This is a genomic window from Acinetobacter sp. 1207_04, from assembly GCF_052850415.1.
Genome location: NZ_VXCQ01000021.1, coordinates 1 through 49,827, shown reverse-complemented (window position 1 = coordinate 49,827; position 49,827 = coordinate 1). Strand labels below are relative to the sequence as shown.

Annotated in this window: 44 protein-coding genes and 1 pseudogene; 25 read left to right on the top strand and 20 right to left on the bottom strand. The window is 36.5% G+C overall.

Going from position 1 to position 49,827, the window contains the following annotated elements; all coding sequences use genetic code 11:
- Positions 1 to 255: 255 nt before the first annotated feature.
- Positions 256 to 819 carry a peptidylprolyl isomerase gene (locus FW754_RS15350; protein WP_409512424.1) on the bottom strand — a complete coding sequence of 188 codons (564 nt, stop codon included), beginning with the start codon at positions 817 to 819 and terminating at the stop codon, positions 256 to 258.
- 169 nt (positions 820 to 988) lie between these two features.
- Between FW754_RS15350 and FW754_RS15345 the strand changes: the two genes are divergently transcribed.
- Positions 989 to 1,675: an acetoacetate decarboxylase family protein gene (locus FW754_RS15345; RefSeq protein ID WP_446325120.1), complete on the top strand. Its 687-nt coding sequence runs from the start codon at positions 989 to 991 to the stop codon at positions 1,673 to 1,675.
- 88 nt (positions 1,676 to 1,763) lie between these two features.
- Here the strand turns inward: FW754_RS15345 and FW754_RS15340 are convergent, their stop codons facing one another.
- Positions 1,764 to 2,828 carry an alpha/beta hydrolase gene (locus FW754_RS15340; protein WP_409512426.1) on the bottom strand — a complete coding sequence of 355 codons (1,065 nt, stop codon included), beginning with the start codon at positions 2,826 to 2,828 and terminating at the stop codon, positions 1,764 to 1,766.
- 213 nt (positions 2,829 to 3,041) lie between these two features.
- On the opposite strand from FW754_RS15340, the gene FW754_RS15335 reads away from it, so the two are divergent.
- The 5 genes from FW754_RS15335 to FW754_RS15315 all read left to right on the top strand — a co-directional run bounded on the left by FW754_RS15335 (position 3,042) and on the right by FW754_RS15315 (position 8,793).
- Positions 3,042 to 3,518, top strand: a complete 477-nt coding sequence (locus FW754_RS15335) for a hypothetical protein (protein WP_446325119.1) — start codon at positions 3,042 to 3,044, stop codon at positions 3,516 to 3,518.
- Positions 3,519 to 4,194: 676 nt separating this feature from the next.
- Entirely contained in the window at positions 4,195 to 4,737 is a 543-nt protein-coding gene (grpE, locus tag FW754_RS15330) for a nucleotide exchange factor GrpE (RefSeq protein ID WP_446325118.1), read from the top strand.
- A 117-nt stretch (positions 4,738 to 4,854) separates the two neighbouring features.
- Entirely contained in the window at positions 4,855 to 6,795 is a 1,941-nt protein-coding gene (dnaK, locus tag FW754_RS15325; protein ID WP_409512429.1) for a molecular chaperone DnaK, read from the top strand.
- A 598-nt stretch (positions 6,796 to 7,393) separates the two neighbouring features.
- A complete protein-coding gene (locus FW754_RS15320; protein WP_446325117.1) occupies positions 7,394 to 8,311 on the top strand; it encodes a matrixin family metalloprotease in 918 nt (305 codons plus the stop codon).
- Between the two features lie 104 nt (positions 8,312 to 8,415).
- Positions 8,416 to 8,793, top strand: coding sequence for a hypothetical protein (locus tag FW754_RS15315; protein ID WP_409512431.1), 378 nt, complete (start codon positions 8,416 to 8,418; stop codon positions 8,791 to 8,793).
- Positions 8,794 to 8,877: 84 nt separating this feature from the next.
- On the opposite strand, the gene FW754_RS15310 is transcribed toward FW754_RS15315, so the two are convergent.
- The 4 genes from FW754_RS15310 to FW754_RS15295 form a co-directional block, all read right to left on the bottom strand.
- Positions 8,878 to 10,170, bottom strand: coding sequence for a lytic murein transglycosylase (locus FW754_RS15310; protein WP_419348656.1), 1,293 nt, complete (start codon positions 10,168 to 10,170; stop codon positions 8,878 to 8,880).
- Positions 10,171 to 10,673: 503 nt separating this feature from the next.
- The gene (locus FW754_RS15305) at positions 10,674 to 11,795 is read right to left on the bottom strand and encodes a 5-(carboxyamino)imidazole ribonucleotide synthase (RefSeq protein ID WP_446325116.1); all 1,122 of its coding nucleotides are present in this window, start codon (positions 11,793 to 11,795) and stop codon (positions 10,674 to 10,676) included.
- 56 nt (positions 11,796 to 11,851) lie between these two features.
- A complete protein-coding gene (purE, locus tag FW754_RS15300) occupies positions 11,852 to 12,364 on the bottom strand; it encodes a 5-(carboxyamino)imidazole ribonucleotide mutase (RefSeq protein ID WP_446325115.1) in 513 nt (170 codons plus the stop codon).
- A gap of 181 nt (positions 12,365 to 12,545) precedes the next feature.
- Complete coding sequence (locus FW754_RS15295) at positions 12,546 to 12,893, bottom strand: DMT family protein (RefSeq protein ID WP_419348587.1); 348 nt, start codon at positions 12,891 to 12,893, stop codon at positions 12,546 to 12,548.
- A 754-nt stretch (positions 12,894 to 13,647) separates the two neighbouring features.
- Here FW754_RS15295 and mpl point away from each other — a divergent pair.
- Complete coding sequence (gene mpl, locus FW754_RS15290; RefSeq protein WP_446325121.1) at positions 13,648 to 15,015, top strand: UDP-N-acetylmuramate:L-alanyl-gamma-D-glutamyl-meso-diaminopimelate ligase; 1,368 nt, start codon at positions 13,648 to 13,650, stop codon at positions 15,013 to 15,015.
- 70 nt (positions 15,016 to 15,085) lie between these two features.
- Here mpl and FW754_RS15285 read toward each other — a convergent pair whose 3' ends face one another.
- Together FW754_RS15285 and FW754_RS15280 are read right to left on the bottom strand one after the other, a co-directional pair.
- Positions 15,086 to 15,370 carry a GNAT family N-acetyltransferase gene (locus tag FW754_RS15285; protein ID WP_409512436.1) on the bottom strand — a complete coding sequence of 95 codons (285 nt, stop codon included), beginning with the start codon at positions 15,368 to 15,370 and terminating at the stop codon, positions 15,086 to 15,088.
- A 60-nt stretch (positions 15,371 to 15,430) separates the two neighbouring features.
- Positions 15,431 to 15,718 (bottom strand): GNAT family N-acetyltransferase, encoded by a 288-nt coding sequence (locus FW754_RS15280; RefSeq protein ID WP_409512437.1) that lies wholly within the window; start codon positions 15,716 to 15,718, stop codon positions 15,431 to 15,433.
- A gap of 161 nt (positions 15,719 to 15,879) precedes the next feature.
- Between FW754_RS15280 and FW754_RS15275 the strand changes: the two genes are divergently transcribed.
- Together FW754_RS15275 and FW754_RS15270 are read left to right on the top strand one after the other, a co-directional pair.
- The gene (locus tag FW754_RS15275) at positions 15,880 to 17,073 is read left to right on the top strand and encodes a sugar transporter (protein WP_446325114.1); all 1,194 of its coding nucleotides are present in this window, start codon (positions 15,880 to 15,882) and stop codon (positions 17,071 to 17,073) included.
- Between the two features lie 360 nt (positions 17,074 to 17,433).
- Complete coding sequence (locus FW754_RS15270) at positions 17,434 to 18,399, top strand: TerC family protein (protein ID WP_446325113.1); 966 nt, start codon at positions 17,434 to 17,436, stop codon at positions 18,397 to 18,399.
- A gap of 369 nt (positions 18,400 to 18,768) precedes the next feature.
- On the opposite strand, the gene FW754_RS15265 is transcribed toward FW754_RS15270, so the two are convergent.
- Complete coding sequence (locus FW754_RS15265) at positions 18,769 to 19,545, bottom strand: glucose 1-dehydrogenase (protein WP_446325112.1); 777 nt, start codon at positions 19,543 to 19,545, stop codon at positions 18,769 to 18,771.
- Between the two features lie 684 nt (positions 19,546 to 20,229).
- Between FW754_RS15265 and guaD the strand changes: the two genes are divergently transcribed.
- The 4 genes from guaD (at position 20,230) to FW754_RS15245 (ending at position 22,772) form a co-directional block, all read left to right on the top strand.
- On the top strand, positions 20,230 to 21,549 hold the full coding sequence (guaD, locus tag FW754_RS15260) for a guanine deaminase (protein WP_446325111.1): 1,320 nt from the start codon (positions 20,230 to 20,232) through the stop codon (positions 21,547 to 21,549).
- Positions 21,533 to 21,670: a hypothetical protein gene (locus tag FW754_RS15255; RefSeq protein WP_419348600.1), complete on the top strand. Its 138-nt coding sequence runs from the start codon at positions 21,533 to 21,535 to the stop codon at positions 21,668 to 21,670. The genes guaD and FW754_RS15255 overlap by 17 nt, the downstream gene beginning before the upstream one ends.
- Positions 21,671 to 21,804: 134 nt before the next feature.
- On the top strand, positions 21,805 to 22,332 hold the full coding sequence (gene hpt, locus FW754_RS15250; protein WP_409512442.1) for a hypoxanthine phosphoribosyltransferase: 528 nt from the start codon (positions 21,805 to 21,807) through the stop codon (positions 22,330 to 22,332).
- A gap of 188 nt (positions 22,333 to 22,520) precedes the next feature.
- The gene (locus FW754_RS15245; protein ID WP_409512443.1) at positions 22,521 to 22,772 is read left to right on the top strand and encodes a GlsB/YeaQ/YmgE family stress response membrane protein; all 252 of its coding nucleotides are present in this window, start codon (positions 22,521 to 22,523) and stop codon (positions 22,770 to 22,772) included.
- 86 nt (positions 22,773 to 22,858) lie between these two features.
- Here FW754_RS15245 and FW754_RS15240 read toward each other — a convergent pair whose 3' ends face one another.
- Complete coding sequence (locus FW754_RS15240) at positions 22,859 to 23,560, bottom strand: DsbC family protein (RefSeq protein WP_409512444.1); 702 nt, start codon at positions 23,558 to 23,560, stop codon at positions 22,859 to 22,861.
- Between the two features lie 139 nt (positions 23,561 to 23,699).
- Positions 23,700 to 23,849, bottom strand: coding sequence for a hypothetical protein (locus FW754_RS15235; protein WP_409512445.1), 150 nt, complete (start codon positions 23,847 to 23,849; stop codon positions 23,700 to 23,702).
- Between the two features lie 145 nt (positions 23,850 to 23,994).
- Here FW754_RS15235 and FW754_RS15230 point away from each other — a divergent pair, with 145 nt between their 5' ends.
- Positions 23,995 to 25,173, top strand: a complete 1,179-nt coding sequence (locus tag FW754_RS15230) for an MFS transporter (RefSeq protein WP_446325110.1) — start codon at positions 23,995 to 23,997, stop codon at positions 25,171 to 25,173.
- Positions 25,174 to 25,282: 109 nt separating this feature from the next.
- Here FW754_RS15230 and FW754_RS15225 read toward each other — a convergent pair whose 3' ends face one another.
- The 6 genes from FW754_RS15225 to rpmH form a co-directional block, all read right to left on the bottom strand.
- Positions 25,283 to 25,648 carry a NirD/YgiW/YdeI family stress tolerance protein gene (locus tag FW754_RS15225; RefSeq protein WP_409512447.1) on the bottom strand — a complete coding sequence of 122 codons (366 nt, stop codon included), beginning with the start codon at positions 25,646 to 25,648 and terminating at the stop codon, positions 25,283 to 25,285.
- Positions 25,649 to 25,798: 150 nt separating this feature from the next.
- The gene (mnmE, locus tag FW754_RS15220; RefSeq protein WP_446325109.1) at positions 25,799 to 27,163 is read right to left on the bottom strand and encodes a tRNA uridine-5-carboxymethylaminomethyl(34) synthesis GTPase MnmE; all 1,365 of its coding nucleotides are present in this window, start codon (positions 27,161 to 27,163) and stop codon (positions 25,799 to 25,801) included.
- Between the two features lie 106 nt (positions 27,164 to 27,269).
- On the bottom strand, positions 27,270 to 28,973 hold the full coding sequence (gene yidC / locus FW754_RS15215) for a membrane protein insertase YidC (protein WP_446325108.1): 1,704 nt from the start codon (positions 28,971 to 28,973) through the stop codon (positions 27,270 to 27,272).
- A 5-nt stretch (positions 28,974 to 28,978) separates the two neighbouring features.
- Positions 28,979 to 29,305 (bottom strand): membrane protein insertion efficiency factor YidD, encoded by a 327-nt coding sequence (yidD, locus tag FW754_RS15210; protein ID WP_409512450.1) that lies wholly within the window; start codon positions 29,303 to 29,305, stop codon positions 28,979 to 28,981.
- A gap of 9 nt (positions 29,306 to 29,314) precedes the next feature.
- Positions 29,315 to 29,707: a ribonuclease P protein component gene (gene rnpA / locus FW754_RS15205; RefSeq protein WP_409512451.1), complete on the bottom strand. Its 393-nt coding sequence runs from the start codon at positions 29,705 to 29,707 to the stop codon at positions 29,315 to 29,317.
- A 35-nt stretch (positions 29,708 to 29,742) separates the two neighbouring features.
- On the bottom strand, positions 29,743 to 29,877 hold the full coding sequence (rpmH, locus tag FW754_RS15200; RefSeq protein ID WP_000831329.1) for a 50S ribosomal protein L34: 135 nt from the start codon (positions 29,875 to 29,877) through the stop codon (positions 29,743 to 29,745).
- Between the two features lie 682 nt (positions 29,878 to 30,559).
- Here rpmH and dnaA point away from each other — a divergent pair.
- The 5 genes from dnaA (at position 30,560) to FW754_RS15175 (ending at position 37,394) form a co-directional block, all read left to right on the top strand.
- Positions 30,560 to 31,951, top strand: coding sequence for a chromosomal replication initiator protein DnaA (dnaA, locus tag FW754_RS15195; RefSeq protein WP_409512452.1), 1,392 nt, complete (start codon positions 30,560 to 30,562; stop codon positions 31,949 to 31,951).
- A 127-nt stretch (positions 31,952 to 32,078) separates the two neighbouring features.
- On the top strand, positions 32,079 to 33,227 hold the full coding sequence (dnaN, locus tag FW754_RS15190; protein WP_419348634.1) for a DNA polymerase III subunit beta: 1,149 nt from the start codon (positions 32,079 to 32,081) through the stop codon (positions 33,225 to 33,227).
- A gap of 28 nt (positions 33,228 to 33,255) precedes the next feature.
- The gene (gene recF / locus FW754_RS15185; RefSeq protein ID WP_446325107.1) at positions 33,256 to 34,338 is read left to right on the top strand and encodes a DNA replication/repair protein RecF; all 1,083 of its coding nucleotides are present in this window, start codon (positions 33,256 to 33,258) and stop codon (positions 34,336 to 34,338) included.
- Positions 34,339 to 34,390: 52 nt separating this feature from the next.
- Entirely contained in the window at positions 34,391 to 36,859 is a 2,469-nt protein-coding gene (gyrB, locus tag FW754_RS15180) for a DNA topoisomerase (ATP-hydrolyzing) subunit B (RefSeq protein WP_419348640.1), read from the top strand.
- Positions 36,860 to 37,028: 169 nt separating this feature from the next.
- On the top strand, positions 37,029 to 37,394 hold the full coding sequence (locus tag FW754_RS15175; protein WP_419348643.1) for a hypothetical protein: 366 nt from the start codon (positions 37,029 to 37,031) through the stop codon (positions 37,392 to 37,394).
- A 768-nt stretch (positions 37,395 to 38,162) separates the two neighbouring features.
- On the opposite strand, the gene FW754_RS15170 is transcribed toward FW754_RS15175, so the two are convergent.
- Positions 38,163 to 40,100 (bottom strand): ATP-binding cassette domain-containing protein, encoded by a 1,938-nt coding sequence (locus FW754_RS15170; RefSeq protein ID WP_446325106.1) that lies wholly within the window; start codon positions 40,098 to 40,100, stop codon positions 38,163 to 38,165.
- Positions 40,101 to 40,285: 185 nt separating this feature from the next.
- Here FW754_RS15170 and FW754_RS15165 point away from each other — a divergent pair, with 185 nt between their 5' ends.
- The 5 genes and pseudogenes from FW754_RS15165 (at position 40,286) to erpA (ending at position 45,199) form a co-directional block, all read left to right on the top strand.
- Entirely contained in the window at positions 40,286 to 41,293 is a 1,008-nt protein-coding gene (locus FW754_RS15165) for a putative solute-binding protein (protein WP_409512458.1), read from the top strand.
- Between the two features lie 568 nt (positions 41,294 to 41,861).
- A pseudogene (locus FW754_RS15160) lies at positions 41,862 to 42,059 on the top strand (putative solute-binding protein); the annotation flags it as partial.
- Between the two features lie 409 nt (positions 42,060 to 42,468).
- Positions 42,469 to 43,476: a putative solute-binding protein gene (locus tag FW754_RS15155; RefSeq protein ID WP_409512459.1), complete on the top strand. Its 1,008-nt coding sequence runs from the start codon at positions 42,469 to 42,471 to the stop codon at positions 43,474 to 43,476.
- A gap of 245 nt (positions 43,477 to 43,721) precedes the next feature.
- Positions 43,722 to 44,726: a putative solute-binding protein gene (locus FW754_RS15150; protein WP_409512460.1), complete on the top strand. Its 1,005-nt coding sequence runs from the start codon at positions 43,722 to 43,724 to the stop codon at positions 44,724 to 44,726.
- A 137-nt stretch (positions 44,727 to 44,863) separates the two neighbouring features.
- The gene (erpA, locus tag FW754_RS15145; protein WP_409512461.1) at positions 44,864 to 45,199 is read left to right on the top strand and encodes an iron-sulfur cluster insertion protein ErpA; all 336 of its coding nucleotides are present in this window, start codon (positions 44,864 to 44,866) and stop codon (positions 45,197 to 45,199) included.
- A gap of 112 nt (positions 45,200 to 45,311) precedes the next feature.
- Here the strand turns inward: erpA and FW754_RS15140 are convergent, their stop codons facing one another.
- Complete coding sequence (locus tag FW754_RS15140; protein WP_446325105.1) at positions 45,312 to 46,151, bottom strand: alpha/beta fold hydrolase; 840 nt, start codon at positions 46,149 to 46,151, stop codon at positions 45,312 to 45,314.
- Positions 46,152 to 46,284: 133 nt separating this feature from the next.
- A complete protein-coding gene (locus tag FW754_RS15135; RefSeq protein ID WP_446325104.1) occupies positions 46,285 to 47,412 on the bottom strand; it encodes an anhydro-N-acetylmuramic acid kinase in 1,128 nt (375 codons plus the stop codon).
- Positions 47,413 to 47,475: 63 nt separating this feature from the next.
- Here FW754_RS15135 and tyrS point away from each other — a divergent pair, with 63 nt between their 5' ends.
- Positions 47,476 to 48,708 carry a tyrosine--tRNA ligase gene (gene tyrS / locus FW754_RS15130; RefSeq protein ID WP_446325103.1) on the top strand — a complete coding sequence of 411 codons (1,233 nt, stop codon included), beginning with the start codon at positions 47,476 to 47,478 and terminating at the stop codon, positions 48,706 to 48,708.
- Positions 48,709 to 49,827 lie beyond the last annotated feature (1,119 nt).

Below are 49,827 nucleotides of genomic sequence, written 5' to 3'. Positions count from 1 at the left end.
ATGATTCGTCATCATCAAGCGCCGGTACTTAATAAACTTAACAACTCAGCACTTCGTGCTTCGTTCGTTTCCGTCTATCTCGTCGGTATGGGGTGCATTCTATAGCATTTCAGTTTGATGACAAGTACTTTTAACCAATTGTTTTATCGTATGTTGTATTTTTAAACGATATACTTTTTAAAAAACGACATATTTCACATAAGTATTTAATTATAAAGCAGAAACATATTTTTTTATTTCTGCTTTATTTTTAAATTATTTTGTAGGTACTGTTTTGTAGCTAATACTGAGAATTTTAATCGGTTGTTTAGGCACATCTTGATACATACCGTAGCTTCCTGTCGGCACATTAACCATCTTATCGACAATTTCCATACCTTTAGTAACTTTACCAAATACAGCATAACCAGGATTACCTGCAGCTTTATTTAGAAAGTCATTATTTGCAACATTAATAAAAAACTGACTGGTTGCTGAATCTGGATTATTGGTACGTGCCATTGCCAATGTACCACGTGTATTTTTCAGACCATTTGAAGACTCATTTTTAATGGCTGCCTGAGTTGGCTTTTCAATCATTTTTTCATTCATACCACCGCCTTGAACCATAAAGCCTGGGATGACACGATGAAAAACAGTTCCGTTATAAAAATTCGTTTTAGCGTAGTTTTTAAAGTTAGCAACTGATAATGGTGCTTTATCATCATAAAGCTCAATATCAATGTTACCAAGATTGGTTTTAATTTGCATGTCTGTATTGGCAAATGTATGACTCGCAAGAAGTACCAAACCTAAACTTAATCCTATCTTTTTGATCATTCTTTTATTTCCTAAAACGTTTTAAATTCATGATGACTATATTAGTCTGCTTTGAATCATGAAAGTTATTTCGATTACAAACATTGAATAAATATTATCAATAACGTCATACAGTCTTTTGCATATCTTCAATAAAAAATACATATGTGAAAATGAAGGATTGCCTCTTATGAATCAAATAGTTTTAGCACAGCATTTACATACTGAATTGCCTTGGCATCTTTCGGGTGAAGGCTATATTTTAAATTATTGGCTCAATCCACAATTGATTGAGCAGTTTATGCCTTTTGGTTTAAAAAAATCTAAATTCGGTCGCTTAGTTCAAATCATGCTCGTGCGTTATCACAGTTCACCCGTTGGTCCTTATGATGAATTACTTTTTTTAGACCATGCCAGCAATGGTTTAAATATGCATTCGCATATACCTAAAATTTATGTTTCAAGCCAAGCTTCCGTAGATGAAGGGCGCTATCATTGGGGGATTCCTAAAGAACTTGCTCAATTTGAGTTGAGTTTTTCACCAACTCAATTGAGCTGTCAAATTTCGGTGAACAATGAAATACTTAATATTCAACTAAATTTATCTCAAAAAACTTTACCAGTTCAGATCTCCTCTCGTATTTTTCCTGCTCATTTTTTTAAAATTGAACAACAAGATCAACAATACCGCTATCAGTTCGCACCTCATTTTAAAGGTCGCTTAGCTTATATTCCTCATGCCGAATGGCAAAACACTCAAAATATTTTCCCCGATCTATCGCAAGCAATTTTTATGAAAGGCTTTTATTCGACTGACTTTCAGCTCACTTTTCCTGAGGCATTAAAAATAGCGTTATCCTCAAGTAAATCGTCTTGAAATGAACAAAGATCATATTAAAAAACCGTTGTTTCATGCTCATTTGAAACAACGGTTCGACTTAAAGCGAAATAAGCTTACTCAACAATTAATATTTATCCCAAAATTTACGGAATTCTTTACACATTTCAATTAAGTTCTTTTTCGCTTTTCTTGAAATTGGCGTCAGATTAATAAAGCCATGTGTTTGATCTTCATATTCATGATAATGTGCTTTGACACCTTCTTGACGTAATTTATAAGCATAAATTTTGCCTTCATCGTGCAGAACATCGTGCCCTGCTGTCACAATAAAAGCAGGTGCAACTTTTTTTAACTGACCATTAATGGGCGAAATAATTGGATCATCAAGCTCCATTTTATGTCGAGTCACATAATAATCCGTCACATAGTCAATATCTTGTCCTGTCAGTACAAGACCATCTTTATAAGCAAAGAAAGATGGATGGCGACTCTTGAAATCTACAGCAGGATAAATCAAGAACTGCGCTGATGGTGCATAGCTTGTATTGACTGCACGTTGCGAAATCACCGCACTGATATTTCCACCTGCACTATCTCCTGCTACCGCAATACGATTTTTTAAAATTTTAAATTGTCGACGATTTTGATAGACCCATGCCAATGCATCTTCACACGATTGAATTAATGCTTTCGGTCCAACTTCAGGTGCCAGCGGGTAATCTATACTCAGTACTTGCGCTTTAGCATGCACAGCAATTAAACGACAAACTTCATCATGCGTATCAACGCTACCCACCACAAAACCACCACCATGATAAAACACGATCATCGGCAGTTTTTTACCCAGTGCAGGGTGATAATGTCGTGCGTAAATACTGCCACTTTGTAAGGGCAAACGAATATCTTCAACAAATTGAACATGCGTAGGTTTATGAATAATAGACTGCATTTGTGATTCAAAGGCTTTGCGTGATCTCTCAACACTTTCCCCAATAAAACCCACTTTGCCTTGTTTTAACTGCGCTGCCATTAAACATTTAGTAAAGCTATCGAGCTGTGGGTACTGATAGGGATAACCCAATAGTTTAGCTAATGATTCTTGTGCAAATTTCGGTAAGCGATCTAAGGTACGACCTGCTGCACCCTGTCCCTGTTCAATCTTTTCTTGTAAATTTTGTGTAAAAGCCATTACTGTTCATTCCTTAATTCTTATCCCTGACTCTTCATATTCTCTACATGATCAGTCTCAATATGACTATATTCTTATACAAGTCATATAATCAACATACAAATAAAACACTTATATTAAGCTAATCTGACTCTATGTCCTTGTCATTGACAATTTTGCTTTTTAACAGATTTTTTTTTGCTATTGATGTATGAATTATTGGAGGCAATCAACATGATTAAAGCACTTATTGCAACAATCACTACCGCTTTTCTCGCTGTTGGCTGTGTTGCTTTTCCTGAGGATGGCTATTCATCACGTGGCGGTTATTACGGTAATACGAGTTATGGAACGTACGATGACCGAGGTTATAAACGTAACAATCGTCATTATGATGATCGCTATGATCGTGAGCGTGCTTATCGCTTACAACAAGCGCGTATTGAACAAGATCGCCGACAGCGTCAACTTGATCATGAACGTAGGCAATTTGATCAAACTAAACGTGATCAATACCGACTAGATCAAGCCAAATGGCAACAACGCCAACAGGAATGGCAAAAGAAACAACAAAACCACAACCATAACAATGGTCAAATGAATCGCCCAAATCATAAAACTGAGAACAATACATCTAACCTAAATCAAAGCAATAAGAAACGTGATAACCGTCGTGGAGCGTTCAATCATAGCAATAACCAAGACAGATAAGTCTTAATTCACACTCTCAAAATATAAAGCTTATACATGAAGCGAGGCATAATGGTCTTTATGGCTCGCTTTTATTTTTCTATTTTCTATGTAAAAAAGTCAATTTACTTTTTAATTGGCAAAAAAAAAAGCTTACCCAATTGATTTGGATAAGCCATTAAAACAAAAAAAGAAACTACAGCTATAGATTCTAGTTAAATATAATACAGCGAGTATCCATACATGAAAAATACTTTTTTCACCTCTCTGTAATACCTTTTAAATATTAAATGATCAATCACCCCTGACTTTCAAAAGTTGTACTTAACTCTAAATTTTGATAATTCATGCCCTATTTATAATTATTTTTATATATAAAAATCAAAAATTTAAGATATTAAATTCAACTTAGAAACCACACTCATACAATTCGCTTCACTCTATAAAAACTGACAGTTCAAGAATGATCGTTTTGCATACTATCATTCAAAAGTTATAGTCAATGTCATCAAAAATCAGCATTTTTAGACCAATATCGCTAATTAGGTAAATTTAATCGGCATTATTGCTTGAATTTTTATCTCTCGCCCCGATTTCTTTAGTAATCATGAAATTTATCACTCATGGCAGTTCAGAGTGAATATTGAAGCCTAAAGGACTGTACATGTTTAAGAACCTATTTAAAGGGAGCAAATCAATGGCGACTGAGCAAAACGAACAAGCTCAAGATCTTCAACAAGAGCAAATTGCAGAACAAGAATCGGCACATACTGAAACTGAACAAACTGAAGTGACTGCTGAAGATTTACAGCAACAAATTTCAGTTTTAGCCGAAAGCCTAAAACTTGAAAAAGCTCGTACTGCAAATGCTGTATATGAAGCTCAGAAAAGTGTTGAGCGCATTCAACGCGAATCTGAAAAGCACAAAGATACGGTTTTGGAAAAATTTGCCAAAGAGTTGCTTGATACAGTCGATAATTTAGAGCGCGCAATTGCTGCTGCAGGTGAAGACAATGCAATGGTTGAAGGCGTAAAACTAACCCTAAAATCTTTACTCACAACTTTAGAAAAATTTGGTATTACCGAAGCAGACACAACACGCGGCTTTAATGCTGACCTCCATCAGGCAGTAGGGATTGATCCAACGGCAAAAGCCAATGAAATTGGCACTGTTCTACAAAAAGGCTACACCATCAACGGTCGTTTACTGCGTCCTGCAATGGTCATGGTAGGCGCCTAAGCCTTATAAACTTGAGAGTTTTCAATTTTTTTATGCATTTTGACTTGAAAAATTTTGAATGGCTCTCATATTGAATAACAAGCAAAACACTGTAAAAAAAATTGAGGAATATATCGCATGGCTAAAATTATTGGTATTGATTTAGGTACAACAAACTCTTGCGTAGCTGTACTTGAAGGCGACAAAGTAAAAGTAATCGAAAACGCTGAAGGCGCACGTACAACACCATCTATTGTTGCGTATAAAGATGGTGAAATCTTAGTAGGTCAATCAGCAAAGCGTCAGGCTGTAACCAACCCGAAAAATACACTATATGCAATCAAACGTTTAATTGGTCGTAAGTACCAAGATCAAGCAGTACAAAAAGATATTGGTCTTGTACCATACAAAATTGTTCAAGCTGATAATGGTGATGCTTGGGTTGATGTCAACGACAAAAAACTTGCACCACAACAAGTTTCTGCTGAAATCTTGAAAAAGATGAAGAAAACAGCTGAAGACTACTTAGGTGAAACAGTAACTGAAGCGGTTATTACCGTTCCTGCTTACTTCAACGATGCTCAACGTCAAGCAACTAAAGATGCAGGTAAAATTGCAGGTTTAGAAGTTAAACGTATCATCAACGAACCAACTGCTGCTGCACTTGCGTTTGGTATGGACAAGAAAGAAGGCGACCGTAAAATCGCTGTATACGATCTTGGTGGTGGTACATTTGACGTATCAATCATTGAAATTGCAGACCTTGATGGCGACCAACAAATCGAAGTATTGTCTACAAATGGTGATACATTCCTTGGTGGTGAAGACTTTGATAATGCATTGATCGATTATCTTGTTGAAGAGTTCAAAAAAGAACAGAACTTCAACTTAAAACAAGATCCTCTTGCATTACAACGTTTGAAAGAAGCAGCTGAAAAAGCGAAAATTGAACTTTCTTCATCAACTGCAACTGAAATTAACTTGCCATACATCACTGCAGATGCGACTGGTCCTAAACATTTAGTGATTAGCGTAACACGTGCAAAATTGGAAGGTTTAGTTGCTGATTTAGTTGCTCGTACCATTGAGCCTTGCCGTATTGCGCTTAAAGATGCGGGTCTTTCGACTTCTGACATCTCTGACGTAATCTTGGTTGGTGGTCAATCACGTATGCCAATGGTTCAACAGAAAGTTCAAGAATTTTTCGGTAAAGAACCACGTAAAGACGTAAACCCTGATGAAGCTGTAGCAATGGGTGCTGCAATTCAAGGTGCGGTACTTTCAGGTGACAAAACTGATGTACTTTTACTTGATGTAACTCCGCTTACACTTGGTATCGAGACTATGGGTGGCGTGTTAACAGCAATCATTGAGAAAAACACCACGATTCCTGCGAAGAAATCTCAAGTGTTCTCAACAGCTGCTGACAATCAACCTGCTGTAGATATTTCAGTGTTCCAAGGCGAACGTAAAATGGCTCAGCAAAACAAATTGTTGGGTAACTTCCAATTGGGCGACATTCCACCTGCTCCACGTGGTGTGCCACAAATTGAAGTATCATTTGACATCAACGCCGATGGTATCTTGAAAGTATCTGCGAAAGATAAGAGCACTGGTAAAGAGCAATCTATCCAGATTAAAGCAAACTCAGGTTTGTCTGATGCTGAAATCGAAGCAATGATTAAAGATGCTGAAGCGAATGCTGAAGAAGATCGTAAGTTCGAAGAACTTGCTAAAGCACGTAACGAAGCAGATGCTTTAGTTGCTAGCTCACAAAAAGCAGTAAAAGACCTTGGTGAACAAGTGACTGCTGATGAAAAAACTGCAATCGAAACTGCGGTTTCTGAGCTTGAAGCTTCTACTAAAGAAAATGACGTTGATGATATCAAAGCGAAAACTGAAGCTTTACAAAATATCATCATGCCAATTTCTCAACGTGCTTATGAAGCAGCACAAGGTCAAGGTGGTGCTGAAGGTTTTGATCCTAGCCAATTTGCTGGCGATGCGGGTCAACAACAAAAAGCGGACGATGGCGTTGTAGATGCTGAGTTCACTGAAGTTAAAGATGACAAAAAATAATTTGTCAATTTAACCTTGCTTTAAAATAAAAAAAACCGTACGAAAGTACGGTTTTTTTATGGTTTTAATTTTATAATTTTGAAGACATTCATACTTACAATGTAAAAAAAGCATTTTTATTTAATGGTTTAGAATAATGAGATTATATAACTTAATCTAGCTAAATTAAGTTATAAGCTTAAGACTTGAAATTTGTATAAAAATGAGTAAATCCACTAAAGATAAACGAGTCAAAGCTTCTATTATTTTTTTTGCTCAGAACGATATCGATAGCATTTCCGTACAAAAAATTGGGGTGATGAAGAGCAAGTTATGGGTGAATATTTACCAAAAATCACTTATACATCTAAAACCGACTTTGAAGCTAAAGGCTGTAACTAATAACGTACTACTTTCCTCGTAACAATCCCAAGTATGCTGGAAAAATTTCCGAATTTTTTCAGCATTTTTATATCTTCAAATAATGATATAAATTTAAAATACATCATCACTCTAAGTATTTATCTATAAATAAAGTAATTTACAAACTGACCACTATTCTCGAATACATTATTTTCAGCTAAATTATGAACAACGATAGAATACTTTTATAAAATTTATGCGCTTTTGGTTAATTATTGCAGCCCTTATTTTTACTGCTTATTTTGCATTTCAACGCATGCAACACCCTCAACTCAATCATAATTCTGTGATAGATCGCATTACACATCCGACCGATACACGTCTGCGTTATCGTATTGGTCATGTTGATCCACGGTTTAATCTTACACAGGAGCAGGTAAAACGACTTACACAACAAGCTGCTGACATTTGGTATACAGGTGCTAAACAAAGTTTTTTTGTCTATGACCCCAATGCTCAACTAGCAATTAACTTAATTTACGATGAACGCCAGGCAGAATCTTCCGCACGTAGTCAAGAAATGCGTATTTTAGAAAATACACGCCAATATACAGATGCTGAACACTTTAAAATTCAACAGCTTGAACAAGAATTATTACAAGCGAAGCGAGAGCTTGATATTCAGCAAATAAACTACGAACAACGGTTGAACCAATATAATCAAATGGTCAATGCCCTAAATCAATCACAGCAACGCTATAGCGACAACGTAATGCAACAAATTCAGCAGCAAAAACAACAACTCCAACAACAACAAGTTGAACTGCAAACAAATACCGATATATTTAATCGTAAAGTTGAACATTTAAATCAGAACGTAAATCAGGCAAATTCGATTAATCATCAGTTCAATCAATCAGTTGATCAATTCAATCAGCGTTTTCAACCGCGCCAATTTGATAAAGGTGTCTTCAAGGGACGTGAAATTAATGTCTATGAGTTTCAGTCTGAAAATGATTTACGTATTACCCTCGCACATGAACTCGGGCATGCACTCGGCTTAAAACATAATGATGATCCTAAAGCGTTGATGTATCCTGTTATGAAAGAACAAAATTTATATCAATTTCAACTAACCAATGCCGATTTAGCCATGTTAAATTCAAGAAAGTAAACCATTTGAGTCAAATACTCTAAATCCATATTTTATATAAGGGTTTGATGCATTTTTTGCTCAACTTATGCTATTGTAAACTGAGTAATTTAAAGGAGATTGCGGTGAGTTATTATCATATTATTCTTGAAGTGAATGATCATATCAGCACGATTGAACAGAGCCGTGACATTGAAATTTTCGATATTACGGAACTTCAACCCTATCTCCATGCGGTTTTATTGCCATATTACAATGAGCAAATGATTGAACTTGAAGATGAAAATATTGAGTTCGAAGATGTGCTACATCTTTCTATTAAACAAACACTCTTGCCCATTCAACACCTAATTGAAGAAGAGCAAAAACAATTACCAAGTGATACAGATATTACAATATCTGCGTATGAAATTTTCAATGATCGTGCTCACACTCAAGATGTAACAGCCGTTATTTTTGATGTATTGGAAGCGGTTAAAATAGACAAAACTGATATCGAATAACTTTACACTTCATCATAAAGAAAATTTTGGATAAAAAACTATAAAAAAGGTCTGCAATTGCAGACCTTTTTTATAATCAATACATTACTTCATCATATTCTGTGCATTTTCATTTCTAAATGCTTTTAGAATTTGCTGTCCTGCACGACCCGTTTGAGTTAAACCTAAACGTGCTTGCTCTGTCTGAATCGCTTGGCGAGTTTTATCACCAATCAAACCATCTGCATCACCAATCGGATAACCTTTTTTCAACAAATAATTTTGAATTTCACGACGTTCTGCACGTGAAGTCCCAGGATCATTCGTCGGCCAAGCGGTTTGGATTGTTCCTTTACCTTGTAAACGATCAGACAAATGTGCGATGGCAAGTGCATAACTTTCAGCAGCGTTATAACCATAAATTGCATCAAAGTTTTTAAACACCAAGAATGCAGGACCATCTTTACCTGCTGGCATCATTAACCCTGCCGATGTATTCCCCGATAAATTTCCTTGAATAATGGGTGAACCATCAATACGGGTAAAGCTACGACTTTCCCATGAGCTGAGAGATTTTTTATTACGACGACTTTCGCCACCGACTGAAGCACTCTCAGGAATATTAACTTCAAAGCCCCATGGCATGCCTGTTTGCCATCCGCCACGTTTCAAAAAATTCGCAGTCGATGCCAAAGCATCTGCTGTACTTGAAACCAAATCACGGCGACCATCACCATCAAAATCAACCGCTAAACTTTCATAAGTCGATGGCATAAATTGCGTATGACCAAAAGCACCCGCCCATGAACCTTTTAGTTGCTCCTCTCTTAAATCGCCACGTTGTAAAATACGCATAGTCGAAAAGAACTCTCCACGGAAATAACCTTGCCTGCGCCCTTCGCAGCTTAATGTCCCAAGTGCTTGTAATAGTGGATACTTACCTGAAATATCACCAAAATTACTTTCTACACCCCAAACAGCAACAACTGTTTCCGCAGGTACACCATAAGCGGCTTGCACTCGATTTAGTACATCTCGGTGCTGTGCCAACATTTCACGACCTTTTGCGACACGCTCTTCATCAACTAAACCTGAAAGATAATCCCAAATGGGGGTTGAAAATTCAGGTTGATAATTCAGTTTTTCAATCACCGAATAATCAGGCGTTAAATTTTGCGTATAACGATCATAAGTCGAACCATTTACACCTGATGAAATTGCAGATGAACGTAAATTTGCCAAACAACTTTGAAAATTATTTTTAGGGTTAAATTCAGCATTCACATTTGGACTACTGATATTTATTGCTGTAGATGGCGTGCCATTTATTATGAGTTCAGCATTTGCTTGATTCACCGTGAATAAAAGTGAACCGCATAAAATTGAAAAACGAAGCATAGTATTCATAATCAGTTTTAACTTTAAATTATGTAAATACCTTATCAGTCTATGAATGAAATGACAGGTATAAATACGTAAAATTTGAATTCATTTGTTTATTTTTAAAATCACAGCATTTTGAATTTAAAAAAATTATCCACACCCAACTTCAGCAATAAGTTTAAATTCAAAGTGGCTTATACTTTAAATTCAAACTTTTCTTTATTTTTAAGTACAAAGTTCTGTGGATAACTTCGACATCCAATATTTTTCACATTATTTTATTTTGAATTCAAAATAAAATTGCACATTTAAATTTATTTTAAATTTAAAATTTTCTGCCATGCTGATATGAATTTTATTGTTATTTTTTTATTTGTACTTTTATCTAACGACATTTTTTCATCACCGATCATGCCAAAAAAATGTCTGTAAAAATAAAGGAGGGGCATCATACCGAAATTTAAGAAATAAAAAAGCGATCATTTTCATGACCGCTTTTTTAACAAACAAAGTTGAGTTTAAATGCTCATATCTTCACTGAGTGACAATGGATTCGGTAAAATTTTCGCCAACTGACGACACAAAGTCACCAATTCAGCACTATCATTTGGCATCAGGGTAATATGACCAATCTTACGACCTTCACGTTCAGTCTTATTATAAAGATGTAAATGCGCACCATTGAGTGCCAATACATCTTCAGACTTCGGATGTTGACCAATAATATTGACCATCACCGTTGGACGAACAACTTCAGTTGAGCCTAATGGTAAACCTGCTACAGCACGAATATGATTTTCAAATTGCGAACAAATTGAACCTTCAATCGACCAATGCCCAGAATTATGTACACGTGGCGCCATTTCATTTGCATACAAACCTTTGTCTGTTACAAATAATTCAAGCGTCAACACACCGACATAGTTCAAATGATTGAGCAGGCGAGTAATATAATCCTGCGCTACAGGCTGTAAATCCACACTGTTTGGTGCAGGTACAATCGAGTGTGACAAAATACCATCGTGATGATGATTTTCAGCCAAAGCCCAAGTTTTCACATCGCCATCTATACCACGTACAGCAATGATCGATACTTCACGTGAGAAAGTTACAAAACTTTCAGCAATGAGTTCACCCGCAGGGCCGAGTTCAGCCCAAGCTTGCTCAATTTGATCAGCTGTACGAAGTACAAACTGACCTTTGCCATCATAACCACCACGCGAGGTTTTAAGAACAATCGGTAAACCAAGTTCTGCAATAGCAACCTTTAACTCATCTAGAGATGTCACTGCCTTATACGGTGCAACAGGAATTGCGAGTTCATCAAACAAGGCTTTTTCAGATAAACGATGCTGTGCGATTGCCAAAGCCTGACGAGGTGGATGCACATCTTTTTGCTGGGTCAATACATCAACATCAGCGAGTGGAGTATTTTCAAACTCTAGGCTGAAAACATCTGCACTGACAATAAAATCCTGTAAACCATTTTCAGCTTGAGTGGAAATCACTTGACCTAAAGCTGCCGATGGGCAATCTGTGTTGACTTCAAAAAAAGTACATTGAATATTAAGCGGTAATGCAGCTTGCGCCATCATACGACCCAATTGACCACCACCAAAAATACCGATGGTTTTATCCATAACGTATGTCCCGTTTATGCTTGGCTAGTCTAAATAATACTTAAAATTATTAAATATTAGATTTGACCTGGAATGTTTTTGCTCGCAACTTTATCGGTTTGTGCTGCACGAAAATCTGCAACATTTTTTGCAATTTCAGAACGGGTTAAACCCAAGATTTGCGCTGCCATAATTGCGGCATTGGTTGCGCCTGCTGGACCAATTGCCAATGTACCCACCGCAATGCCTGCTGGCATTTGTACGATTGAAAGCAATGAATCTACGCCATTTAAAATAGACGATTTAACTGGAACACCAAGCACTGGAAGATCAGTTTTTGCCGCACACATACCTGGTAAATGTGCTGCACCACCTGCACCTGCAATGATCACTTGAATACCGCGTTCACGCGCAGTTTCAGCGTATTCAAATAAACGGTCTGGCGTACGATGCGCAGATACCACTTCAGCTTCAAAAGGGACACCAAGCTGTTTTAGCATATTGGCAGTGTGTTCTAAGGTTGCCCAATCAGATTGAGAACCCATGATAATTCCAACTAAAGGAGCGTCTTGTACAGCGGCCGCATTCATTGCATATATTCCGTAAACGAATGTAAGGAAGTTTAAATACTGGTGATCAGTGTTTAAATGAATATCAAGAAGCTCACTATTATAGACTGATTTTTCATCTCAAGAAAATTTAACAGACATCGTAGGGCAATATTTTCATTATTTTTTATGGAAATAAGGCGAACTGAGTCAGGTTAATGAATTACTGACTTCTAAAGACAAAATATACACAGCCCAATAAACATAAGCCTGCCCACAAATAATCCAATTTAAATGGCTGTTTAAACAGAAATATCATAAAGGGAACAAAAACCAAGAGTGTGACAACTTCTTGGGTAATTTTCATCTGTCCCAATGCCCAGCCATGTTGTGAGAGCATACGTGTCGCAGGAATCATAAAACTATATTCGAGCAATGCTATGACCCAACCAAATAAAATGGCTTGCCATAACGGCGCATCATGTAAAAATTTTAAATGACCATACCAAGCCAATGTCATAAAACAGTTGGAGATAATAAGAAAGCCTAATGCTAAAAAAGTTAAATTCAATTATTCTTACTCCATAAAAACCAAATCCATTTTTAAAGATTTAAATTCTAATAATCAATTCAAGAGATATTACAAATGAAAAATTTTTTACTTGGTTTAATTGCACTATTTTCTTCCTCGATAAGCAATGCAGAACCATTAAAAGTACATTAAATCAACGAAACTTTTAATGATTTAGCTTATATGTTTAATCATGAACAAATAGATCCTATCTATAAATTGGATTTTTTAAAAAAATAAAGAATTAAACTTCAGCTATGACAGCCTTAAAATTGTAGATCAATACCTTTTAGAAGTCAGAAAAACGGACTTAGATAAATTATCAAATGAACAATTCGCACGTATTGTCGTTAGAGCAGGCGCCTATGTAGTTGAAACGATTAAAAGAAATGACAAATCGAAACAATGGAATTGGGTAAATTTTGAAAATGCACAAAAAATTAATTCTAAATTTTATAATGATAGTGAAAAGTCCCTTTCTTATGCGACCGTATTAACCAATGGTCAACAATTTACTTTTCCATTAAATAAAGTCATAAAGTTCTTAAATAATGATGAAGAAGATAGTCTATATTTCTATGCAGTATCATCGAGTAAATTACAATAACAACCTAAATGCTTTTTTCATTTTTACGATACAAGAAAAACTATCTTTTCCCTTAAAGCCTTGCTATCGTTGCTTTCAAATCAAATGAACATGACAACACCACAACAACAAAGTGATGTGTCTATAAAAGCAGTGGAGTTAAAACGAATGCATCTGCATATCTTAGGTATTTCTGGCACATTTATGGGTTCTTTGGCGCTATTAGCGCGAGATTTAGGACACAAGGTGACAGGTTCAGATCAAAACGTTTACCCACCAATGTCCACCCAGTTAGAAAATGCCGGTATTGATGTGATGCAAGGCTTTGACCGTAGCCATTTACAACCGCATCCAGACTTAGTCATTGTCGGTAATGCCATGAAACGTGGTATAGATGCAGTGGAATACATGCTCGATGTCGGTATGGCATATACTTCAGGTCCACAATTCCTTGCAGATCACGTTTTACAAGGCAAACATGTCCTTGGTGTTGCAGGTACGCACGGTAAAACCACCACTACAACGATGCTTGCATGGGTACTAGATCAAGCAGGTTTAAACCCAGGATTTTTGATTGGTGGTGTGCCTTTAGGTTTTAGCCAAAGCGCACGTTTAGGTGGTGGAAAATATTTCTGCGTAGAAGCAGACGAATATGACTCTGCATTTTTCGACAAGCGTTCTAAGTTCGTTCATTACCATCCTAAAACTGCAATTTTAAATAACCTTGAATTTGACCATGCAGATATTTTTGATGACTTGGCTGCCATTCAAAAACAATTCCATCACTTAGTCCGTACTATTCCAAGTGAAGGTCGCATCATTGCACCGATCACTGAAACCAATATTGATGAAGTCTTAGAAATGGGTTGCTGGACACCCGTTATTCGTACCTCTTTAGATGCAAACGACTCGGCAGAAGTATATGCAGAACAATTATCTGCCGATGGTTCACATTTCAAAGTGCTACAACACGGTGTAGTTAAAGGTATTGTTCGATGGAACATGACAGGGCAACATTCGGTTGCCAATGCTTTAGCGACCATTGTCGCTGCTGAGCATGTGGGTGTTTCAATTGAAGTGGCGTGTGAAGCATTGTCAAACTTCGGTGGTGTAAAACGCCGTATGGAACTGTTAGATACAGTAAATGGCATTGAAGTTTATGATGACTTTGCACATCACCCAACAGCAATTGATACCACTTTAGAAGGCGCACGTAAACGCTTAGGTGAACGTAAACTTTGGGCGATTATTGAACCACGTTCAAATACTATGCGTATGGGTTCACATAAAGATGGTTTGGCACATTCTGCTCGTTTGGCGGATAAAGTTATTTGGTATCAACCAGAAGGTTTAGATTGGGATTTACAACCTGTAATTGATGCTTCCCCAAATAAAGCGGTGGTTGCACGTTCACTCGATGACATTATCCAAACTGTGGTTGCGGAAGCTGGTGAGGGTGATGCCGTTGTCATTATGTCGAATGGCGGTTTTGGTGGATTACATCAAAAATTACTTACTGCGTTAAAATCAAAGTAATTTGATAGTGAAATAAAAAACCCGCATCAGCGGGTTTTTTAATGTCTATTTTAATTATTAATAATCAAAATCAAGCAATCACATCAGCATAGCTTTTTTCACGGCGAAACATCACATCGACATAAGAACATGTCGGGACAATTTTTAATTTTTTTTCACGTGCAAAATCTACTAAAGTATCGAGCAACTGACGTGCAATCCCTTGTCCACGCAATGAGTTATCTACCCAAGTATGGTCAGCAATAATTTTATGCTCACCACTCCACACATAACTGATCTCGGCAATACGATTGCTTTGATCATCATTAAGGAAAAATACGCCTTTTTGTTGATTATCTACATGTTGGAATTGCATAAATTCTTTCTCTTTTTCATTCGATTGGTCTAGACACAATTCCACTTTAGCAAAACGGTCTTAGTCTTTCAAAACATCACGAATAGATTCATCTTTATCAAAAACTGATTTTGAAAATGGGCAGAGTGGAATCACTTTCACATTTTTACTACGTGCCATTTCAACCACTTGATCAAGTAATTTACGCCCAACACTTTGTCCACGTAATTCATCAGAAACATCAGTATGATCAATAATCAACATACTTTCACCAGCCCACGTGTACGCCATTTCAGCAAGATGTTGATTATCTTCACCAACAAAAAATTCGCCTTTTTTACCATTATCTTTATGTTTAATTTCTAACATTTTTATTCTCACTTAAGTTAAGACTTTCAATAAAATGCCATAAATGAAATTTTAGTTTTGTTATGTTTTGTCTAGCTTTTCAAATTTTCAAGTCCAATTGCAACTTAACTTTCAATTCATTTCAGCTTAAAATTTAAAGACTCCCACCAAATACATTGACCATGTCAACTCAAAAACAGCAAAGCACACCCAATGAAACACAGCAATGGGTCAGTGTAATTAGCTTGGCTTTTGTCGCCTTTATTTTCAATACTACAGAATTTGTACCTGTTGCTCTTCTCAGCGACATTGGCAAAAGCTTTGCAATGCCTGCAACCGATGTTGGCATTATGATTACGCTGTATGCATGGGTCGTTGCGCCAATTTCACTTCCGATTATGCTTTTGACCAAAAATATTGAACGGCGTTTTCTACTCATTGCATTATTTATTGTCTTTATTGTCAGTCATGTACTGTCCTATTTTGCGTCAAGTTTTAGTTTTTTACTCGTAAGCCGTATTGGCATTGCATTTTCACATGCCTTATTTTGGTCAATTACCGCGTCACTCGCTGTCCGAGTTGCACCTAAAGACAAAGAATTCCAAGCGCTCGGGCTGCTTGCCACAGGTACAGCTTTGGCAATGGTTTTAGGTATTCCGTTAGGTCGTATGATTGGTGAGGCTTATGGATGGCGAAATACATTTGCACTCATAGCTTTGGGAGCAGCACTGGTTTGTCTTATTTTGGCAAAAACTTTACCTCGTTTACCAAGTGTTAATTCAGGCTCGCTTAGTAGTCTAAAAACATTCTTTAAGCGTCCAAGTTTAATGATTGTTTTTGCACTCACAATTATTGTGATCACGGCGCAATTCACCGCATACAGTTATATCGAACCTTTTGCTTTAAATGTAGCGCATTTCAGCTCGTCACAAACCACCATGTTATTATTAATTTATGGTGCAGCAGGCTTTATTGGCTCTTATCTATTTGGTAAATTTGGGCAAAAATATCCCAAACTTCCAATTCCGATGAGCAGTGCAATTTTGGCTCTGTCGATGTTATTACTCATGCCACTGGCTACTGATTTTATGAGCTTTAGCATTCTGAGTTTATTTTGGGGAATGGCAATTATCTGCTTTAGCCTTGCTCAACAAGCCAAAACTCTAAATCTAGCATCCGATGCCACCGATGTTGCGATGGCCATTTACTCAGGCTTATACAATGTAGGGATTGGCGGTGGGGCATTGCTCGGTGCATATGCCACAACACATTATGGGTTACACAGTATTGGCATTGTTGGCGGTATTTTGGCAATACTCGGAACTTTACTTGCGATAGTATTGATTCAAAGACAAGACTTTCATCTGAAAAATTAAGTTTTGGATACTTAATTTTTAAATCCGGAAATAACAAACAAAATTTGCACAATCATTTTAAATATGCGATTCTTTCATCATATTTAGAAGTGGCAACATTTCTATAGCAAAATTTATTCGAACAAGGGGAGTAGCCTCCTTCAATTAGTACAAAGATGTTGTTTGTACTATGTCAGAATATCGTCATTACGCATTTTTATTTTTTTCTAAATAAAAAAGCCGGTATCTGAGCATTTTAGAATGAGCATAATTTCTAAAATGTAGGCAAGACCTTGATCATGTTGACACAGATGTTTAATCATCTGGCAGCTGATCAAGGTCTTTTTTATGCCTGATTACTTGCCAGATCAGGAGAATTTTATGGAAACTATCGGTAATCCGTGGCTATATTTGGCGTTCTTTGCCATTGTTGCAGTCATGCTCCTCATCGACTTTATGGGCTTCAAACAAAAAGAAGGGCAAGAAGTCAAATTAAAAACTGCAGCCTATTGGAGTATTGCTTGGGTTACGGTTGCATCACTTTTTGGTGGTGGTCTGTGGCTGTACTTGCAACAAACAGCTGGTATCACCATTGCCAATGCAAAAACAATGGAGTATTTCGCAGGTTATTTACTTGAAAAATCACTCGCAATTGACAATGTTTTTGTTTGGCTAATGATCTTCGCAGCTTTTGCAATTCCACAAGGTTTACAACGTAAAATTTTGCTTTATGGCGTACTCGGTGCAATTGTCTTACGTACTATTTTTATCTTCATTGGTGCATGGTTTGTACAAGAATTCTCTTGGATTCTCTATATTTTCGGTGCATTCTTACTTTATACAGGTTTCAAATTCCTCAAAGGTCAGGACGAAGAAAATACCAATATCGAAGATATGGCGATTCTCAAATGGTTGCGTAAACACATGCGAATCACGCCAAAACTTGAAGGTGCAAAATTCTTTGTCCGTCAAAATGGCGTACTTTGGGCAACACCATTATTTTTAGTTTTAATTTTGGTTGAAGCATCTGATGTAATTTTTGCGGTGGATTCTATTCCTGCGATCTTTGCTGTAACAAGTGATCCGTTCATTGTATTAACTGCAAACCTCATGGCAATTTTAGGTCTACGTGCGATGTTTTTCTTGTTGTCTGGTGCAGCATCGAAAATGCATTACTTACCGTATGGTCTAGGTATTATTCTCATGTTCATTGGTACAAAAATGTTATTACTTGATGTATTCCACATGCCAATTTGGATTTCATTAGGTTTCATCGTGATTACTTTAGCTATTACTGCTGTGTTATCAATTCGCCATAGTAAAAAATATAACGAAACAACCCTATAACTAACTTTAGCAATCAATAAAACCAGAGAGCCTTCCCATTGGAGGGCTTTTTATTATTCATTTTTATTGCTTCGATCTTCTTTTTATTATTGCGTGTACCAGTAACAATAAAATATCCATTCGATATGTTTAATCAATATGGTTGCTCAAATGATTGGGGTAAAGAGTTGTGTAAATTAAAGCAATCAACTCGTGGCTAATACCCTCATTTCTAAAAAATATTTCAACCAAGTTTAGATCAGTAATGATACATTTTATTCAATAATCCTGTCATTTTTTGGACTCGTTATTTTCCTTAGAAGGATAGCTCAAAAAGATAAAAGCCCAAAAATATTTTGGACTTTTATACATTTCAATTTAAATCATCTTTTAATCTAATGTTTGTACACCACCACCATTTACAAATAAAACCTGTCCGCTGACCCATTTTGAAATGGGTGCAGCAAAATACAACACTGCTCCCGCAATATCGTCTGCTTCTCCTAAGCGTTGTAGTGGCGTGTGCGCTAACATTCGTTGCTCTATTTCAGGCGTTAAAACTGAAGCTAGTGCATCTGTACGAATTGCTCCAGGGCCAACAGCATTAATACGTATTTCAGGACCATAATCAAAAGCTAAATTGGCTGTCATATGATTAATTGCAGCTTTAGATGATGCATATGCACTAATTGCAGGGCTTTTATTAATTGAACTCATAGAAGAAATATTAATAATCGAACCTAAACCAGCTTGCTTCATATAAGGTGCGCAGAGTTGAGATAAACGCCAACCACTAAAAACATTAAGCTGAAAAGTACGAGCAAACTGTTCAACGCTCAGATGTTCGGGACTTTCTCGACCTGCACCACCACCACCGGCATTATTCACCAAAATATTAATTTTATGATAATGATTAACCGTCGTTTCAACCAAACGTACTAAATCGTCATCATTCAAAACATTACACTCAACAGCGATGGCTTGAAATCCTTGAGCTTTTATTTCATCTACAATTTTTTGAGCTGCGTCCAATTTTAAATCTGCAACAACGACACTAGCACCATGTTGGGCCAATAGCTTACAACTTGCGGCTCCAATACCATTACCACCTCCGGTCACAATAGCGACATACTGATCTAAATTTAATAATGAAGAATACGTATTCATATGTAGTACCTTTTTAATGGCTTTTAATTCAGTCTACCCTCTAAAATTAAATTATTATTCATAAAACATGTAACTTAAATAATCTGTTAAGTTATACAAATAGAGAATTAAATTTATTTAATCATTATCATTTTTATACAAAATATTGACGAACTTAAAACTATTAATAATCAAGAATAATACCCAATTTTTTACTTGAACTTTATTACAGCGAGTCGATTTAAATCACTTAATGTATATACCCATGATTGAGTTCTTTCAACTGTATTATTGGAGATGAAAAATAAAAAACTCATTTTGAAAAATTTTAAACTCAGAAATTATTATATTGTCTTTGATAAACCTAGACAAAAAATAAGATGAATCCGTCCTATACGGGAGAGTAAGCTCACTTCTTTTTAAAGAGCGCTTTATCTCCTACAAATAAAACTGGCTAAATATAAAGCACAAACATCTTGTCCTTTAAAAATAATGATTGCAGAAGCATTTTCAATCACAAGTAGTTCTACAACAAACAAATGCGGATGACTACTACCACGTATCCAAACTCATTAAGTGGTAAAATATGATTTTCATGTTACTGCGTAACATCAGTGAATAACTTAGACAAAATCAGACAAAATAGGCAACCCACAATAAAAATCAGCTACAATCAATCGAAAAAATTCAAAACGCAGGTTTAAAATGTCTTCTGTACATACAACAACAGCCATTCGTGGTCGTTTCCTTGATATTCAGAATACAGTTGCCCAAGCACGTGAAATCCACGACCAAGTGCGATATGTAGAAGATGGTCTTCTTATTACCCAAAACGGCAAAATTAGTTGGTTTGGTGAATGGGAAGCAGGTCAACAACACATCCCCGAAAATACCCAAATTCAACATTATCCTGAACAATTAATTGTTCCAGGTTTTATCGACACGCATATCCATTTTCCACAAACAGAAATGGTCGGTGCTTACGGCGAACAGCTTTTGGAATGGCTGAATACTTATACATTCCCAACTGAAATGCAATTTGCAGATAAAAACTATGCAGATAAAATCGCACAGTTTTTTGTTCATGAATTACTTAAAAATGGTACAACCACAGCATTAGTTTTTTGTACCGTTCATCCTCAGTCAGTTGATGCTTTATTTGAAGCAGTAGAGCAGCATCAAATGCGCTTAATTGCGGGTAAAGTAATGATGGATCGTCATGCACCTGATGAACTAACCGATACGGCAGAAAGCGCCTACCACGATTCAAAAGTCCTCATTGAAAAATGGCATGGTAAAGGGCGTAATCTATATGCCATTTCGCCACGTTTCGCACCAACTTCGACACCTGAACAATTGGCAAGAGCAGGGCAGTTAAAAGCCGAATATCCTGATGTTTATGTACATACCCATTTAAGTGAAAATAAAAATGAAATCGCATGGGTAAAAGATTTATTCCCTGAGCAAAAAGGCTATTTAGATGTTTATCATCATTTTGGCTTAACAGGGGAGCGTTCTGTATTTGCACATTGTGTGCATTTAGAAGAGCATGAATGGGATTGTATGCACGATACCGATTCAGCAATTGCCTTCTGCCCAACGTCTAATTTATTCCTTGGTAGTGGCTTATTTCCACTGAAAAAAACATGGGAAAAACAGGTTAAAGTTGGCTTAGGAACAGACATTGGTGCAGGAACATCATTTTGCCAATTACAGACGTTAAATGAAGCTTATAAAGTTCAACAACTTCAGGGTGATAAACTTTCTGCCTTTGAATCGCTCTATCACGCCACTTTAGGTGGTGCAAAAGCCCTACATTTGGATGATAAATTGGGCAACTTCAATATTGGTAAAGAAGCTGATTTTGTGGTGCTGAATTTAAAAGCCACGGCATTACAACAACTGCGTCAAGAACGTGCTAAAAATATTGAAGATGCGTTATTTGCACTGCTGACTATGGGTGATGATCGTAACATTCACGCGACCTATATTTACGGAGAAAAGGCGTATGAACAAAAATCATGAGCAAGAACACACTCAGCAACAAGTCAATCGACCTATGCAAAAACGATCAAAGCGAACATTATTTTTAATCGGCTCGATATGTGTTGCATGTGCGTTTTTACTTAAACGTGATGCACATTAAAGAACCGTTTACACAATGAATTGTCAAAAAAGATGCATCTTGATTTGATATGTTTTAAAATTGATTCATCTTTTAGGTGTTGCACGTCAACACCTTTTTTATTTTTGCATGATTGATGTTTTTAGGTATTTCCCATGACCATTGAAATGAAAGTAATGATTTCAACTGAAGAAATTCAGGAAAAAGTCAAAGAACTTGGACAAAAAATTGATGCCCATTATGCGAGTAGCGACAAAGAACTCGTTCTGATTGGTCTGTTACGAGGTTCTGTGATCTTCATGGCAGATTTATGCCGTGCAATTAGCAAAGGACACGAACTCGATTTTATGACCGTTTCGAGCTACGGTGGTGGCACATCATCTTCACGTGATGTGAAAATTTTAAAAGACTTAGATGGCGAAATTCGTGGCAAAGATGTCTTGGTCATTGAAGATATTATTGACTCAGGAAATACGCTCAGTAAAGTTCTCGAAATTTTGGAAACACGCAGTCCAAATTCAATTGAACTGTGTACTTTAGTCAGCAAACCTTCACGCCGTGAAATTGAACTTGATGTTAAATTTTTGGGCTTCGAAGTTGAAGATAAATTTATTGTTGGTTATGGCTTAGATTACGATCAAAAGTATCGCCACATTCCTTTTATTGGTGAAATTGGTCTTTAAGACGATACTTTTAGAATTTAAGCGGCGTAAGCCGCTTTTTTTATTTATCGACAAAAGTTCGAACAAAAAGGCAACATGTCTTAGCATAGAATAACTATTTATCATCCCATTATTGATGCATATTGAAGATGTAAATCTATGAAGTTACAAAAATTAGTATTTAAAACTACAGGATAAGGAGAAGACTCATGCTATCACTGATCGGTTCAATTATTATTGGTTTTTTTGCAGGACTACTTGCTCGAGCTATCCATCCAGGGGATGACAAAGCTGGATTTCTTGTCACTATTGCTCTAGGTATCGTAGGTTCATTAGTCGCAACATATGGCGGTCAATTACTCGGAATTTACCCACCTGGATCATCTGCTGGATTCATTGCTTCCGTTATCGGTGCAATTATTGTCTTGGTCATTTACAACTTTGTTTCTAAACGAACTTAACACATAGTTATTACAAAACTAAAAATAATGTAAAAAATCACCATTTAAATGGTGATTTTTTTGAATGTTGCATATTTTATATTTTTTTATAAACCCGCTTGCTGCCAAATTTTCTCAATTTCAACTGCAGGGTAGGCACCCAATGCTTTATAACCATTTGAAAAAATAATGGCAGGTGTTCCCTGTAAACCCAGTTTTTTACCTAATTGTAAATTACGTTCTATAGGCGTTGCACAGTCAGCACTTGCTGTTGGTTGGATGGCTTTTTGAATTAAATTTTTCCATGCATAATCTTTATTAGCTGAACACCATACTTGCTTTGATGACTGCACAGATTGTGTCTTAATTGGGTACATAAATGTATAAATCGTAACGTTATTTAAGCTCGCTAAATTGCCTTCAAGAACCTTGCAATATGGGCAATTTGGATCAGAAAATACGGCCAATTGGCGTTTTCCATCTCCTCGAACAGTTTTAATTGCATCTGTAAAAGGAAGACTTTTAAAGTCAACAATGTCTTTTTTCATTGCTAAATCTTTGGTCAAATTACGCTGATCTTTCAAACGAATCATCGAACCAATAAATAAATGTTGTGCATCTTCATTGATATAAACAATCTGATGATCAAGTGTTCCACTATATAAACCTTGCATTTCCGTAGCTTGTAAATTTTCAATTTTAACTTGTGGATATTGCTGTACCAATTTCGCTTTAACGCTCTCAACATTTGCAAAACTACTACTACAAAATGCCAGACTTAGACCCAATGTGATCAATTGTTTTAACATAGACTTTAAATCTAAAAAAATAATTCAGTCGCATTAAAGCATAACCATGGACTCAACTTGTGTGAAAACTGTAGTAAGTGATCAATTAAAGGATCAAAACTAAAAACGATAAATTTTAGGTTCCACGTGAAACAAAATTTCAAATTGCTGCGGTATTAATTTCTACTAAAAGACGTACTAACACATTATGTGCAGGCAATTCTTGACGATTTACATCGACATTCACCACTCTATCCCTAGTTTCTGAAGCTAAAACCACTAAAACTTTACCTCCACCTATTTGTGACACATGAATAATCATATAAATAATAAATTAGACATTGACCTCTATTTGATTAAGTTCTAATCTCAATTTAATCTTCAGTTTTTCATGCCAATCTTCCTTTTTTATTGAAGATCAGCATTCTTCTTTATTTCTGTTGTTACAGATATTTATGAATCCTCAATCTTGGCGACCATTTTATATGGTGAGCCTTGCGCTGTGCGTTGGAACCATCGGTACAGCGCTTGCTAGTCCTTTATATCCAATTTATCAGCAACTTTGGCAACTTTTACCAAGCCAAATCACTTATATTTTTATCGCCTATATGTTCGGCTGTATGACGACATTACTCTTTTTAGGACGTAGTAGTAATAGTTTTGGTTTTATTCGTACCCTACAAATGGGCTTATTCTTCGCTGTTATTGGACTGATTTTTTCAGTTTTTGCAAGTAACACCAGCTTACTCGGATTTGGGCGTTTTATTATTGGTATTGCTTCAGGTCTCATTAGCACCTCTGCAATGCTTGGATTAATTCTGACCATTCCTGGTTCGCACAAACAATATGCTGCACAACTGTGTTCGATTATTACTGTCATTGGCTTCGGTTTAGGACCCTTAATTGGTGGAACAATCGCACAATTTTCTCAAGCACCTTTGGTTACACCCTATATCCCCGTCATCATTGCTGCATTACTCAGTATTGTTGGTTTATCTCGTGTCAAAGTCGCTACTTTTGAGAAACAAGCATTTTCCGTTGCACCCCATTTAGAATTGCCTGCACCAAAATTCAAAACATTATTTTATATTGTAAGTTTTGCCGCCTTCTGTGCATTTGGTTCATTCAGTCTATTTGCCTCTTTAGCACCATCGTTTATTCAGGATGTCATTCCGTGGCATGGTCCAATGGTTAGCGGAATCACGATCGCTAGTATTTTGCTAATTTCAGCCTTAATTCAATTCATTTTCAAAACGACCAACATGCATAAGGCACTGAATATTGGTCTAATTTCATTGACTTTAAGTTATGTTGTTTTATCAATGTGTATGGCGATGCATTGGAGTTTTTTATTCTTTATAAGCGTCATTTTTGTCGGAATAGGGCATGGTTTGGCACTACTTGGTGCTTTTGCATTAATCCATCACATGACCCAAACTGAAAACCGCGTCGCAGTTGTGTCTACATACTTATTTATTGCTTACTTTGGAACAATTGTCCCAATTATTTTTGCAGGATGGCTTTCTGATCATTTTGGTTTAAAAATGGGGGTCTTTGGCTTCTGTATTGGCGTTGGATTGTTATGCATCGGCTTGTTATTGAAACATCTGAACGTACAAAAAAACACTGCTTAATCATTGTTATTAGATTTTTAAAATAGAAAAAGTAGGCTCACCTTAATAGTGAGTACCTACTTTTTAGGTCTATCACACAATATAAAATTCTTGAACTAAATATAGAAAATTATTTCAAAAATTCAATTTTCACTGCATCAATATCAGTTGGTTTAGTGCGGTGTGTATCGACCTCACCTAGAACCTTAATCTTTGTTCCAACTTTAAGCTGTGCAGGTGTTGCCAATTTCTCATCAATTTCAACATTGATCTGACCTGCTGCATCTTTAAGTACATAATGTTCATGTTTAATCTTACGGACAATTGTACCCGTTACACTTACGGCAGTTTCATCTGCTAATTTAAGCGCTTGTGCAGTCGTTACAGGATGCTTTTCAGCTGCTGTAATGATGTGTTGATCTTCTAAGTCATATGCCCAAACCTGCGCAGTAGAAGCCAATAAAATTGTAGAAATTGCTAGAGAAAATTTATTCATTATTTTTACTCCTTTTAAAGAAATTATCTTTACCATAAATAATTTTAGCTTCTGAATAAATGAAATTTACTGAAAAACAACTTTTAATCAAAAAAAAGCTGACTTATGTCAGCTTTTTTATTATTTATGTTAAATATTTTTATTAAATCATCATTTTCCGATACAAAATGATCCAAAAATCACACCCAATAAATCATCTGCACTAAAATCACCCGTAATTTCACCCAAAGCATTTTGTGCTAGACGAAGTGACTCTGCGACCAACTCACCGGCATGATAAACCGTCAATTGCTCGTGTGCTTCCGCTAAATAGCGTTGAGTGCGCTTCATTGCGTCCAAATGACGAGTTCGTGCAATAAAGGTATCTTCTTCAGGTTGGAAGCCTGCATGCGCTGTAATCGCATCTATCAGCACTTGAACGCCCATTTCCTGCTTTGCAGACACAGTAATATGACGGAAACCCTCTAAATCGTTTAATTCGGGTGCTTGTGTAGTTAAATCACATTTATTGCCAATCAACATCAAACGTTTTGGCTCTATATGTTCAGCAAAATAACTCTTCGCTAATTCTAACGGATTGTCGCCTTGGCTTAGATCATAGACAAGCAATAATAAATCAGCCTGCTCAATTTCTTTAATCGCACGGCGAATACCTTCTCGTTCAACAATATCGCTTGTATCACGTAAACCAGCGGTATCTGTCAGGGTAATAGGTAAGCCGTTTAAACTAATTTTTTCATGCAAAACATCACGCGTTGTACCTGCAATATCAGTCACAATGGCACGGTCATTACCTGCTAAAGCATTTAAAAGAGATGATTTTCCAGCATTCGGCTTACCTGCAATCACCACTTGTAAGCCTTCACGTAACAATTGCCCCTGACGTGCAGATTGTTGAACGGTCGTCACTGACGATTGAACATCTTCAAGCAAATTTAAAATTTTACCATCAGCTAAAAAATCAATTTCTTCTTCTGGGAAATCAATGGCGGCTTCCACATGCAAGCGCAAATGAATTAGTTTTTGTAATACTGCATTGACCTTGTTAGAAAATACACCTTGTAATGAACGAACTGCAGAACGTGCTGCCGCTTGTGAAGTTGCATCAATCAAATCGGCAATTGCTTCTGCTTGCACCAAATCCATTTTGCCATTTTCAAAAGCACGCATGGAAAACTCACCCGCTTTAGCCGCTGTTGCACCCAATTCAAGTAAACGAGCAAGCAAAGCATTTTGAATGATTGGACCACCATGCCCTTGTAACTCCACTACATCTTCGCCTGTGAACGAATGTGGGTTCGGAAAGCAAATCACTAAGCCCTCATCCATAACCTCATTGTGCTCATCTAAGAACTGACGAAAACCAGCAAAGCGTGCTTTAGGTAATACTTTTTGTGTCAGTGCTTCAGCAATTGCATAGGCTTTCGGACCTGATAAACGAATAACACCAACACCTCCACGACCAGGTGGTGTTGCAATGGCTGCAATCGTCGTGTTTTGGGCAGGTGTATTCATGAGCAATCTCTAAATTTAGACAATAAAAAATCCGCCTAAGATTACCATCTTAAGCGGATTTATTCAGCTGTTGCTTGGTGATGAATCTTTATAAAGACTCAATCATTTACACAACCTCTGTCGTTTTTGCTTTGGCTTTTTCAACACTTTTATTGATAAATGATTGCTGAAGAATCGTAATCGAGTTGTTCACGATCCAATATAAAACCAAACCAGCAGGGAAGAACAACATAAATACAGTGAACATAATCGGCATGATTTTGAACACTTTTGCTTGCATAGGATCAGTTGGTTGTGGATTCAATGCTTGTTGCACAAACATGGTCACACCCATAATCAATGGAAGTACAAACCATGGATCCATTGCAGATAAATCTTGAATCCAAAGCATCCATGGTGCATGACGCAATTCAACCGACTCCATCAATACCCAATACAACGCAAGGAAGATTGGCATTTGAAGTAATAACGGTAAACAGCCCGCAAGTGGATTCACTTGTTCACGTTTGTAAAGCGCCATCATTTCTTGAGAGAAACGCATGCGATCTTCACCAAACTCTTCTTTCATGCGTTGCATTTCAGGTGCAATTACACGCATCTTCGCCATAGAACGATAGCTTTTTGAAGATAAAGGCCAAAGAATCAGTTTCACCAAAATGGTTAGCAGAATAATTGCCCAACCCCAATTACCCACAATACCATGGAAGAATTGTAAGCCCATGAACAATAATTTTGCGATTGGCCATAACCAACCATAATCAACAGTTTGGTTCAAACCAACAGCCAAATCACTTAGTTCAGACTGAACTTTTGGACCTGAATAGAATGTCGCATCAATTTCCATTGCTGTGCCAGCAGGAATATTAATTGCTGGCGAAGTAAAGCCAATCACATTTAAGTTATTGTCTTTATTTGATTCAAGTGTCGCTTTAAATGGCTGACCATTAAAGTTACCTGGAATCCAAGCACTCACAAAGTAATGCTGAACAATTGCAACCCATCCACCAGTCGCTTCTTTATTCAATTTTTCTTCAGAGAAATTGGTAAATTTAAGCTTATTGTAATGCTCTTCAGGTGTACCCCACGCACCACCTAAGTAAGTGCCTAGTGTAAAAATCCCTTGATCCGATTTACCTGGATCATCAGAATTATCGCGGATGATGTTACCGTAAAGTTGACCTTGCCACGGTTGTGCACTGCGGTTCGTTACTTTATGACTAACTGTAATTGGATAAGTGCCTTGCTTAAATGTAAAGGTTTTAATCACTTCAACATTATCAGCAGTTTTAAACACTAACGGCACTGAAATCACTTTTTCAACTTTGCCGTCCTTACCTTTTACATCTTTCGCATCAGCAAGTGTATAAGCCGCTTTTTCTGTTTCATACTGAGGACGGGCATTCGGATTATTATCCGTACCATTCAAACCTTTAAAACCAGTTTCTGCGATATATTTACGTGTTGCATCATTTTCAAGCATAACGAAAGAATCGTCACTATTTTTGCTCTTATCATGATTCAGGAGTTCAACACGCTCAATATCACCACCTTTGGGATTGATAGAAATATTATAAAGATCGGTCTTAATCGTGATCAGCTTTTGTGGTGTAGTCTTTGCCGCAGGGGCAGTCGCACCAACTTGTGGCTGATCAGTAGCAAGATGCGCCTGAGTTGTATCTTGCGCAACAATAGCTGCGGTTTTTTGCTCAGATTGACTAGAATGTCCATAGTCTTTTTGCCATGCCAATATTAATAAATACGCAGTGACAAACATGGCCCCGAGAATTGCAAATCTGGCCCATTGTTGCATAACAATTACCCCAAATGGTGTGAATGATTTTGGTTCAATAAACGTCCACGCAAGGGTACAGCAACATGAACCGTTTGAGAATCCACTGGTTGAAATGAAATAAAACGAATTACTTTTTTAGGAACAGGCACAGGATCATAACCAAAACCACCCCAAGGATGACAACGGCATACTCTTTTTGTCGCAAGCCAACTACCTTTTAAGGCACCATGAACGTGAATCGCTTCCAATGAATATTGAGAACAAGTTGGAATATAACGGCAACGAGGTCCAATTAAAGGACTAATCGCAATTTGATAGAAACGAATCAGCCAATGCAGTAATCGAGCCATTGGTCATCTCTAATTTTGAGAGGAAGAGGGAGCTATTTTATGGTGCTTTTTGACAAGGCGTTGCAATTTTTGCCACGCAAATTGTAATTGCTGATGTAATTCAGCATTTGAAATTGTATCAATACCCATTTTTGGCATCACTACAATATCGAGCAACTCAATGTTTTGCTGATGTAAGCGAAAACTTTCCCGAGCAAGCCGTTTTATTCGATTTCTTTCATGCGCACGGCGCACTTTTTTCTTAGCAACAACAATACCCAAACGGCTATGAGGCTGTTCGGTAACTTTTGCTAAAAATAAAAAATGGGGTTGATGCACTTTAAAAAGCGCACCATCAAATACACATTTGTAATCTGCAGCACAACGGATTCTCACCGAAGGACTGAAACTATAAAGTGACATAACACCCAAATCGTAAGCTAAAACTGTTTAATAAATTAAACAGTTAAGCTATGACGACCTTTTGCACGACGACGAGCTAGAACTTGACGACCAGCTTTAGTAGCCATACGAGCACGGAAACCATGAACGCGCTTACGCTTTAATTCAGATGGTTGGAAAGTACGTTTCATATCGAAACTCCAAAAATGATCTTTGTATAAAGGTTCGCGAGTTTATTGTGCATTGTTTGTTCTGTCAATGAATAACCTATTTTATTTTAATAAAAGATTTTTTTTTGATCAATTTACAAAATCAATCAACAATTGATTATCAGGAAGCATAAAAATAGTATTCACAAGATAAACACATAATTTATATTAAAAATGATAGTTATCAACAGAGATATCAATAGAAATACCCACAACCGTTAAGCGTATAAATTTAAACATTCATTTTTAAATTTATATTTCCTATTTGAATTTAAATTTAATTCGCTATGCTAGTTATCCCCAGAAATAAGGGTTATATATAATTAAATTCAAATTTATAAATTTAAATTTATTACTATTAGGGTCTTGGTTTCTTGTGGAAATCAATATTTTATTTTTTAAAATCATTTTCTTATATTGTGAATAACTATGTTTTAATTGTCTTGATAAACTGTGCATAACTTTGGCATTTATTCTATCCACAGCTTGTTTGGAATTTTATCCACAAGGGGATTGAATTTAAAATAATTCACAGAATGTTGTTTTTTTATTCAAGAATTGAATATTAGTTCATGACAGATGTGGATAACTTGGTTAGAATGGCGACCCCTCAATGGTTGAGGGCTGTTTTTAAATTTAAACAGAATTAATTAAGGGGTTTCACATGCTTTGGACCGACTGCTTAACTCGCTTGCGACAAGAGCTCTCTGATAATGTCTATGCGATGTGGATTCGACCCCTTATTGCAGAAGAAGTACAAGATACACTTAAACTCTATGCACCGAATCCTTATTGGACACGCTATATTCAAGAGCATCATCTTGAGTTGATTTCAATTCTTGCTGAACAGCTTTCAGAAGGGCGTATCCGTAAAGTTGAAATTTTAGTAGATTCTCGCCCTGGTGCGATTTTATCTGCAGCTGAACAACCTGCAACAACAACTGCAGCGTTGGACTCGGCACCTGTATCTGTTACACCAATAACAACACGTGTAAAAAAAGAACATGAAACGATTTCACCAAAGAACACGCGTAAACGTGTACTGAACCCATCTTTTACTTTTGCACTGTTTGTTGAAGGTCGTTCTAATCAAATGGCAGCTGAAACATGCCGTAAAGTATTGACCCAATTAGGTGAATCACAACATAACCCATTGTTTTTATATGGACCTACTGGTTTGGGTAAAACTCATTTAATGCAAGCTGTGGGGAATTCTTTACTACAAGCAAAACCGAATGCGCGTGTCATGTATATGACTGCAGAAAGTTTTGTACAAGATTTTGTAAGTTCTTTACAAAAAGGTAAGGTTGAAGAGTTTAAGAAAAACTGTCGTTCACTTGATTTATTATTGGTTGATGATATTCATTTATTGGCAGGTAAAGAAGCAAGTCTTGTTGAGTTTTTCTATACGTTTAATGCTTTACTCGATGAGTCAAAGCAGATTATTTTAACTTCTGATCGTTACCCGAAAGAATTAACAGAACTTGATCCACGTTTAGTTTCACGTTTTTCATGGGGGCTATCAGTGGGTGTAGAACCACCTGATATTGAAACTCGTATTGAAATTTTACTGAAAAAAGCAGAAAGCAGCGGTGTTGATTTACCGCGTAATTGTGCCTTGTTTATTGCACAGCAAGTCGTTGCCAATGTTCGTGAACTTGAAGGTGCGCTGAATAAAGTCGTAGCAATTTCACGTTTTAAAGGTACGAATATTGATCTTGAAGTGGTTCGTGAATCGCTTAAAGATGTATTGGCAATTCGTGCCCGTAACATCAGCACTGAAAATATTCAGCGTGTAGTGAGTGAGTACTTCCGAATTCCCCTCAAAGAGCTTGTTGGACCAAAGCGTACTCGTATTTATGCACGTCCGCGTCAGTTAGCAATGGGATTGGCACGAGAACTTACTGGTGATAGTTTTCCTGAAATTGGAATGGCTTTTGGCGGTCGAGATCACAGTACCGTGATGCATGCGTGTGATAAAGTGCAAAGTTTACGTGATGAAGATCCAATTTTTAATGAGGATTATAAAAACCTCATGCGTTTGTTGCAAAGTTGATGTGACAAAGCAGAAATTCGCTCAAAAAATATTCTTAACTTCCAGTTCTTGCAATGCGGCATAATCTGCCGCATAGTACGTCATTCGACAAAAAATTTACCTATATCTAGTTTTAGAGGAATCCATCGTGCGTTTGAAAATCGCGAAAGAAAGCTTAGTTAATGTTTTATCTCATGTAGTGGGTGCTGTTGAACGTCGCCATACTTTAAACATTCTTTCAAACGTAAAAATTCAAGCAAATCAACAAGCTTTAACCATTACAGGTTCAGATTTAGAAGTTGAATTGGTGGCAAGTACAACATTGGCTGATGGTGCATGTTTACAAGCAGGGGAAACCACTGTACCCGCACGTAAGTTGATGGATATCTGTAAATCATTGCCAACGAGCGCATTGATTGATTTACAAATTACCGATGATCAACGCTGTATTTTAAAATCAGGTGCAAGTCGTTTTGTTCTCGGTACTTTACCTGCGGAAGATTACCCATTATTGACCACTGAAAATAGTCAGGGCACGCAAGTTCAGGTTACAGAACGTGAATTGAAACGCTTATTTGAAAAAACATCGTTTGCAATGGCTGTCCAAGATGTTCGTTTTTATTTGACAGGCACGCTGCTTGAGATTGATGAAAATCAATTACGCGCTGTGACAACAGATGGTCACCGTTTGGCATTGTGCGAAACATTGGCATCATCTACAGCAACACAGCCTGTACAGGCGATTGTTCCACGTAAAGCTGTGGGTGAGTTGCAACGTTTACTAAGTATTGAAGATGAACAGTTAACTTTGCTAATTGGTCGTGAATTATTAAACGTCACGATTAATACGCCAAGCCGTGATAAAGAGCAGGGTGATATTACCGTACGTTTCACGACAAAACTGATTGATGGGAAATTTCCTGATTACCGTCGTGTGATTCCACGTGGTGGTGATAAAAAAGTGATTATTGCTCATGATGTTTTTAAGCAATCTTTACAGCGTGTTTCAATTTTAAGTAATGAAAAACTTCGTGGTGTATTCTTAAATTTTGGTGCGGATTCTTTACAGTTGCGTGCTAATAATCCAGAGCAAGATGAAGCAGTTGAAGATTTAGCGATTCAATATGCAGATACACCTATGGAAATGTCATTCAATGCACAATACATTTTAGAAGTTTTAAGTGTTTTGGATGGCGATGATGTGATTATGACCATGACAGAAGCAAACCAATCTGTATTGGTACAAGATCCAACTCAGCAAAATCAAACCTATGTCGTTATGCCGATGCGTGTTTGATTTTTACTCTGATTCTTTACACTAAATCATGCATATTACACGTTTAAATATACAGCGTGTCCGAAACATCAAAACGGTTGCACTCCATGAGTTGCAGCCGTTTAATGTCTTTTATGGGCAGAATGGTTCAGGAAAAACATCGGTTCTTGAGGCAATTCATCTACTTGCAACGGGACGTTCTTTCCGTACGCATATTCCAAAAAATTATATTCAAAATAATACATCTGATGCAATTGTCTTTGCACAATCCTCGACTGAAAAAATCGGTATGCAGAAAATGCAAAGTGGTGAACAGTTTATTAAGGTGAATGGTGATACCGTTGCTACTCAAGGGCAACTTGCAAAAATTCTACCGTTACAACTGATTGATCCGCTGAGTACCGATATTATTGATCATGGGGCAAAGCCTAGACGTCAGTTGCTTGATTGGCTCATGTTTCACGTGGAGCCTGATTTTTATCATGCGTGGCAATATTATTCCAGAGCATTGAAACAACGAAATAGTTTACTGAAAACAAAGCGTCATTTATCTCTACAAGATTTAGAACCGTGGAATAAAATGCTCAGCGACTATGGAGAGATTTTACATTCTCAACGAATGGAAATTGTGGAGCAATGGAAAAAATATTTACAACAAGACCTTGCTGAATTATTACCTCATTTAAATATTCAATTGGAATATAGTGCGGGGTTTCACGTGGAACAGGGTTTGGCTAATGATCTCATTCAGTATCATCAAAAAGATGTCGATCGGCGTTATACCGAATATGGTCCACATCGGGCAGATTTGCGCTTAAAAATGCCTCTAGGTGACGCTGATGTGGTGCTTTCTAGAGGTCAAAAAAAGTTACTAATCATGGCATTAAAACTATCTCAAATCGCCATGTTACATGCCTGTAATAAGGAAACTGTGGTATTATTAGATGATGTGACAGCAGAATTAGATTTAACTGCACAACAGCGTTTAATTAAGCGTTTAAGCCAATTGGGTAGTCAGGTTTTTATGACCACACTAGACCATGACTCAGTCAAAAAACATTTACATGATTTGTCTATTTCATATCGATTATTTTATGTTGACCACGGTCAAGTTCAGGCTGTTGTGCCATGATTTTATATTTTAGCCAGATTTGGACAGACCCACTTTTTATTAGGGAGAAACCATGAGTTCAGAAGATCAATCAGCATCTCAAACAGAACAAACCACTGCAAAGGCTTATGACTCTTCCAGTATCAAAGTTTTACGTGGATTGGACGCTGTACGTAAACGTCCAGGCATGTACATTGGTGACACTGATGATGGTTCAGGCTTGCATCATATGGTTTTTGAAGTGGTCGATAATGCCATTGATGAAGCTTTAGCAGGTTATTGTGACGAGATTAAAGTTACGATTCATGAGGATGAGTCGGTTAGTGTATCGGACAATGGTCGTGGTATTCCAACCGATATTCACCCAGAAGAAGGCGTATCCGCAGCAGAAGTAATTTTAACGATTCTGCATGCAGGCGGTAAATTTGACGATAACAGTTATAAGGTTTCAGGTGGTTTGCACGGTGTTGGTGTATCCGTTGTAAATGCACTTTCAAGCAAACTTGAATTGACTATTCAGCGTGCTGGGCATATTCACCAACAAGAATATAAACATGGCGATTCTGTTTATCCGCTTAAAGTCATTGGCGATACAACTGAAACAGGTACTACTGTTCGTTTTTGGCCAAGCGCTGAAACGTTTAGCCAAACTATTTTTAATGTCGATATTTTAGCGCGTCGTTTACGAGAGCTTTCATTTTTGAATGCAGGCGTACGTATTGTACTTGCGGATAATCGTATTGGATCTGAGCATGTATTCGATTACGAAGGTGGTTTGTCTGAGTTTGTAAAATATATCAATCAGGGCAAAACACATCTGAATGACATTTTCCATTTCACCACAATGGCAGATAATGGCATTGGTGTTGAAGTTGCATTACAGTGGAATGATACTTATCAGGAAAATGTTCGTTGCTTTACCAATAACATTCCTCAAAAAGATGGTGGTACGCATCTTGCCGGTTTCCGTGCAGCTTTAACACGTGGCTTAAACAGCTATATGGAAAGTGAAAACTTACTCAAAAAAGAGAAAGTTGCTGTTTCAGGTGATGATGCGCGTGAAGGTTTAACGGCAATTGTTTCAGTGAAGGTACCTGATCCAAAGTTCTCCTCACAAACCAAAGAAAAATTGGTTTCAAGTGAAGTAAAAACGGCTGTTGAGCAAGCGATGAATAAATCGTTCTCTGAATATCTTTTAGAGAACCCTGCAGCAGCCAAATCGATTGCGGGTAAAATCATTGATGCGGCACGTGCACGTGATGCTGCTCGTAAAGCGCGTGAATTAACTCGTCGTAAAAGTGTATTAGATATTGCTGGATTGCCAGGTAAGTTAGCAGATTGCCAAGAAAAAGATCCTGCACTTTCTGAATTATACTTAGTCGAAGGTGACTCTGCGGGTGGTTCTGCGAAGCAGGGACGTAACCGTAAGATGCAAGCCATTCTTCCGTTAAAAGGTAAAATCCTGAACGTAGAGCGTGCACGCTTTGACAAAATGATTTCATCGCAAGAAGTGGGTACGCTTATTACTGCACTCGGTTGTGGTATTGGTCGTGAAGAATATAATCCCGATAAATTGCGTTATCATAAAATCATTATTATGACCGATGCGGACGTGGATGGTTCACACATTCGTACTTTACTTCTGACTTTCTTCTTCCGTCAAATGCCTGAACTTGTAGAACGTGGTTATATTTATATTGCACAACCACCGTTATATAAACTTAAAAAGGGTAAGCAAGAGCAGTATCTTAAAGATAATGATGCACTTGAAACTTACCTTATTTCAAATGCGATTGATGAACTGAATTTACATATTAGTGCAGAAGCACCTGCTATTCGTGGTGATGCACTAGCTAAAGTGATTGCTGATTATCAAACGTCACAAAAGAGTATTCAGCGTTTAACAGTACGCTATCCAGCGAGTTTATTAGATGGTTTGCTTGAGTTGGAAGGCTTTAAGCTTGATCAGAATCATGATGAGTCGTATGTGAAGCAATGGGGCGAGAAATTGGCTGTAGCTATTGCTCAAAATCAGCCTTCATTGCGTCCTGAAATTACATTAGAGCCGTTTGATAAAGAACATGCAGATGGCACGAAAGTGACACACTTTTGGCCACGTGTAACGATTTATGTTCATAATTTGCCACATCATTATTTACTTGATCAGGGCTTACTTGCATCAAATGAATACAAGCGTTTACTACAAAACTCGAAGAGTTGGTTTACTTTACTTGAAGATGGCGCTTATTTGCAAAAAGGTGAGAAGAAAATTAATGTTGCTACATTCCATCAGGTTTGGCAGCATATTTTGTCTGATTCACGTCGTGGCATGATGATCCAGCGTTATAAAGGTCTGGGTGAGATGAATGCTGAACAGCTTTGGGAAACGACAATGGATCCTGAAAATCGTAATATGCTTCAAGTGACCATTGATGATGCGATTGAAGCAGATCGTATGTTCTCTTGTTTGATGGGTGATGACGTAGAACCGCGTCGTGCATTCATTGAAGAAAATGCTTTAAATGCAGATATTGATGCTTAATTGAGCATTAATTCTGCAAAAACCCCGAATAGTTAACTCTCTCGGGGTTTTCTTTTATTTGAATAAAAGTGTCTTCGTAGCGCAATATTTCTTTTATGAAAATGACTTATTTTTATGGCATATTGAATCATCAATCTCTAGATTATTATAAAATAAGAGGCTAAGTATAATGGATAGACAATTAGAACAAACCCGAGATGGTTGGATTAATGCTTTTTTTACGGGAAATTATGAAGTTTTAGTGCAGTTTGAAGCACCATCATTTAAGGTAATTTATGAAAAAGAAGGGATTACTGAAAGTAGTGTAACTCGCTATGAAAAAATTGCACATGCGGTTAAAAATGGTGTGTGGAAGCCACAAAAACCTGAAATTTCGAGTGAGGAATTTGAGTTTGATCGTGAGCAAACTCATTGTAAAGTGACTTTGGAGCTTGAAAATGAATTACGTCAAATTCAAGAATTATGGATCTATGATTCGGATTGGAAAATTATAGAGCTTCGCTTTTGTAAGGTGAGAAAAGTTCAAAATATATAAGTGATTTAAATGGTGTGTGAGTGAGAAAAACATTGTATGGACAGTGTTTTTTTTGCTTAAAAATTTGATTATTGCTTAATATCGTTTATTTGATATGTCTAATGAGCGTATTTTTTGTAGTAAGAGTTTTTTATGGTAAGGAATTAAGAATACTCAAATTTACTTCCTAAGTAGCTAGAAAATCTCTTTAAAAAGCGATAATAGTGAGTGTTATTCGTCAGAATTGTATGTATTTTAATCAAAAATAAAGCTAAAATAATAAAAAATAAGTGTAGAAAATTATTCTAATAATAAAAAAGTAGCAGTTTTATGCCATTCATATTCATAAATAGTTTTGTATCAGAGAGAAATTTAAAAATATAAAACAAAAAATCAACACTTATCCACAGGTATTATTTATTGATATATAAATGGTATCGGAATTAATTTTAAATTTAAATTATATTTTTATGCATTGTGGATAACATGATTTCCTTGAGAGTTAAGGAGATGAAGGTATTTAGTTATATTGTTTTAAATGCATTAGTTAAGTTGAAATAAAGAATGTTAAAAATGTTCCACGGAAATATATAAATAAAAGTTATGTATTTTTTTTGAAATAAAATCAAATACTTGATCTTAATATTGTTTTATATTAAAGGGGATTCAGGTCAGCAGAGTCATTAAATAAAATATTCATTTTGTAAATAAGAGTGATATTTATTTTTTTACATTTTTCGATAATAAAAAAAGCCGCTAAATAGCGGCTTTTAAGCACAAAATGAAAAATTATTCAAAAGAGCTTTCGAGCTCTTCCAATTCCATCATCAGTTCTAACATTTTTTCTTCAGATTTTTCTAATTTACCCTTGAGGACACTTTGTTCATCCATTAATTTTAGTAAATCATTTTTACGATGGACTTCATACAGTGCTGAATCACCAAGTAAGGTTTCAATTTCTGCTAAACGAGGCTGGATTTTACTAACTTCAGCTTCAATTTTTTCGATATTTTTACGAATCGGACGACTCAGCTCTCTTTGACGAGCAGCTTCTTTACGTTGTGCCTCTTTATCGCCTTTATTTGAAGATGCTGTTTTCTCAATGACTTGAGATTTAACAGGTTCAGCAGGTTTTTGACCATTTTTCATCATGTCGATACGAGCTTGGCGTAACCAATCTGCATAAGCAACCAAATCGCCATCAAATTCACGGCTTTCACCGCCATGAACTAAAATAAGCTCATCACAAACACTCGCCACCAATTGACGTTCATGCGAAACCAAAACCACAGCACCTTCAAAGTCGGTGAGTGCCATAGTCAAAGCATGGCGCATATCTAAGTCTAAATGGTTGGTCGGTTCATCGAGAATCAAAACATTTGGGCGTTGCCATACAATGAGAGCCAAAGCCAAACGTGCACGTTCACCGCCTGAGAAGCTTTCACTTGGTGTATCCATACGTTCGCCACTAAAACCAAAGCTCCCTAAGAATGAACGTAAGCTTGCTTCACTGATTTTTTTATCGGCAATACGTGCCAATTGCAACATTGGACTCGCATTACCATCCAAAGCATCCATTTGATGCTGTGCAAAATAACCAATATTCAGCAGTTCAGAGTCTTTACGAAGACCTTGCATGAGCTGTAAATCACCAACTAAAGATTTGATTAATGTCGATTTACCTGCACCATTCATCCCGAGTAAACCAATACGACTAGTCGGTGTAATTTGTAAATTCACATTGGTGACAATCAGTTTTTCACCATAACCAATATCTGCATGTTCAAGCTCAAGTAATGGTGAGCTCATTTTTGTTGGTTCGCGGAAACTAAAGGTAAATGGTGTATCCACATGTGCAGCAGAAAGTTCTTGCATGCGTTCAAGCTGTTTAATACGGCTTTGTGCTTGTTTAGCTTTGGTTGCTTGTGCTTTAAAACGATCGATATATTTTTGTAAATGCGCACGAGTTTCAAGCTGCTTTTCATACGCTTGTTGTTGTTGCGCTAGGCGTTCACTACGAGTACGTTCAAAGGTAGAGTAGTTCCCTGTATAGAGAGTTAATTCTTGATTTTCAATATGTAAAATATGATCAGTAATGGCATCTAAGAAATCACGGTCATGTGAAATGAGTACCAATGTACCTTCGTAGGCTTTCAGCCAATCTTCTAACCATAAAATAGCATCTAAATCTAAATGGTTAGTCGGTTCATCAAGTAATAATAAGTCTGAACGGCTCATGAGGGTGCGTGCGAGGTTCAAACGCATGCGCCAACCACCAGAAAAACTCGAAACATCAAGTTGTGATTGATGTTCAAAGAAACCTAGTCCTGCCATGAGTTGTGATGCTTTTGAGGGTGCTGTATAACCATCAATTTCATCAAAACGTCCATATAAATGTGCAAGTTCATTGTCATCTAAGTTTTCAGGATGATCGAGTTTGTTTTGAATTTCCCAAAATTCTTCATCGCCTGAAAGTACAAAATCAATGGCTTTCATGTCTAAGGCTTTAATTTCTTGCGCCATGTGTGCAACGGTCCAAACTGCTGGACGAGTTAAAGAGCCACCATCAGATTCCATACCACCTAAAAGTGCAGAGAAAAGCGTTGATTTACCTGCACCATTGACACCTGTCAAACCAATCTTCCAGCCTGGATGGAGTTGCATAGACGCTTTTTGAAATAAAATTCGTCCGCCACGGCGAATCGAAAGTTGGTCGAGCTGAATCATGAAACGTCATTCTTTTGAACACAAGGTTGGCTATTTTAAAGGATATCTTGAGTAAAACAAAAAAAATTATAAAAGATTGAGTTATCGTTACTTATCGGAAAATAGAGCAAAGGCTCTATTTTTGTGGGAAAAAGTGATTTATTGTTAATTTGTATAAAATACAATCAAAAGTATAAGGAAATACAATGAAAAATGGCGTACTTGCATTGGCTGTCTTAATATCAATGGGAATGACAAGCACTGCTCAGGCAAAACAAGATGTATGTGTATTTGATTTACTGGGCAAGGCCGGTGAATCTTATAAAATGATGGAAGAATGGCGTTTAGCAGCTAAAGGATGGAACGCAGATATTCAATTAATCGCTTATCAGAATGAAGAGCGCGCAGACGAAGATTTTAAAGCAGGTAAGTGTGATGCTGTTTATATGACCACTATGCGTGCACGATCTTATAATAAATTTGCTGGCTCAGTCGATGCATTAGGTGGAGTACCAAGTAATGCAATTGCACAAAAAGCGATTATTTATGTCCTTGATAAACGTAATATAAAGCGTTTAAAAACCAATATTGATGGTGTGGATTATGAAGTCGGTGGTATTGGGCAAATTGGTCCTGCCTATATTTTTGTAAAAGATAAAAGAATCAATACGATTGAAAAAGGTGTGGGGAAGCGATTCGCTGTTCTTGAATACGATAAAGCCCAAATTGCAATGGTAAAACGTGTGGGAGCAATACCTGTACCTTCTGATGTTTCTGATTTTGTCGCAAAGTTTAATAAAGGTCAGGCAGATATGGTTGGGGCACCTGCTTATGCTTATAAACCTTTAGAAATTGAGAAGGGTTTAGGTCAAACAGGTGCAATGGTTGATTTTCCTGTGCTTAATGTCACTGCTGATTTAATTTTTAATACAGCCAAATTTCCTATGGGTTTTGGTGAACGATCTAGAACTTGGTTTATTAAACAATTACCTCGTCAATTTGCTATGGTAAAGCGCCTTGAAGATGGTATTCCTGCTAAGTATCGGATAGATTTGAGTAAAGAAGAGCGAGAAAAATACCAAAAATTACTCAGAGATGGTCGGATTGAACTGACCAAACAAGGCATTTATGATGCAAGTATGATGTCGGTGTTAAAACGTGCACGTTGCTCAGTCGATCGCACCAATTTTGAATGCTCATTGGGTGGAGAATAATCGCTTAATTCATACCTAATTTTTGATCATTTCTGAACTAATTCAAAGCCTTTTGAAATTTAATTTTAAAAGGCTCTTTTTTTGAAGTATGAAGTTAAACATACTGTTGTTTAATTTTAATTATTTTATATATTAAAATATCTTTATATTATGAAAAATCAGATGATTTAAAATTTACATCTTTAAATAAGTTTAATTAACTGATAATCATCAATAAAATAAAAAAATCTCAAATTTAAATGTGCGCTTTATCGGAAAAAATGTAAGACACCTTTTTTGCAAAATAAGTCACATTATATTTATAAATTGAAAAAAATTACATTAAAAAACATTTCAACCTCTATCTTGTAATTTGATGAGTTTGTAAGACTAAAATAATTTTAGAATTAATGTAAACATAAAAATATTAGGTGTGATTTTAATTGATGGATTCATTCTTCGTGAGAGCTTTAACGAAAATGTATAATAAAAAGGTAAATAGTTGAAAATTTTGAATAAATTAATAATACTCGGTTTGAGTGGTGTATTTTTACCGCAGATTGCTCAAGCGAAGTAATCAGTTTGCGTTATGGAAGCTGAAATTCCTGCTAAATATAAACTCGATATTTCAGCTAAAGATAAACTCCGCTATCAAAAATTACTTCGTGATGGACGTATAGAGCTCACTAAAAATGGTGTGTATGATGCAATGATGATGTCTGTTTTAAAACGTGCACGTTGTATTATTGAACGAACCAACTTTGAGTGTTCGTTAAGTGGTGAATAATAGGAATGAGTAAAAAATTTGAAAATATCGGGACATTCAATAAAATACAGTTATTACGACAATAAAAATTGGCTTATTTTATATACTTTTAGAATATTTTGTTCTTCAGGTTAATTTTTATAAAGTTGAGTACTGTATTGGCGTAATTGCTTATTTCATCATTAAAAATGAATAATTTTATAAATTCCTATGTAAAGACTATGCGATGAAACTGTGAGTTCTTGCAAAGAATATAGAAAAATTGTAAAACTGAATGTACAGTCAAAACATAAGTATATGAAAAATATTAATAAATAAAATGTCTAAAAAAAATGGAGCAAATGCTCTATTTTTTTTATATAAAGCTGATTAATATTGCGCATATGGAGCGTTCTGTATTCCTGAACAATAAATCGAAAAGGATGTAATTATGAAAAAAATTGCCTTAGCAATTGCTGCAACAACAGTGGTCGGTTTTGCATCATCTGCACAAGCTGCTGTCAATGTATGCGTATTTGACTTGTTAGGTAAGTCTGGCGAATCGTATCAAATGGCTCAGGAATGGGCGCTTTCTGCTAAATCTTGGGGTGCTGATGTTGTTTTACTACCTAAGCAAGATGAAGCAGTAGCGGACAATGATTTCAAAGCAGGTAAATGTGATGGCGTATTTATGACCGCAATGCGCGCACGTCAATACAATAAATTTGCAGGTTCAATTGATTCTATTGGTGGTGTTCCAAGTAATGCGATTGCACAAAAAGCAATTACTTTTGCCTTAGATCCACGTAATGCTGCAAAAATGACGACAACGCTTGGTGGAAAAAAATATGAAGTTGCAGGTATTGCCCCACTAGGTTCTGCATTTATATTTGTACGTGATAAAAGTATCAATTCGATTGAAAAAGCAGCAGGTAAGAAATTTGCTGTTTTAAGCTATGATAATGCTCAAAAAATACTTGTACAGCGTGTTGGTGCACAAGCAGTTCCTTCGGATATTACTAATTTTGTTGCAAAATTTAACAATGGTCAAGTCGATATGGTTGGTGCGCCAGCTTATGCCTACAAACCTCTTGAAATTCAAAAAGGTCTAGGTACAAACGGTGCAATGTTTAACTTTCCGGTATTACAAGTAACAGCAGATTTTGTCATTCGTCCTGAGAAATTTCCAGCAGGTTTTGGTCAAAAATCGCGTGATTATTTTGTAAAAAATTTGCCAAAAAGCTTTGCTATGATCAATCGCTTGGAAGCGACTATTCCTGCAAAATACAAAATGAACCTAACGCCTGAAGATAAATTGAAATACCAAAAGTTGATGCGTGACGGTCGTTTGGAACTGACGAAACAAGGCATCTATGATGCAGGTATGATGTCTGTATTGAAAAAAGCACGTTGTTCTGTCGATAAAGCGAATTTTGAGTGTTCACTTGGCGGTGAATAATAATTAAGATTATTGATTTTTAATAAAAAGTCTAGATTTCGATCTAGACTTTTTAAATTGTATTTTCATGTCATTCTTGCCATTGTGGTTGCTCTTAAATCCAGTATTCTTGTGATGAAAAGTAGAGACTTTGTATTATGTGATCAGATATAAAGTTGTATTTATTGTCTATGCCTACGCTCATTTGGATGATTAGGGCAGATCATGAATAATTAAAAGAGATGATCAAGGAAAGGAAAAAAATAATGAAATTATCCAAAGCTTTATTACTGTCAGCAGGGCTTATGGCAACTGCTTCAGCAACTCAAGCAAAGCAAGTGATGTGTGTATTTGACCTAGTAGGTAAAAGTGGTGATGTTTATACTTTAATGAAAGATTATCAGCTTGCTGCCAAAAGTTGGGGGGCTGATATTGAGTTACGTGTAAATCAAAATGAAGCGGTGATTGCAGAAGATTTTAAAGCGGGTAAATGTGACGGTATTAGTGTGACGGGTATGCGTGGTCGTCAGTTTAATAACTTTACAGGTTCTTTAGATGCAATTGGTGCTATTCCTGATGTAAACCTTGCGGTAAAAGTGATGCAAGGTCTTTCAACTCCTGCATTTGCAAAATACATGACTAGTGGTCAATATGAAGTAGTCGGTGTTATTCCTGTCGGCGATGCTTATCTTATGGTTAATGACCGTAGTATTAATACCGTTGCAAAAGCGGCAGGTAAGAAAATAGCAGTACTTGATTATGATCAAGCACAAAAAATTATGGTTCAGCAAATCGGTGCACAGGCGGTAAGTGCTGATGTAACTAACTTTGGTGCAAAGTTTAACAATGGTCAGGTCGACATTATTGGTGCACCTGCTGCTGTATTTAAACCGTTAGAATTACATAAAGGTTTAGGTACCAAAGGTGCGATTGTCAATTATCCAATTTTGCAAATTACGGGTAATTTGATTATTCGCCCAGATAAATTCCCAGCAGGTTTTGGTCAAAAATCGCGTGATTGGGTAAAATCACAATTACCACGTGCTAACGGTATTATTGGAAAAATGAAGGCTGATATTCCTGCTAAATATTGGATGCAAGTTCCTGCAGGTGATCAACCAGGTTATCAAAAGTTGATGCGTGAATCACGTATTAGCTTGACCAAGCAAGGTGTATATAACAAACAAATGATGAAGTTTTTGTGGCAGTTCCGCTGTAAACAAAATCCGAAAAACTTTGAATGCGCACTTCAGGACGAAAACTACAAGTAAGCTCAAATATATTCAGAGTCTTTTACTCTGAATAAACTTTAAAGTTCGTAGACTGACCATATATTGAGTATGTTATTATACTGAATATATGGTTTTGTCTTTTTAGAACCATCCAGATTGTTTGAGGAAAACCGATCATGAATGCACAAGTGCTTGAGATGACTGATAATGCTGCAAATAAAGTTCGCCAGCTACGTGATAGCGAGGGGAATCAAGATTTGATGTTACGAGTTTATGTGACAGGTGGCGGTTGTTCAGGTTTTTCTTATGGCTTTAATTTTGCAGAAAGCCAAAATGAAGATGATGCCGAATTTTCGAATGGCGATGTGAAAATGCTCGTAGACTCATTGAGTTATCAGTATTTAGTCGGTTCAAAAGTAGATTATCTTGAAGGTTTAGAAGGTTCACGTTTTATTGTAGATAATCCAAATGCAACGACTACATGTGGTTGTGGATCATCATTCTCAATCTAAAATATATGTTGATGTACTGACTGACGAATGAAATAAAAAAGCCCTCAAATAACGAGGGCTTTTTTATGGATTTTATTTGAGTGTGAAATGGTTAAGCGTAAAAATAGGTATGTTATTGAATGCTCGCTAATACATGTTGTGTAAGTTCTTGGGCATTTTGTACAGGAATCCAATGTGTAGCATCCATAATCACTTCTTGGTACGGTGCTTCCACATAGTCTTTATTGAGTTTTACACTTTTTTCACCAATTGCTGTGTCATGTTTGCCCCAAATAAATAAAGTCGGTACAGTCACAGGTTTCGTTAAATTTTTATTTGAACTAAATGGCAGGGCACGATACCAATTCAATGCTGTACTTAGGCGTTTGTCTTGTACCATTTCTTTTTGAAAATCTTTCAATTGTTGCTCATTCATTCCTGAATTTTTTAATAAACCTAGACCAATTCTTGGCAATTTTTCAAAGAGTAGTTCTGGGATTTTAGGTAGTTGGAATAGTCCAATATAATATGATTTGAAAAGCTGATTACTACTGAGCATTGAACGCATAAATGCTGCTTTATGTGGTACTGAAATAGTAATGAGATGCTTAATTTTTTCAGGATAAGTTTGTGCTATTTCCCACGCAACAACTGCACCCCAGTCATGTCCCATCAAATAAGCAGGTTCCTGAATAATATCAAGTAAAGTATTAATATCTTTAACTAACGCTGAGCTACGATAGTCACGACGTTTCGAGGGTTGTGCACCAAGACTATATCCACGTTGGTTGACTGCAAAAGTACGGTAGCCTTGCTGATTGAGAATTTCAGCAGTGTGTTGCCAACTTTGATTGGTTTCGGGAAATCCATGCAGTAATACAAACGGCTTTCCATCTAAAGGACCACGATCTATCACATCAAAAGTCAGTCCATCTCTTTGGTATTGTTCGATGCGTTGTTGTTTCACGTTCATTGTGGAATATTCTCAAAATTATTTTTATTGATAGTGGCAGTTTTATATTTTTTGTTCACAGCAGTACAGGACAGGCAATAGGCTTTATAGGTCGATCATTGTTCTACAATTTTCGACCTATAACTCAACTATTTTAAACAAAAGTAATTGTACCTAAAATACGATCACCTTTAGCACCTGTCACATTAGGAAGATTACCACTGAGATGTTGATCTGAGCGCATTGCTAACCATGCAAAAGCAGTCGCTTCAACCCAAGTTGGTGCAAGTCCGAGTGCAGACGTTGTTTGCACAGACCAATTATGTTTGCGTAAACGCCAACGGAGTTGTTCAAGCAAGTGTGAATTATATGCACCGCCACCACAGACATAGACTTCACCAGTGTCCATATTTGAACGATAAATGGCTTTTTTAATTGCACGAGTAGTCAGTTTTAGTAAAGTTGCTTGTACATTTTCAGGTGTATCTTCGAGTTCATCATATTCAAGATCATTGCGCCAATCTGTAATTTTTTCATCTAACCATTCAAGATTAAAGTCTTCACGTCCTGTACTTTTTGGGGGTTCTTTGGAGAAATATTCATGTGACTGTAAACGATCAAGTAGGCTACGAATTGGTTGTCCATACGCTGCCCAATTACCATTTTCATCATAAGGTTGGCCCGTATAGCGGTGACACCATGCATCCATCAAAATATTGGCAGGTCCTGTATCAAAACCATAAACAGCATTGGGTTGACCTGCGGGCAACATGCTGACATTGGCAATACCACCTAAGTTTAAAATCACCCGATGAATACTTTCATGTTGAAAGAGTGCTTGGTGAAATGCAGGAACTAAGGGTGCTCCTTGACCACCTGCTGCCATATCACGACGTCTAAAATCGGAAATTACTGGAATTTGCGTGATTTCAGTAATGATGTTGGGATCACCAATTTGTAAGGTAAAACCATGTTCAGGACGATGACGAATGGTTTGCCCATGTGAACCAATGGCTTTAATTTGAGCTTTATCTAGATTATTTTCAGCAATCAATTGGTTTACGCCGTGTCCAATCATAGCAGCCAAAGCCACATCAGCTTTACCCATGCGGTCAATTTCATTGTCATCAGGTAACGTGAGTTCCATCAATTCATCACGTAAATGAGGATCGAAAGGTACGGTTAATGTTGCATGAATGTGGAGTGGATTAAATGAAGCAGCAACAAAATCGACGCCGTCCATGCTCGTGCCCGTCATTACGCCAATATAGATTGTTGTCATGAAATATACTTCGCCTGCATTGTGCTGAAAAAGTGTTAGTATATCGCACAAATTGAACAACATATGTATTTGGGTTTTGTGATGTCAAATTTCCTGCCAGCCGAAGAACAACTTGCCCTCATTCAACGAGGTACACACGAAATTATTTCTGAAGAGGATCTTTTAAAGAAACTCAAAAAAAATCGTCCTTTAAAAATTAAGGCGGGCTTTGATCCTACAGCGCCAGATTTGCACTTAGGTCATACCGTTTTAATCAATAAATTAAAAACGTTCCAAGACTTAGGTCATGATGTGACATTCTTGATTGGTGATTACACTGCCATGATTGGTGATCCAACAGGAAAGAGCGCAACCCGTCCACCATTGTCACGTGAACAAGTATTAGAGAATGCTAAAACCTATCAAGAACAAGTTTTTAAAATTCTTGATCCTGCTAAAACGAAAGTACGTTTTAACTCAGAATGGTTTGCAGAAAAATCTGCGGCTGATTTGATTCAGTTGGCTTCACAGCAAACTGTGGCGCGTATGCTTGAACGTGATGATTTCACCAAGCGTTATAACAACCATCAGCCGATTGCAATTCATGAGTTTTTGTATCCATTGGTACAAGGTTATGACTCGGTTGCACTTGAAGCCGATGTTGAGTTGGGTGGTACAGATCAAACCTTTAACTTATTGATGGGACGTACACTTCAAGGTCGTTATGATCAAGAAGCGCAAGTGTGTATTACTGTACCCATTCTTGAAGGTTTGGATGGTGTAAATAAGATGTCTAAATCTTTAGGCAACTATATTGGCGTATTTGATGCACCGGGTGCGATGTATCAAAAAGTCCTTTCTATGCCAGATAGCCTAATTGAACGCTATTTTGATTTACTCAGCTTCAAATCATTAGATGAAATTGCGGTTCTATTGAAAGAGGTTGAAGAAGGTCGTAATCCTCAAGATGTGAAGAAAATTCTTGCACTGGAATTGGTTGAACGTTTCCACGGTACTGAAGCTGCTGAACATGCCCACAAAGGAGCAGGTAACTTAATTACTGAAGGTGAACTTCCTGAAGGAACGCCTGAAGTAACCATTTCACGTGGTGAGTTTGGTGGTGAAGTTTCGATTATTTCAATTCTTCGTGCCGCAGGCTTAACCAAAAATTCAGCTCAATCTAAAGATGCTGTTGGTCGTGGTGCAGTTAAGGTTGATTGGAATGTAGTTGATGCAGGCTTTATGGTCAAAGAAAATGGTACTTTGATTATTCAGGCAAGTAAGAAAGCAATTGCGAAAGTAACCTTTACTGATTAAGGTAATTTGTTGTTAAGTAATTGAAAAATAAAGGCTGCCAAAAGGTGGCCTTTTTGTATATTTCTTTATCTCTATTAAATATATTGTCATAAAAAAAACATCTATAAAAACAGTGATTAATTTTTTCTATTTTGATTGCATTTGCTAAATAATCTGATTATATTAAGTAACGAAAATTGTGGTTTAAATCACATTTCAGAGGGCACAAGTACAAAATAATAATAACTGCGAAATAATCGGTCAAATCACTAGATTTGACTTTAATAGGGGAATGATTTTGGGAGAGATCGTTTCCCTTTTTCTTTGTTATATGATTCTAAAGTGTCATATCAATCAACTTTCCTTTTCTTAGATTCTATTTGGATCGATTTTTTTGATCGCAAAAAACTATAGCAAAATAGCGATTGTTCCACGTGGAGTGAGCTATCTGATAAAAACTTAAGTATGAAAATGATTTATCATTAATGAGAAAATAGGGTTTAGCTTTGTGCAGATATTTATTCAACAATACTATAAAGCGACAATCGTTATGCTATGAATAAAAGTTAGGACTATAATATTTTTACTTGTGGTTTTGGTTTAATATATTGATATTTAAAAAATTATTATATTTTTCAAGGGTATTTTTATAAACAAAAAAGCAATCCTTGATCTGCAATTTTTTTCCATAAATAGTCGTGATAAAAAAGAAGAGACTTTCAATAAGATGTGTAGCTTAAATATAACTATTTTATAATTTATAAAAACTACATGGTTACTCTAGCGTTTACATGAGTAGGAAATAAAAAATTATATCTAATATGGGATAGAGCTATAAAAAAGATTTAAAAATAAGTTAATGCATCTATATATGGATCTAAAAGTGATTTAGAAGACTAAACTTCTACTAGATCACTTTTAAAAACTAGCTTCTATTTATAAATAGGCACTGAAGTGATAGTAGGAATATTGGGATTTTAAATATTTGAGAAAATTGTAGTGTTTCCTATTTTTTATATTTTTAAGGTATGACGATATTGGTATAAGAAAATCAAAAGCCTTATATAGGTATTTTAAAATGCAACTATTTTACTAGAGTAAAAAAGAGCTTGATGTTGAAAGATTAGTTGAATTTGGGGT

Bases quoted from the DNA above. Each gene is read 5' to 3' on its own strand.
- FW754_RS15305 (WP_446325116.1), bottom strand. From the start codon at position 11,795: ATGGATAAAACCATCGGTATTTTTGGTGGTGGTCAATTGGGTCGTATG.
- tyrS (WP_446325103.1), top strand. From the start codon at position 47,476: ATGTATTTGGGTTTTGTGATGTCAAATTTCCTGCCAGCCGAAGAACAA.
- FW754_RS15350 (WP_409512424.1), bottom strand. From the start codon at position 819: ATGATCAAAAAGATAGGATTAAGTTTAGGTTTGGTACTTCTTGCGAGT.
- FW754_RS15135 (WP_446325104.1), bottom strand. From the start codon at position 47,412: ATGACAACAATCTATATTGGCGTAATGACGGGCACGAGCATGGACGGC.
- FW754_RS15310 (WP_419348656.1), bottom strand. From the start codon at position 10,170: ATGCTTCGTTTTTCAATTTTATGCGGTTCACTTTTATTCACGGTGAAT.
- FW754_RS15285 (WP_409512436.1), bottom strand. From the start codon at position 15,370: ATGCAATTCCAACATGTAGATAATCAACAAAAAGGCGTATTTTTCCTT.
- FW754_RS15140 (WP_446325105.1), bottom strand. From the start codon at position 46,151: ATGAACGTGAAACAACAACGCATCGAACAATACCAAAGAGATGGACTG.
- FW754_RS15275 (WP_446325114.1), top strand. From the start codon at position 15,880: ATGTCAACTCAAAAACAGCAAAGCACACCCAATGAAACACAGCAATGG.
- purE (WP_446325115.1), bottom strand. From the start codon at position 12,364: ATGAATGCGGCCGCTGTACAAGACGCTCCTTTAGTTGGAATTATCATG.
- FW754_RS15175 (WP_419348643.1), top strand. From the start codon at position 37,029: ATGGATAGACAATTAGAACAAACCCGAGATGGTTGGATTAATGCTTTT.
- yidD (WP_409512450.1), bottom strand. From the start codon at position 29,305: ATGGCTCGATTACTGCATTGGCTGATTCGTTTCTATCAAATTGCGATT.
- mnmE (WP_446325109.1), bottom strand. From the start codon at position 27,163: ATGAATACACCTGCCCAAAACACGACGATTGCAGCCATTGCAACACCA.
- recF (WP_446325107.1), top strand. From the start codon at position 33,256: ATGCATATTACACGTTTAAATATACAGCGTGTCCGAAACATCAAAACG.
- FW754_RS15335 (WP_446325119.1), top strand. From the start codon at position 3,042: ATGATTAAAGCACTTATTGCAACAATCACTACCGCTTTTCTCGCTGTT.
- FW754_RS15345 (WP_446325120.1), top strand. From the start codon at position 989: ATGAATCAAATAGTTTTAGCACAGCATTTACATACTGAATTGCCTTGG.
- FW754_RS15150 (WP_409512460.1), top strand. From the start codon at position 43,722: ATGAAATTATCCAAAGCTTTATTACTGTCAGCAGGGCTTATGGCAACT.
- FW754_RS15240 (WP_409512444.1), bottom strand. From the start codon at position 23,560: ATGTTAAAACAATTGATCACATTGGGTCTAAGTCTGGCATTTTGTAGT.
- rnpA (WP_409512451.1), bottom strand. From the start codon at position 29,707: ATGTCACTTTATAGTTTCAGTCCTTCGGTGAGAATCCGTTGTGCTGCA.
- mpl (WP_446325121.1), top strand. From the start codon at position 13,648: ATGCATCTGCATATCTTAGGTATTTCTGGCACATTTATGGGTTCTTTG.
- hpt (WP_409512442.1), top strand. From the start codon at position 21,805: ATGACCATTGAAATGAAAGTAATGATTTCAACTGAAGAAATTCAGGAA.
- FW754_RS15255 (WP_419348600.1), top strand. From the start codon at position 21,533: ATGAACAAAAATCATGAGCAAGAACACACTCAGCAACAAGTCAATCGA.
- rpmH (WP_000831329.1), bottom strand. From the start codon at position 29,877: ATGAAACGTACTTTCCAACCATCTGAATTAAAGCGTAAGCGCGTTCAT.
- dnaK (WP_409512429.1), top strand. From the start codon at position 4,855: ATGGCTAAAATTATTGGTATTGATTTAGGTACAACAAACTCTTGCGTA.
- erpA (WP_409512461.1), top strand. From the start codon at position 44,864: ATGAATGCACAAGTGCTTGAGATGACTGATAATGCTGCAAATAAAGTT.
- FW754_RS15165 (WP_409512458.1), top strand. From the start codon at position 40,286: ATGAAAAATGGCGTACTTGCATTGGCTGTCTTAATATCAATGGGAATG.
- FW754_RS15225 (WP_409512447.1), bottom strand. From the start codon at position 25,648: ATGAATAAATTTTCTCTAGCAATTTCTACAATTTTATTGGCTTCTACT.
- FW754_RS15280 (WP_409512437.1), bottom strand. From the start codon at position 15,718: ATGTTAGAAATTAAACATAAAGATAATGGTAAAAAAGGCGAATTTTTT.
- guaD (WP_446325111.1), top strand. From the start codon at position 20,230: ATGTCTTCTGTACATACAACAACAGCCATTCGTGGTCGTTTCCTTGAT.
- FW754_RS15170 (WP_446325106.1), bottom strand. From the start codon at position 40,100: ATGATTCAGCTCGACCAACTTTCGATTCGCCGTGGCGGACGAATTTTA.
- FW754_RS15230 (WP_446325110.1), top strand. From the start codon at position 23,995: ATGAATCCTCAATCTTGGCGACCATTTTATATGGTGAGCCTTGCGCTG.
- FW754_RS15340 (WP_409512426.1), bottom strand. From the start codon at position 2,828: ATGGCTTTTACACAAAATTTACAAGAAAAGATTGAACAGGGACAGGGT.
- FW754_RS15155 (WP_409512459.1), top strand. From the start codon at position 42,469: ATGAAAAAAATTGCCTTAGCAATTGCTGCAACAACAGTGGTCGGTTTT.
- dnaA (WP_409512452.1), top strand. From the start codon at position 30,560: ATGCTTTGGACCGACTGCTTAACTCGCTTGCGACAAGAGCTCTCTGAT.
- grpE (WP_446325118.1), top strand. From the start codon at position 4,195: ATGGCGACTGAGCAAAACGAACAAGCTCAAGATCTTCAACAAGAGCAA.
- yidC (WP_446325108.1), bottom strand. From the start codon at position 28,973: ATGCAACAATGGGCCAGATTTGCAATTCTCGGGGCCATGTTTGTCACT.
- FW754_RS15270 (WP_446325113.1), top strand. From the start codon at position 17,434: ATGGAAACTATCGGTAATCCGTGGCTATATTTGGCGTTCTTTGCCATT.
- gyrB (WP_419348640.1), top strand. From the start codon at position 34,391: ATGAGTTCAGAAGATCAATCAGCATCTCAAACAGAACAAACCACTGCA.
- FW754_RS15265 (WP_446325112.1), bottom strand. From the start codon at position 19,545: ATGAATACGTATTCTTCATTATTAAATTTAGATCAGTATGTCGCTATT.
- FW754_RS15245 (WP_409512443.1), top strand. From the start codon at position 22,521: ATGCTATCACTGATCGGTTCAATTATTATTGGTTTTTTTGCAGGACTA.
- FW754_RS15320 (WP_446325117.1), top strand. From the start codon at position 7,394: ATGCGCTTTTGGTTAATTATTGCAGCCCTTATTTTTACTGCTTATTTT.